Consider the following 54,088-nt stretch of genomic DNA (forward strand, 5'->3'; position numbering starts at 1 on the left):
GGACCAGGCCCAATCGAGGATTTTCGGCGAGGCGAACAGCACTTCGGCATTGATGTCGGGACTGTCCGTCTCGAGGCGTTTGCGGATGAGGCCGGTATCGTGGTCCATGACGCCGATCCGCATCTCGCCGCCGAGGGGGCGTGCATCGGCCGAGTTGCCGGGAAGCGTCGCTGTACCGAGTGTCAATGCGGCGGCCATGCAGCATGCGCACGCCGTTTTCGTGATTCCGGTCGTCGTTTCCATGATTGCCCTGTTTTCTTGATTCGCCCGCTCGTTTGCATGGAATCCTACATGACCCTTTGTGGGACATGCGATGTCAAAGGCGTCGAGGCATGTCTGACTTGCTTGGGGTTTTGTCGTCAAACGTTCAAAGAAAAAGGGCTCCCGCAAGGGGAGCCCTTTTCCGTGTGAATTGTCTGTGTACGGTCAGAAGCGGTAGCCGTAGCGGATGCCGATATCGGTCATGCCGTCATTCTTGTCGCAGAGACCGGCATTCGACATGTGCTCGAACGTGGCCATCAGCGAGTGATTGGCGCTGAGGTCGTAGCCGATCGAGAAGGTTTCGTGGAACTGAACGCGGCAGCCATAATCGCGGCTGGAACTCGTCACCTTGTCGGTCTCGCCATTATGGATGGCGCCGCCGAAGCTCGCGTCGAGAAAGAAATTGCTGCCCAGATCGAAGTTCCAGCCAAGGCCCGCATAGCCAAGGCTCGTGCCGCCATCGGTGTTGATGGTCGCGCCGATCAGCGGGCGGGGCGAATAGGCCCAGTCCAGGAATTCCGGCGAGGCGAACAGCACTTCGGCATTGATGTCCGGGCTGTCGGTTTCGCGGCGGTCGCGGATCAGGCCGGTATCATGGTCCATGATGCCGATGCGGATTTCTTCGCCGAGCGGGCGGGCATCCGCCGTCGTTGCGGGAAGGACGATGGTGCCGAGGGCCAATGCCGCGGCCACGCCACCGGCAATGGACGATTTCAGAGACTTGGTCACAGCTGCGATGATCCTCTTGTCTTGTTGCCTTCCCACCCCGGGAAGATGCCGCAATTTACATGATTTGCCGCAGGTCACCCGATGCAAAACTGCAACATGTGTGGGTCGGCGTGCAGGGATGGGACGGGAAATCCCGGAAATCCTAGCGGCTGGCGAAATAGAGCCCGGTCATCAGGATGATGATGGCCACGAACTGAAGCCCCACGCGCCAGCGCATCAGCGTCTGGGAGCGGCTGGAGGAGCCGCCGCGCAGCATGTTCCAGAGGCCGGCGATCAAGACGATGACGACCACCAGCACGGCAAGCGGGCCGAGATAGCTGAAAAGTTCATTCATGTAAGCGCCCCCTTTCGGGCTTTTTTTGTTTGTTCATACGGCGAAGCGTTCGTCAGTTGGCGCCGTCCAGCAGGCGGCGGGCGATGACCTGCGCCTGAATTTCCGCCGCGCCCTCGAAGATGTTGAGGATGCGCGCATCGCAGAGCACGCGGCTCACGGGATATTCGAGCGCGAAGCCGTTGCCGCCATGGATCTGCAGCGCATTGTCCGCCGCCGCCCAGGCGACGCGCGCCGCCAGCAGCTTCGCCATGCCCGCTTCGAGGTCGCAGCGCCGACCGCCATCCTTTTCGCGCGCGGCGAAATAGGTGATCTGGCGCGCCACCATGATTTCCACCGCCATCATCACGAGCTTGCCGAAGACGCGGGGGAAGGCATAGATCGGCTTGCCGAACTGGATGCGCTCCTGCGCATAGCGAAGACCGAGTTCCAGCGCGCATTGCGCGACGCCGACCGCGCGGGCCGCCGTCTGGATGCGGGCGCTTTCGAAGGTCTGCATCAGCTGCTTGAAGCCCTGGCCTTCCTCGCCGCCCAGCAGGTTTTCCGCCTTCACTTCGAAATCGTCGAAGCCGATCTCGAATTCCTTCATGCCGCGATAGCCGAGGACCTCGATCTCGCCGCCCGACATGCCTTGCGCCGGGAAGGGCTCGTTATCGTCGCCGCGCGGCTTTTCCGCGAGCAGCATCGAAAGGCCCTTATAGCCCGGCGCGTCATTGGTGCGCGTCAGCAGCGTCATCACGTCGGCGCGGGCGGCATGGGTGATCCAGGTCTTGTTGCCGCTGACCTTGTAGGTTTCACCTTCGCGCTTGGCGCGCGTCTTGAGGCTTGCAAGGTCGGAGCCCGTATTGGGTTCGGTGAAGACGGCGGTGGGCAGCTTTTCGCCGCTCGCAATCAGCGGCAGCCATTTGTTCTTCTGCTCGTCCGTACCGCCGCCGAGAATGAGTTCGGCGGCGATTTCGGAGCGGGTGCCCAGCGAGCCGACGCCGATATAACCGCGCGAAAGTTCTTCCGACACGACGCACATGGATTCCTTGCCGAGGCCCAGCCCGCCGAATTCCTCCGGGATGGTCAGGCCGAAAACGCCGAGTTCGGCCATATGCGACACGACTTCCAGCGGAATATAGTCGTCCTTCAAATGCCATTCATGCGCATACGGAACGACTTCGGCATCGGCGAAGCGGCGCATCTGGTCGCGGATCGCGTCATAGGTTTCCTCAAGGCCGGTATCGCCGAAGGTCGCCGCGCCTGCCTGCGTGCCGAGGATTTCGGCAAGCCGCGCGCGCACTTCAGCGGTATTGCCCTGCTGCGTCAGCGTCTGCACGGCGGGGATCATCAGCTCGCGCTGGTCGTCCTGGCTGAGGCCCATATCCTGGGGGCGCAGGATTTCGCCCTGGCTCATCGGGATGCCGCCATAGAGCTGCCAGAGATATTCGCCGAAGGCGATCTGCACGATCAGCGCTTCGGTCTCGCCGAAGCGGCCTTCGCCGGTCATGCGCTCGGCATAATCGGCCAGCTGGCGCAGCGCCTCCACATAGGTTGCCATCCAGGCGAGGCCGTGGGCGGCGAACTGTTCGCGCTCCAGCGCGGCCGCCGACACCTTGCCGTCCGTCACGACCTTTTCCCGCACGCCTGCGCGGGCCTTGGCGAGCAGCTTGTCGGCCGCCGTGACGGCTTCCTTGGCAAGGCCGATCAGATTGTCGAGAACGGCGGGATTGGTCTGGCTCATGGCGATACTCTTCATTTCGGGTCGGCTGGGCCGCAGGTCGGGCCCCATGCGTGAGAGGGAACTAGGCCCTTATATATCGCGCTTGGGGCATGCGGCCAGTGCTGCGCTGCGCCATATTTGCCTCTCCGACCCGCTCCCGGCCCGGCCCCGGCCTGGCCTCACCCCGGTCTTCGGGCCGTTTGCGGGGTTTGTGCATATCGGCGGGTCAGGATAGAAAGAGGCGGCTTCGCGGCTGCGACGAGGGGTCCTGCGGGCCCGGAGAATGCCAGGAGACCGGGGGATATCCGGCTAATGAGAGTACTTCATGCATAGCGGCAAGGTAGTCGGTCTCGTTCTGGGCGCGTTGCTGGTCGCGCTGGCGGTGCTGATGCTGGTGCCGGCGCTCGCCGATCTGGTGGCGCAGCGCGACGACTGGACGGCCTTCCTGCTCGCCGCCGCCATTACCGGCTTTGCGGGCGGCGGGCTGATGCTGGCCTTCAGCACGGAGGACCGCGATCTCGGCTATCGCGCCACCTTCATGATGACCACGCTGGGCTGGCTCGGCGTGTCGGCCTTCGCGGCGCTGCCTTTCGTCTTTTCCCGGATCGGGGTGAGCTATACCGACGCCTTTTTCGAGGCGATTTCGGGCGTCACCACCACGGGCGCGACCGTCTTTTCGGGCCTCGACAAGATGCCGCCCGGCATCCTCCTGTGGCGCGCGCTTCTGCAATGGATCGGCGGCGTCGGCATCATCGTTACCGCCGTGGCCATTCTGCCTTTCCTGCGCGTCGGCGGTATGCAGCTCTTCCGCACCGAAAGTTCCGACCGCTCCGAAAAGGTGCTGCCGCGCCCCGGCCAGATCGCGCTCGCCATCGCCGAGGTCTATCTCCTGCTGACGCTTGTCTGCGCGGTGCTCTACATGTTCGGGGGGATGACGCCCTTCGATGCGATGACGCATGCCATGACGACGCTCTCCACGGGCGGCTATTCCACGCATGATGCGTCCTTCGGCTATTTCGAAAATCCGTGGCTGAGCTGGGTCGCGGTCGTCTTCATGATCGCGGGCTCGCTGCCGCTCGTCGTCTATATCCACATGATCCGGGGCGAGCATGATGCGTTGTGGAAAGACCCGCAGGTGCGCGGCTTTCTTGTCTTCATCGTCATCGCCGTGCTGATCCTCACCCGGTCCATCTGGATGGACGGGCATTACGACCTTCTGGAATCGCTGCGCCACGCGGCCTTCAACGTCGTCTCGATCGTCACGACGACGGGCTATGCGACGACCGACTACACCACGTGGTCGCATTTCGCGGTGATGTTCTTCTTCCTGCTGACATTCGTCGGCGGCTGCACGGGTTCCACGGCCGGCGGCATCAAGATCTTCCGTTTCCAGATTCTCGGCATCCTGTTCCGCACGCAGATGCGCCAGACGCTTTATCCGCATGTGGCGCAGACGCTGCGCTATGGCGAGCGCACGGTGGACCGCGAGATCGTCTTCTCGGTCGGTCTTTTCATCGTGCTTTATTTCGCCACCGTCTTCGGCATCGCGCTGGCGCTGGGCGCGCTGGGGATCGAATTCATGACGGCGATTTCGGCCTCGGCCACGGCGGTCGGCAATGTCGGTCCCGGTCTCGGCGACATCGTCGGCCCGTCCGGCAATTTCGCGACGCTTCCCGACGCCGCAAAATGGCTCCTCAGCGCGGGCATGCTGATGGGACGGCTCGAACTTCTCACCGTCTTCATCATGTTCACCAAGGATTACTGGCAGCAATAGGCTTCCGACAAATCGAGGCTGTCATCCCGGCACTTGTTGCCGGGATCCATTGGCGTTTCGATTTGTGGAGAAGGCGAGTGGGTCCCGGGAATAAATCCCGGGACGACACGTCTATGCAGGGCGGGCTTTACTGCCCCGAAAGCTCCAGCACATCCTCATAGCTGCGCAGGCCCGGGCGCTGGGCGGTCACCAGCACGGCCATGTTGCCGGGCAGGTGCTCGTTCTTCCACATCTTGGTGTGGGCGCGCGGGATGTCTTCCCAGGAAAACACTTCCGACATGCAGGGATCGATGCGGCGCTCGATGACGAGCTGGTTTGCCGCGCTTGCCTGTTTCAGATGTGCGAAATGCGAGCCCTGAATACGCTTCTGGCGCATCCAGACGAAGCGCGCATCGAAGGTGAGGTTGAAGCCCGTCGTGCCGGCGCAGAAGACGACCATGCCGCCGCGTTTCGCCACCATGCAGGAAACCGGGAAGGTCGCTTCGCCGGGATGCTCGAACACGATGTCGGGATCGATCCCCTTGCCGGTGATGTCCCAGATCGCCTTGCCGAATTTCCGCGCCTCTTTCATGAAGTCGTTGAATTCGGGCGAGTTCACCTTGGGCAGCTGGCCCCAGCAATTGAAGTCCTTGCGGTTGATGACGCCTTTCGCGCCCATCGACATGACGAAATCGTGCTTGGACGGATCGGAGATGACGCCGATCGCATGGGCGCCCGCCGTCGCGCAGAGCTGCACGGCAAAGGAGCCGAGGCCGCCCGACGCGCCCCAGACCAGCACGTTCTGGCCCGGCTGCAGCCCGTGCGGGCGATGGCCGAACAGCATGCGGTAGGCGGTGGCGAGTGTCAGCGTGTAGCAGGCGCTCTCTTCCCAGGTCAGGTGCTTGGGGCGCGGCATGAGCTGCTGCGACTGCACGCGCGCGAACTGCGCGAAGGAGCCGTCCGGCGTTTCGTAGCCCCAGATGCGCTGCGAGGGCGAGAACATCGGGTCGCCGCCATTGCATTCCTCGTCGTCGCCATCGTCCTGGTTGCAGTGGATGACGACTTCGTCACCGACCTTCCAGCGCTTCACCTTGGAGCCGACGGCCCAGACGATGCCGGCCGCGTCGGAGCCTGCGATGTGGTAGTCGTTCTTGTGCGCCCCGAAAACGGAGACGGGCTCGCCGAGGGCGGCCCAGACGCCGTTGTAGTTCACGCCCGCCGCCATCACGAGGACGAGCACTTCATTGCTGTCGATTTCCCAGGTGGGGACGACCTCGACCTGCATGGCGCTCTCGGGCGGACCGTGGCGGTCGGCCCGGATCGACCAGGCGTACATGTTCTTGGGAACGTGACCCAGCGGCGGCACTTCGCCGACTTCATACAGGTCTTTTTTCTCCGCGCCATTGTCGGCGCTGGTTTCGACGGCTGCCATACGCGCACCTCTTTCGTATGCCGCGCACCCGATTTGAGGCTGCCACCGAAGGGCGCGCGGACGACTTGGGGTGATGGTCACAGTTTCATGACCGTTTTGCCGGGATCATTGGCGCTCGACACAGCGTATGCAAGGCATTTTTGCGGTGCAGCAATATTCCGGCGTTCCCGCCGCCCCGCAAGGCGCCGTTGCGTCACATTCTGTGCATCCTCCTTGTGCCGCCGCGTGTAGATGTTAGACTTCACAGTGCGTAGTGGAGATACGCATTTAGACGGCACACGCATCATCGCTCAGGGAGGAGCTTGGATGAAGCAGATCAAGGACATGTACACGCTTGCGTTGGACGACAGCCATTGGGACGTCCCGCAGAATTACGATGCGATGTTCAATTGGGAATACGATCCCGAACGCACCGCGATGATGGGCCTTTACCAGAAGGGCAAGGAGATGCAGTGGGATGCGGAAACCCGCATCGACTGGTCGCAGGAACTCGATGAGGACAATCCCGAACAGCTTCCCGACGAGATGCTGCCGATCAACGGGATGGCCGAATTCGAGAAGATGTCGCGCAAGGAGAAGGCCAATGTGCGCAAGCACTTTCAGGCCTGGCAGCTCTCGCAGTTCATGCAGGGCGAGCAGGGCGCGCTCATTTGCACGGCGAAGATCGTCACCCAGGTACCGGACATGGACTCCAAGTTCTATGCCTCGACCCAGGTGATCGACGAGGCCCGCCATGTGGAGGCCTACAAGAAGCTCCTGTCGAAGTTCGAAGTCGTCTATCCGATGACGAAGCCTTTGAAGGACCTCATCGAGCAGACGCTGCGCGACAGCCGCTGGGACATGACCTATCTCGGCATGCAGGTGGTGATCGAGGGGCTGGCGCTCGCCTCCTTCGCGCAGATCCGCGACAATGCGCAGAACCCGCTTTGCGCGGCAGTGAACGCTTACGTGATGCAGGACGAATCCCGTCACGTCGCCTTCGGGCGTCTGGCGCTTCGGGACTATTACCCGCAGCTCACCCAGGCCGAACGCGACGAGCGCGAGGAATTCCTGCTGGAAGCGAGCTATCTCATGCGCGACCGTTTCGACGCGGTGGAGGTCTGGCAGAATCTCGGCCTCGACCCGGTGAAGTGCGGCGAGCATATGTACAACTCCGGCTTCATGGAGATGTTCCGCAACTCGCTCTTCACGCGCATCCTGCCCATCGTGAAGGATGTCGGCCTGTGGGGCGACAAGATCCGCAAGGGCTATGAAGAGATGGGCGTCATCCAGTATGCCGATCAGGACGTGCAGGCGCTGCAGGACGAAGACGAAAGCATCGCCCGCGAGTTCGATGCCCGTTCCGCCCATATCGCCAGCATCGCGGCGCGCGCCCAGGGCATGAACGCCGGGGCGACGGCGGCCGAGTAATCCAGACAGGCTGCCAAGTGAATGACGGGCGGGCCGTGCAGAGATGCGCGGCCCGTCTTGTTTTTGTTCTATACTGTCCGCCTGTTCGGGGTGTCATGCGTGAGGGCGGTTGTGGAAAGCGGGCCGGGGGGCGGCGTCGGAACGGCGCAGCCCATAAAGGGAAATGAAATCGCCGAGGCGGTGGATGCCGTCTATGGCTTCGCCACGATCCCGGACAATTGGGAAGACCTGATCCGCCTGCTCGAACATCTCGACGGCGGCGCGGCGGCGGATGACGCGCCCGAGGAGACGACCGGCGCGCCGGACAATGCGTTCCGCGATGTCGTCGTCTCGCATCTTCTGCGCGCGCAGGAGCTGGCGGACCGGCTGCACCGTTCCGATGAAAGCGCGCCGGACGCCCCTTATGCCTATCTGCTGATCGATCGCGAGCGCCGTATCGCAGGCTGCAATGCCAGCGGCGCGGAGGTGTTCGGCGAGGTCGTGGCGTCGCTCGAAACGGGCAAGCGCCTTTCCTTCGCTTCGGAAGAACACGGTCACAATTTTGCCGATGCGCTGAAACGGGCCGGGGAGAGCGCTGCCGGGCCGTCCATCATGCGCTTCCTCTCCGATGAAGGCGGGGTCGACCTTCTTTGCTATCTCGTGCCGCCGTCATCCGTTCCCGCGGCCATGCTGCGTGCAGGCGGCGAGCCGCTGGATCGCGACGGGCTCCTCTGCGCGCTCGCCGCGCCCGAACGCGGCGGTGCGCAGGGCGGGCCGGATGTCCGTCTGGCGCTGGGCCTCACCCCTGCGGAGGAACGCCTTGCCGCCCGGCTCAAATCCGGCCTGGCGCTGAAAGAGGCGGCGGCGGATCTCAATATTTCCGTCAACACCGCGCGCAACCAGCTCAAGAGCATTTTTGAAAAACTGGGGATCAAGCGGCAGAGCGATCTGGTGCGTCACCTCGTCGAACTCAACATGGTCGCCGCCTTTCTCGATACGCCGTCGGGCGAGACGCCGCGGGATGCGGAGGGCGGCGATGGACGGCGGATTTTCCATCTACCGGCTGACGGGAGCGGTCAGGCCCGCGCGCTTGCCTATCGCGATCTCGGCGCGCGCGACGGCTTTCCCGTCTTCGTCTTTCAGAGCCTCATCGTGTCGGGTCTGATGCGGCCGGAGGAAATCGAGGCGGCGCGGCGCGCGGGCGTGCGCCTCATCAGCGTGGACCGGCCGGGCGCCGGTCTGTCGACGCCCGATCCCGATTTCGACTATGCGAGCTGTGCGCGCGATTGCCGTGCGCTCGCCGACCATCTGGGCCTGCGCCGGGCCGCCATGTTTGCCTGGGCGTCGGGCGCGCCTTTCGCGCTGGCCGCGGGCGCGGAGCTGGGCGAGCGCGTCACGGGCGTGATGCTCGTCGCGCCGCGTCTCGTGTTCCAGCCGGATATGGAGCGCACGCATCCGGCGGCGGAGTTTTTCGGCGGGCTTCGGCGCCACCCCTGGCTCATCGATGCGGTGTTTTCCATCATCCGCTCCAAGCGTTCGCGGCGCTTCCTCGGGCCGATGATCAAGCGCTTCTTCGAAGGGTCGGCGGCGGATGCCGCGGTGATCGAGCGCGATCCCTCGCTGGTGCCGTTTTTCGTCGACGGCGTCATTGAGGGGCTCGATGTGACGCGGGAAGGGCCGGTGCGCGAGGCGCAGATGTTCGCCGAGAAAAAGTCGCTCGATCTGGCCGGGCTCACGGCGCCGGTGACCGTCTGGTTCGGCGAGGACGACCGCATGAACAAGCCCGACGATGTGAGCCGTATGCTGAAGAATATTCCGGTCGCCGATTTCCGGCTCTTTCCCGGCGAAGGCCATCTCATCGCCATCACCCGGTTCGGGGAGATGCTGGAGATGCTGAAAAGGACCGCAAATTGAGGCGGATATGCTTCAACTCTAAAACGGCGATCTTTCCCGGCGTCATTTTGTTGCCATAGGCTGTTGCTCCTCTAACCGCATGGTTATGAAGGAGACGAAAATGACACATGCATGGAAGCGCCCTCTCGTAGCCGGTGTGACGCTCGCCCTGGCGCTCGCGCCCGCCTCCGCCTTTGCCGACCCGCCCGGCAAGATGACCGGCCCCGGCAAGGGCAATGCCGCGCATGGCAATCCGCATGCGGGCAAACCCGGCCCTGCCGGCAAGGGCAAGGCTGGCAATGAGATTCTCGATGCCTCCATCAATGTGCGTTTCAGTACGAGCGAGGCGGACATCATCCGCAATTATTTCGGCGCGCATCCGGTGGAGACGAAACCCCTGCCGCCGGGCATTGCGAGGAACCTGCAGCGCGGCAAGCCGCTGCCGCCCGGCATCGCCAAGCGCTATCTGCCCTCCACACTCAAGGCGCAGCTGCCGGCCCGCGACGGCTATGAGCGGCTTCTCGTCGGCAATGACGTGCTGCTCGTGAAGGCGGCGACGGGGATCATCGTGGATGTGCTGACCGGCATTCGCTGAGAGGAGAAAAGGCGGCGGCCCGGCAGCGACGGGAAAAACGGGTTTTTGCGATAGATCAGGGTCGCCTCTGCGGCAATATATCAGCTTATGCCGATATCCGGCCCCGCTAAGCTTTACCGGCAGGGCGGGGCAGATATCGAGCAGGAGCCGATCGCATGAAATTCGTTACCAGCAAGCCCGCCATGCGGGCCCTTTCCGTCGCGCTGGCGCTCTCCATGACGGGCGCACCGGGCATGGCCTTTGCCCAGCAGGGGCAGGGGCCGCGTTACAACCAGCAACAGCAGCAGCGCTCTCCCCAGCAGCGTCCGCAGCAATACAAGCAGCATCGTCAGGAGCGCCCGCAGTTCCGCTGGCAGGACAGCCGCGAGGTGCGCAACTATTACCGCCATCACAAGATGCACCAGTACAAGCCGCTGCCCCGCGGTGCGCGCTTCCGCGTCGGCCACCGGCGCCCGGCCAATGTCCGGTATTACGATGTGCCGCCGGTGCTGCTGAAGCGTCTGCCGCGTTATCCCGGCTATCGCTATTACATGGCGGGTAACGACATCATCCTGGTTGCCATTGCGACCGGCATCATCGTCGACATACTGGTGAACGTGAACCGCTACTGAGCGGGACCGTCCGCCGCATTCAGGCAAATCCGGGCCCGGTTTTCCGCCCTTTCGGGGCAGGAGGCCGGGCTTTCCCTTTTGCGGTGCGGCAAGGGGTGTGATAATGGCCCTTACCTCGCGGCAGGCAGGGGCGGTACGCCTTTCCGCCGCGTATCCATCCTCGAGTAGAGAGCGGACAGGTCATGGCGGATCAGGACAATAAGGGCGCGGGCGGCAAGACGGTTCAAAGGGATCGGCCATGGATTTTCCGTACCTATGCGGGCCATTCCAATGCCAAGGCCTCCAACGAGCTCTACCGGACCAATCTCTCGCGCGGCCAGACGGGCCTTTCCGTCGCCTTCGATCTGCCGACCCAGACCGGCTATGATTCAGACCATGTGCTGGCCAAGGGCGAGGTCGGCAAGGTCGGCGTCGCCGTCTCCCATATCGGCGACATGCGCGTCCTTTTCGACCAGATCCCCATGGAGGAGATGAACACCTCCATGACCATCAATGCGACGGCGGCCTGGCTGCTGGCGCTTTACATCGCGGTCGCGGACGAGCATGGCGCGGATCGCGCGAAGCTTACCGGCACGGTGCAGAACGACATCATCAAGGAATATCTCTCGCGCGGCACTTACGTGTTCCCGCCCGAGCCCTCCATGCGCCTCATCACCGACATTGTGTCCTTCACCTATTCGGAAATGCCGAAATGGAACCCGACCAATGTCTGCTCCTACCATCTGCAGGAAGCCGGGGCGACGCCGGTGCAGGAGCTGGCCTTTGCGCTGGCGACGGGCTGCGCCGTGCTCGACCATGTGAAGGCGAGCGGGCAGGTGCCGGACGCCGATTTCGCCAAGGTCGTCGGCCGCATCTCCTTCTTCGTCAATGCGGGCGTGCGCTTCGTCACCGAAATCGCCAAGATGCGCGCCTTCGTCGATCTCTGGGACGAGATCTGCCGCGAGCGCTATGGCGTCGAGGACGAAAAGCTCCGCCGCTTCCGTTATGGCGTGCAGGTGAACTCGCTCGGCCTCACCGAGCAGCAGCCGGAAAACAATGTCTACCGAATCCTGATCGAGATGCTGGCCGTGACGCTGTCCAAGAAAGCCCGCGCCCGCGCCGTGCAGCTTCCCGCCTGGAACGAGGCTTTGGGCCTGCCGCGCCCCTGGGACCAGCAATGGTCGCTCCGCGCGCAGCAGATCCTCGCCTATGAGACCGACCTTCTGGAATATGCCGACATCTTCGACGGCTCCGAAGTGATGGAAGCGAAAGTTTCCTCGCTCAAGGAAGAGGCCCGCGCGGAGCTTCAGCGCATCGACGAGATGGGCGGCGCCGTCGCCGCGGTCGAAAACGCCTATATGAAGCAGAAGCTCGTGGAATCGAATGCCGCGCGTCTCGCCGATATCGAGGCGGGCCGCATGAGCGTCATCGGCGTCAACAAATATGAGGAGACGGCCCCGTCGCCGCTCTCCACCGGCTCGGGCGACATTCACGTCATCGAGGAAGGCGTGGAGGCCGCGCAGGTCGCCGCGCTGAAGGCATGGCGCGACAAGCGCGACAATGATGCGGTCGAAAAATCGCTCGCCGCCCTGAAGGACGCTGCGAAGTCCGGCGCCAACATCATGGAGCCTTCCATCGCCTGCGCGAAGGCGGGCGTCACCACGGGCGAGTGGGGCGCGGCGCTGCGTGAGGTCTTCGGCGAGTATCGCGCACCGACCGGCGTCTCGCAGTCCATGCGGGCGGACTCATCGCACCTGGATGAAGTGCGCAAGCAAGTCGATGCGGTCTCCGCCAAGCTTGGCCGCCGTCTCAAATTCCTCGTCGGCAAGCCCGGCCTCGACGGCCATTCCAACGGTGCCGAACAGATCGCCGTGCGCGCGCGCGATTGCGGCATGGAAGTCGTCTATGAAGGCATCCGCCTCACGCCCGCGCAGATCGTCAATGCCGCGCTCGAAGAAGGCGTCCATGTCGTCGGCCTCTCCATCCTGTCGGGCAGCCATGTCTCGCTCGTCACCGAAGTCCTCCGCCTGATGAAGGACGCGGGCATCGGCGACATCCCCGTCGTCGTCGGCGGCATCATCCCGCCCGACGACGAACAGATCCTCATGCGCGAAGGCGCGGCGGCCGTCTACACGCCCAAGGATTTCCAGATCAACGACATCATGACCGAGATCGTCCGCCTCGTGGACTATTCCGACGAAGCGGCTTGAATCTTCACTTCCGGTGTCATCCCGGCGAAAGCCGGGACCCATTGGCGTTATGAGGTAGCATCCTTGTCTTTTTCGTTCTTCGAAAGCCAAGGAAGAGATAGTCGTTGGTCGTCAGGTAACATGGCGCTCATCGCACTAAGTTCCACCGCACTTTGTCGTGATTGAGAAAGCCTGTCGTCTGCTGTGTTTGCAGATGGATGTTGGGGGGGATCTTCTGCGGATACAGGCCGCGCAGATTGAGGTTGGGACGTATCCTCCGAGGATTTTCCCGACAGAACGTCTTTTTGGATTTTTGGTGGAGATGGAATCCATTCGCGCAAATGCTGCGCCACATGCTCATAAAATTCGGGGACGACTTCTTCGAGGCGCTCTATGAACTTCACGTTGCGTCCAAAGTCGCCCGCGAGGTCTTTGATTAGTAAGACTTCAAAAGATCCGACGGCCTTTCCGACATTGTCGTTCTCGACCGAACTTGGATCCTCTTTGACCCTCGTTATAGGTGCTTGTGTAGCTTGGGCTCGGCCGGGCCAGTTGGCGCGAATATGAATATGTTCGTTATCAGTCTTCGGAAGTTGCCGAGTGAGCCAGTTCACGCGAGCGGATGTACTTTTCCTATCTTGTGGCGCAGCGAGCCTCATCGAGCAGGTAATATTTCTTAGTCGAATGTCGGCTACGACATCAATAGGTGAGGCGATATCTGGCACATCAAGTGTGAACTGGAGCTTGTGATCTCGGATCAGAACATCGCAGTCCTCCTTGAGGCGCAGCTCCGGATTTTCCGCTTCCTTTTTCGCTAGCTTCAGGCCAACTCCGCGCCCCAATTGACGGCTTAATTCCAGGCAGACGTCTCTCTGTTCCTGATGCCAGCTTGCGACGCTGTTGACGACTTCTTTGCTGTTTTTTTGAAGCGATGCGCCGCTGTGGACGGATGAGACTAGGTCCTTCCATTCAGGGTTCATTCGATCAAAACGATGGATGCCAGAATTCGGATGGCGGAGGTATCTAACGACTTCACTGAGGATATATCTCTGCTCTGGGTCGTCGAATGAGTCCTTGGGTTGCGAAACAAGCAACGTGGCTTCAGTAAGCAGATGCATCCACGACCAGTGAAAAAGATGAACTCCCTTAGGCGGCTTTTTGGGCAGGTCTGCGGGGTGGTGTGTCGGCAGCGCCGTCAGTTGGTTCGAGATCGTGATGACGGCATCTATGCCGAGTTCTTTCGCAAGATCGAGATAATTGGATAGCTGCTCGCCTTTTAATTCAGCGTTTCCACATTTTGCTTCAACCAATGCACGCCATACGTTTCTGCCGGTGGAAAGTACTATCAGGCCATCCGGTCGATCTTTGGTCGTGCGTGAGCTTTTAAATCCGACTTCTGTGTAGCATTGGATGGCAGCGGTCTTGCCGACCCGAAGGCCGAGACCGCTAAGCACTTGTTTGGCAAATGGAGGCACGGCCATTAGCGAAGCCAGGAAAACGGATGTGCTACGGCCCTCTTTACTGGTTTCAGCAAGGGTTGGAATTAGCCGAGCAGGTTCTCCCGAAATTAGATAGTCAGGTCTTGAACTTCGTGCCATCGCACCCCCCAGAAGCCAATATTCGATTTGTATTTGAGGCTTTCGATTACTTCAGCATTTTGGAAAATCGAAAGCAACTCGCTGTGACGGCGTCCTCCTATCTTTCGCGCGCCGCGTTGACCTGAGGTGCGGGATGGAGGCTTGATATCTGTGGCATAGCGTGGGGAAGACTTTGCAGTCGGCATACGCCGGTTCGGACTGGCTCTCTAGGATTTACCGCCCTCAGTCCGTCGCGCGGGCGGCGATGAAGGGGCGGGTGTCCTTCTTTTCCGAGCCATGCCGTTCATCGGCCAGGATCTCGAACCCCGCCGCGCGGATCGCCTCCGTGAGCGAGGCGGCGGTCATCGACGCCACGCTGGAGGGCGCCTTGCCGAAAAGGCGCATCACCGGGATCGCCAGGCCGATCAGCGGGGTCATGTCGCCGAGGCACGGTGTCTTGGAGATGAAAAGCCCGCCCGGCGTCAGCAGCGACCTGATATCGCCGAGCGCTTGGGGCACGTCGCTTACCAGATGAAGATAGTTGAAGCCGAGTACGGCATCGTAGCGGGTGCCTTCCGCCGCCAGCTCGCGGGCCGTCGCCTGCCGGAAATCCGGCCGACCGGCGGCGCCGTCCTCAGTCGCGGCTGCTTTCTCCCTGCCGATAGCGACCATCTCCGACGAGATGTCGGTGGCGAGATAGCTCTCCGCCGCATCGGCGAGCCGCAGGGCCGCCGTGCCCGTGCCGCAGCCCAGTTCCAGCACGCTTGCGCCGGGCGGCAGCAGCTCGCGCGTGCGCGCCAGCGTCTTGTCGAACCCCGCCATATCCGCGATGGGCGAGCTTGCATATTTCCGGGCCGCCTTGTCCCAGAACCTTGCGTCGATCTCGCTCATGCGTTTCTCCGGATTTGTCCGCGGTCGTCCCTTTCATAGAGGCCGCCCCGCCGCTTTGCATGTCTTTATTCGCGGGCCCCATGACCTGTCGGGCAGGGGCGCCGGGGGGCAAGCCTATCCCCATTCTCGCCATAATAGATTGTTTCACTCCGGTACAGTCGGGTAAGCCTTTTCGGCGGCAAGACTCGCCTCGCGTGTGAGCCTTCATGTAAATTTCATGGGGTTGAGGGCGCGGGGTGGCCGGAAACCGGCAGTTTGATGCTTGAGGGGGCGCCATTGCGCCCGCATGGTTAACAGTTCGTAAAGCCGTTCAGCGGGCATTCATGTCGCGCTTCTGATTATGGCAAGTGAGGTCGCATATCAGCCGGGAGGGCGGTGCGGCGGAAGGCGCAAGCGGGGTAGCAATGAGCGAGAGTTACGATACCGCCCGCGAGGCGGGAAAGGGACAGTCCGCGGCGGCCTATGGCCGTCATGTCGAGCCGCTTCCCGAGATTCACATCTTTTCGCGTCTGTCCGAGCTCGATGCGGCCTATGCCGCCGATCTCGCCAAGCGCCGGGCGCGCCAGGAAACGCTGGAGCGCGAGATCGCCGCGCTGGCGAAACATCTTTCCGCGCCGCTGGAAGGTGAAGAGCAGGAAGGCGCGCGCCGCGGTTTCTTCGCCCGGCTTTTCGGCGCCGGCAAGTCGAAAGCGAACAAGGGGGATGACGCATGAACGCGAACGTCTCTCTCATCGCCGAGGATATGCGCGAGAAGATCGGGCGTAATTTCGTCCGCTCCGAACGCGCCGCGCGCATGGCGCCTTTCTTCTTCATCGGTTTCGCGCTGACGGCGCTGGTCGCGGTCGGTGCGGTGGCGGTCGATTACATGATCGTCTCGGAGTTCTGGACGCGCGCGCTCGCCAATGAGTTCCTCGAACTGCCCGGCGCGCTCGGCCAGTCGGTCGCCTTCAAATCGGCGCAGGTGCTTTTCGCCACCGTCGCCGCGCATATGCTTTACGAGCAGCTCGGTCCCATCGGCAAGGCGGTCTTCGTGCGCATCGTCTTCGTGCTGGCGATCGTCATGCTGCTGGGCGTCGGCTTCATGCTCGCCTTCATGTCCCTGCCCAACGGCATTGCCGCCACGGGCGATGGTGGCGCGGGCTCCTCGCTGTCCGACACGCTGGCGGGCCTCGGTCTTGCCACCAACGGCACGGCGGAAACCGCGCGCACGGCAACCGAGATCGACAAGGTGCGCGAATGGCAGCCGCTGGCCTGGCTCGGCTCGCTCGGCATCGTCTTTCTGGTGGTCACGGGCGTGGCGGCGCTGTGCCTGCATGTCGCCATGGCCTCGGTGCGGCGCATCTTCCTGTCGCGCGACTATCGTCACCGCAAGCAGGACATGACGCGCCTGGCCGCGCTGGAAGAAGAATATGACGCCAACCGCCATGCGCTGTCGGAAATGGAAGGGCCGGAAAACCGCCGCCATCTTCTCTGGACCGGGCTGATGCGCGAGGCGCGCGCCTATGAGCAGGGGCTGGACGAAGCCCGCCGCGAGCTGTCGAAATCCTCCGTCCCGGCGATTTCCGCTCCGGCACCGAAAACATCGCGCGGTCTGCTCGGCCGCAAGAAGGAGGAGGCCCTCCCGTCCGCCGTTCCCGATCGGGGCAGGGAGCGTCAGGCCGCTTTCGCCGAGCGCATCAAGGCTTGCGAGGAATCCCGGTCGCTCGGGCGCCATGAAAAGCTGTTCGATGAATGGTGGGAACGCCGCTCGCGTAATGCGATGAAGGCGGGGCCGTCCGGCGTCGCCCATGTGCGCGAGCCCATCGGCGAAGTGTTGCCGCCGCCGCGCCGTGTGCCCATCGGCCGGACGCAGGATTGAGGGAAAGACCGAAGCCCATGCGCCTCTTCGTATTGATCGTCGCCATTCTGGGCACGCTCGCCGCTGTCTTCGTCAATCGTGCGGCGGAGGCGGCGGAAGCGCCGCGCACCGTGGTGATCGGTCTCGACCTCTCCAAAAGCAATCCGCTGGTGACCGACGATGCCTATGCGGCGCGCGCGGGCGCGAAAGCGGTGGAAGAGATCGAGACGCTCCCGCCGCATTCCCGCGTCATGCTGCGCACCTTCGGCTCCTATGACGTGACGGCGAATGCGCTGAAGGTCGATCAGGTGATTTCGGCCCGCGCCAAGCCGGATGCGGTGGCCGACGGTCTGCGCATTCTCATCGCCAACATCCCGAAGCTCGTGCGCGACGGCAAGCTGGAGGCGCAGGGCTTCACCAATATCCTGCCCTTTCTCGACACCATGTCGCAGGTGGTGGACTGCGCCGCCCAGCCGACGGATTATATTCTGCTGACGGATGGTTTTGAGGATTCCGAATATGCGAAGCTGAAGGCCGGCGGAAAACTGCCGGCGCCCTCCAGCGATCTTTTTCAGGGCTGCGCGTCGCTCACCATTCTCGGCCTCGGCCAGGGCGCAGGCAGCCCCGCCGTCACGCAGCGCGTGCGCCATGAATGGCGCGACTGGGCCAGGGCCGCAGGCTTCCGCCACTTCGCCGGGCTTTATGATTGGTAGCCGCGATTGGTGCGCTGGATGCCCGGATCAAGTCCGGGCATGACATCCTGAAACAAAAACTGTCATTGCCGGGCTTGACCCGGCAATCCAGTCCTTCCCCCAACTTTGACCCTGCGTCTTCCCCGGGCTAGCTTCCGCCGGCCTTATCACCTGCGGGAATGTCCCCCATGCTTTTCGCCCTCAGCCTCGTCCTGCCGATCTTCGGCGTCATTGCGCTCGGCTATGCCGCCTCGCGGTCCGGGCTGATGAGCGACGAGGCGATCGACGGGCTCGACACTTACGTCTTCACCTTCGCCATGCCCTGCCTGCTGTTCCGCAATCTGGCGACGACGCCCTTTCCGGATGTGCTGCCCTGGGGCCTCTGGGCCTCCTATTACGGGGCGATGCTGATCTCATGGGCGGTCGGCAGTGTCATCGCGCTGGGCGCGCTTCGCCGTCCGAGCACGGATGCGGTGATGATCGGCTTCGGCTCGGCGCAGGGCAATACGGTGATGCTTGGTATTCCGATCATCGTGACGGGCTTCGGCGAGAAGGCGGGCTTTCCGGTCTTTCTCATCCTCGCCTTTCACGGGATCATTCTTTTCACCGTCGTCACCTTTCTCCTGGAACTGACGAAACCGCGCGCCGAGCACGAGCAGATTCATTTCCTGTTAATCCTGAAAGAGGCGATGAAGGGCACGGCGAAAAACCCGGTCATCATCGGGCTGGTGCTGGGCGTCGTCTATGGGCAGACGGGGCTTCCCATGCCCAAGGTTGCCAACGACACGCTGCATCTCATCGGGCGCTCGGCCATTCCCTGCGCGCTTTTCGTGCTGGGCGGCATGCTCACGCGCTATGCGATCAAGCGCTCCATCGGCGCGGCGACGCTGACCTCGGTGCTGAAGCTCGTCTTCATGCCGGTGCTGGTGTTTCTCGCCTCGCATTATCTCTTCGATATGCCGCCCATATGGGCGGTCGCGGCGACGGTGCTGGCGGGCATGCCGGCGGGCGTCTATTCCTCGATCATGGCCAAGCGCTACAACGCGGCGCCCGGCGCGGCATCGAGCGCGGTGGTTTTGTCCACCGCGCTCAGCCTGATCACGATTACGCTGATGCTCAGCTACTTCCTGCCGAAAGGGTAGGGGCAGGTCAGGCGCTTGCCGGAATGGCCGCTTCCTTGTCGGGCCGGGCCGGCTCGTCCTTCAGGCGGAACATGGCCGGCCGCACGAAGAGGAAGGCAAGCGGCGTCCGCTTCAGCACCTCATAGCCGATGATCGGCCCCACAAGCGCCACCGCGAAAGTAACGATGGTGATGAGGTCGCCGTTTTCCCAGCCGGCGAATTTCACCAGCCCCACCCGCATCGCGGCCATCGGCGCGAAGAAGGCGAGGAAGATGTAGAGCGAGCGGTGGCCGATGAAGGAGAGCGCGCCCGCGAACCCCGCTTCGGCCAAGACGGTAATCGTCAGGATCGAACCGATCCCGCCCGCATAGCCCATCAGCAGTTCCAGCCCGCGGATCTCGATCAGGCCGGAGAAGACCACGGTCGCCACCGTCGCATAGAGGAGCGCGGCGACGCCGAGGGCCTTCGCCTTGTTATCGCGCGCCCAGGCGGCGAGCTCGAAGATGCGGCTTGCGCCATAGACGCCGGAGACGAACCAGATGAAGCGCCAGGCGAATTCGTCGAGCAGCATCCAGCCGGTTGCGATCTGGGTGAAATAGAGGCCGATGGCGGCGGCGAAGATCCAGGCCGGGTTCGCCTTGCGGAAGACGCGCAGCACCGTAAAGAAGATCGCCAGCTCATAGATGAACCAGAGCACGCCGAAGGGCTGGAGCGGGATCAGCCACATATCGGCCCAGCTGGTGGTCCAGTTGCCGCCGGTCGGCACGGCGATCTTGATGCCGATCTGGATCACCGACCAGAGCAGATAGAAATAGCCGAAATGCAGGAGCTTCCTGTCGAGGAAATCGCGCCACGGGCCGTTGATCGCCTTCCAGGCGAACAGGCCGGCGACGAGGAAGAAGAGCGGCATGCGGAAGGGCTGGGCGAAGGCGGAAATGTCGCTGAAAACGTCCGGCGGCGTGCCGAGCGTGGCGGCCACGCCCCATGTGGTGTGGTCCATCACCACCAGGCTGATGGTCAGGCCCTTCACCGCATCGATCCAGCCGAAACGGGATTTTTCCGTTTTTGGGACGGGATTCGCCGTCCCGGAATCGGCCATTGCGCTCGTCATATCCTGCACCTCGCATCAAATCGGGCCGGAACCGTTCCCCTTCGGGATCGGTTCGGCCTGTTCACAAGGATCGCAGCAGGATGCGGGCCAGCCTGGAGAGACGGGGCGGGCCCTCAGGCCCTTTCGGCAAGCCCGATCATCTCGCGCACCTCTTCGGGCGTGACGCCGCGGGCGCGCAGCTCGCGCAGGCCCATATCCCGGGCGGTCTTGGACAGCCGCCGCCCGTCCTCGTCGCGGACGAGTTCATGATGGTGCCAGCGCGGTTCGGGCAGGCCCAGCAGCACCTGCAGCACGCGGTGGATATGGGTGGCGGGCGAAAGGTCCTGCCCGCGCGTGACCAGCGTCACGCCCTGCAGCGCATCGTCCAGCGTGACGGAGAGGTGGTAGCTCGTCGGCACGTCCTTGCGGCCGATCACGACATCGCCATAGGCCTGCGGGCGGGCGCGGATCAGGCCGTGTTCGCCGCGCGAGCCCACGCCTTCCTCCATGAAGGTCACCGGCCCGCCATTCATCTCCTCGGCCATGGCGCAGGCCTTTTCGGTGTCCATGCGCCAGCAATAGGAGCGGCCCTCCCACATCAGCTCGTTGAGCTGGCGTTTGGGAATGTCCTTGTAGAGGCCGGGATAGACGGGCGCGCCGTCCGGGTCGAGCGGCCATTGGCGCGGCGGGATGCCGCTTTGCGCGATCGCATCCTGGATTTCCTTGCGCGTCGCAAAGCAGGGATAGAGGAGGCCCATGTCGCGCAGTTTTTTCAGCGCCGCCTCATATTCCGCGAAATGTTCCGACTGGCGGCGCACCGGCTCTTCCCAGTCGATGCCGAGCCAGGCGAGGTCGTCGTAGATGCCCTGCTCATATTCCGGGCGGCAGCGGCCGACATCGATATCCTCGATGCGCAGGATGAAGCGCGCATCCATGTCGCGCGCCATATCCCATGTAAACAGCGCCGAATAGGCATGGCCCGGATGCAGCCAGCCATTCGGGCTGGGGGCGAAACGCAGCGTTTCGCTCTTTGTGTCGGGCATCGGGAACTCCGTGGGCAGCTCGGGGCGCGGGCGCGCTTGAAAGGGGCGGGGCTCACATATTGGTATGCCGAACAGGACTACCAAGCGCACATTGGAATATCCACCTTCGGTGGCTTCACAAAGCCGTTGCACAATATATAGTAAACTTAAATCACTGGGGTCCACCGCTTCGCGGCCACCTGGTTGAGCCGCGGCGGGCCCGCCCTTTAAGGAGGACGGTGTGCAGGCGATGTTTGCCACTCCGGAAGCGTGCCCGGCACTTGTGCTGAATGCGGATTATCGTCCGCTCAGCTATTACCCTCTCTCGCTCTGGTCCTGGCAGGACACGATCAAGGCCGTCTGCCTCGACCGCGTCAATATCGTCTCCTCCTACGACACTTTCGTGCGCTCGCCCTCCTTCGAGATGCAGCTGCCGAGCGTCGTTTCGCTCAAATCCTACGTAAAGCCCGCGCGCCATCCCGCCTTCACGCGGTTCAACCTGTTTCTGCGCGACAGCTTCACCTGCCAGTATTGCGGCGACCGGGGCGAGCTGACCTTCGACCATGTCGTGCCGCGCTCGCGCGGCGGGCAGACCACCTGGGACAATGTCATCACCGCCTGTGCGCCCTGCAATCTCAGGAAGGCGAACAAGATGCCGAAGGATGCCGGCATGGAGCCGATGCAGCATCCCTACCGGCCCACGGTCAACGACCTCCACAAAAACGGCCGCTCCTTCCCGCCGAATTACCTGCACGACAGCTGGCAGGACTATCTCTACTGGGACAGCGAACTGGAGCCGTAGGGGCGAGGTTTTTGTTTTCGCCCTACACATTGTCATGCCCGGGCTTGACCCGGGCATCCAGTAGGGTGCCTGCGGCATGTGATGCGCTGGATTGCCGGATCAAGTCCGGCAATGACGGGCAAAGGAAAACGCCTAACCCGCGTCGCGGATCAGCCCCAAAAACGGCTCCGCGAATTCCTTCAGCTTCGCCGCGCCGACGCCATGCACCTCGGCAAAGGCTTCGCGCGTCGTCGGGGCGCGGCGGGCCATGTCGATCAGCGTCTTGTCGGAGAAGACCACGTAAGCGGGCACGCCGCGTTCCTGCGCGATGTCGAGGCGGAGCGATTTCAGCTTCGTGAACAGCCGGTCTTCTTCCGGCGTCAGCTTTTCCGCATCGCTTACGCGCTTACGTTTCGCCGTCTTCTTCTCATGGCTGTCCGCGCGGTAGAGGAACTCTTCCTCCCCCGCGGCGAGGCTTTCCCCCAGCGCGGTGATGATGAGGCTGCCATAGCCGCCTACATCGACCTCCAGATACCCACCCGATACGAGCTGGCGGATCAGCGATTGCCAGTCGGGTTTCTTGAGCTGCGCGCCCTCGCCGAAGGCGGGCAGCTGGTCGTGCTTCACGGCGAGCACCTTTTCGGTTTCCTCGCCCAGCATGATGTCGATGATATGCGCCGCGCCATAGCGCTCGCCCGTATCGCGAATGGCCGAGAGCGCGGACATCGCCATCTCCGTTCCGTCGGTCAAATCCGCCGGGTTCAGGCAGTTGTCGCAGTTCCCGCACGGCTCCGCCGTCTCGCCGAAATAGGAGAGCAGCATGCGGCGGCGGCATTGCGGCGCATCGGCATAAGCGAGCAGCGCGTTCAGCCGCTGGTGTTCGCGGCGCTGGCGCTCGGGCCCTGCGTCCTCGTCGTCGATGAATTTCCGCCGCATGCGAATGTCGCCCGGCCCGAACAGCATATGCGCTTCCGCCGGTTCGCCGTCGCGGCCTGCGCGGCCGATCTCCTGGTAATAGGCTTCGAGGCTGCCCGGCAGATCCACATGCACCACGAAGCGCACATCGGGCTTGTCGATCCCCATGCCGAAGGCGATGGTCGCCACCATGACGAGGTTTTCCTCCGCCATGAAGGCGCGCTGGTTCGCCTCGCGCTCTTCCTTCGTCATGCCGGCGTGATAGGGCAGCGCGTTATAGCCGTTCTGGCGCAACAGCGCGGCGGTCTCTTCCGTCTTCTTGCGCGACAGGCAATAGATAATGCCGTTGCCGATCTCGCTCCCGCGCCGGTCCAGAAAGCCGAGCAGCTGGTCCTTCCAGCTCGTCTTGGTTTCCACGCTCAGTTGAATGTTCGGCCGGTCGAAGCCCAGCACCTGCACATCCACATCGCCGCCGAACAGCTTTTGCGCGATGTCGGCCCGCGTCACCTCATCCGCCGTGGCGGTCAGCGCGGCAACGGGCACGCCGGGGAACACCTCGCGCAACCGGCGCAAATCTTCATATTCGGGGCGGAAGGCCGGGCCCCATTGCGACACGCAATGCGCCTCGTCGATGGCGAAGAGCGACACGTCCAGCTTGCCGATGGCCGCCAGCATCCGCTCCGTCATCAGCCGTTCGGGCGCCATGTAGAGAAGGTTCAGCTCGCCCGAAGCGGCGCGGCGCCAGACGGCGACATTGTCCTCGCGCGACTGGCCGGAATGGATCGCATCCGCCGCGACGCCCGCCAGCTTCAGCGCCGAGACCTGGTCCTGCATCAGCGCGACGAGCGGCGACACCACAATGGTAAGCCCGCCCTTCACCAGCGCCGGCACCTGAAAGCAGAGAGACTTGCCCGCGCCCGTCGGCATCACGGCCAGCAGGTTGCGGCCCGACAGCAGCGTATCCACCGCCTCTTCCTGTCCGGCGCGAAACCCGTCGAAGCCGAAGACCTCGCGCAGCACGGCATATTTCGCGGCGTTCAGATCGCCCCCCGCATCGAGGGCGTCACGCGCGTCGGACCGGGCTGCGAGGGTGGAGGCCATGAGACTGGAATTGAAACTCGACTAGCAGGCGAGGCCCCGACAAAACCCCCGGAGCCGAAAGGCAGGCGCGGCAGGCCCCCGAACGCCCAAAAAGACGAATCAAGCCCCGCCACACCCCCAGACTCTCACGGGGAGGGGTGAGGGGGCAAATGGGGCATGATTCTATTTCAACGGGAGTCGGTTGGAGACGGCGATTGGCGTTCCGCTTGTACCGGGTGCTCGGAAATAGTTTTCAAGCTGGTTCGCACTGACGGTGCGACCTGTCCTTACGTAGATTCGAATGAGGGAGACTAGCTGAGGAAATGCCTGTTCTTTCGTGTCTGAGTAGACAATGCCGTCGGCCTCCATGGGAGAAAGTACTATTGAGTTTTTGGCTAGGGAGTGGGGGGCAATGAGGCCATCATCCAAAGACGCAATAAAATTGACCCCGTGGGTGGGAACTTTAGATTTCCACTGCTCTAAAGCACTCTGCGTCAGGGTTTGTGCTGTTGCGCCAAAGCGTCCGCATAGGACAAAGCCAAAAATCTGGTCAAGTGAGTTCTTGTCTTGGGAATATTCAGTGGCGGGTGTGGGCGCATATTCACCAGCCGCACAGTAGGGCCGATAGCCAACAAGAGTCTGGCCAAGTCCATTGTCTTCAGCGATTGCACGCCGCCGAAGTGCTTTGGCTGACGCAATTTTCTCAAAGGCATCCTTCAAAGTCGCGGAGTTTAAGGTGCTTTTGATCTCTCCTACAGCAATGACACCTTCTACAGGAAAATGTGTTGCTTCAGGCGTGTCGTTATACGTGAAAACCGGACAGATATGTTTTTCGTAGATGACGACGTCTTGTTGTTTGCTCTGTCCGCCGTAGGAATCAACTACAATGCCACTGCCGACGCCTACATTGCCTGGTAGTATCCTTTCAAGTTGCGCCCTCGCAGGATGTTCTCTTGCTGCGCCAACTAGACCTGGTGTCCCTGCGTGTCCGGCGACTTCGAACTCCAGAACCAAACGGCGTGCTAAGTTTTGTAGGTATTCCAGTCCATTGAAAGCCATAAGGTATTCTCTCGTAAAACTCCATCGAGTCTATGTTTGAGTATATCTAATTTCCTTAGAAATTGGGGCCGAAGGTATGGGCGGCGATACTTTTGATACTGACCTGTTGGAGAAATTCTATGCGGAGATTTCCTCTGGTGTTGGTGTAGATATTGAGTTCTTGCAGGAGCGTTTGGGGGCTCTTTTTGCCTTGGACAGAACGGACGCGGATCTGACGAGCTACAGACTTTCAAATAAACCTTGGAAGAAACTATCTGACGAGGTGATGCCGGTCTCACGTTTCCTGCGGTGGCGAGAAATTAAGAAAGGTACGATCCGCTTTCCCCTCGACAATGACCCGCCAGATTGCTGGATGTGGCCCGCTAATGGCGCAGAGGCTGTCGGCATTGAAGTGACGATTGCTCAGGGTCGTGAGCGTTATCACCTTGCCGAAGAATTGGTCGAAAGGAGTATTGGGAGAGGTTTTTTGGGATTGAACGATGATCATCCCGAAGATGCTTTTCGCGAAGCCCGCTCTCGTTCTCGTACGATGTATTCCACCGAGCAAGCCCTGCAGGTGATTAGGCGATCAATAGAGATTTGTCTGAAAAAGAAGAACAAGCCAAAGTTTCAGGGGTTCGATCTGTTGGTTGAGGCGCCCTTAAATTCCCTCCCTCGAAAACGGTGGAGTAGCGTAGAGCCATTGTTGAGATCGCAAGCCAAGAACTTGCCATTTGAGAGGGTGTTTGTCGTGTCAGGGCCAGGTGAGCGACCGTGGGGAATGCAGATCAAGTAGTAATTGCGTCGACAAATTAGGTAGAGGGAAATGCTGAAACCATTCGGGCCCGACATCTGGATTGCGGAGGGGCCGGTGGTTTCGGCTTATCTCGGCTTTCGCTATCCCACCCGCATGGCCTTCCTCGCCCGGGCCTTTTCGTTTTTGAAGGGGTGAAGAGAGGGGCGTCACCCCGGCCTTGAGCCGGGGTCCATACGGCCTCTCAGTATGGATTCCGGGGCAAGCCCGGAATGACGCAGAAAGAAAACTCCTCCGTCTCCGGACGATCACATTTCCTCTTCCGCCACCACCATATGCCGCTCGCCGTCGCCGGTGCGTTCCCAGGTTTCGCCCTCGGTCGAGACGCGCACCGTCACGCGTTGGCGGAAGGCGGAGAAGCTGTCGAAACTCACCACGTCCACCGGCTCGTCGAACTGGATGGTGATCTCATGGGCCGTGCCGCCCGCCATTTCCCGCGCGGCGATGATCTCGCCCCGGAAAGGCTGCTTCAGGTAAGTGCCGGTCACGCGCATGCCCAGCTCGGGTTTGAACTCGGGCCGGTTCGACAGTCTTGCGCTTGCCGTGTTCCAGTCGCGGAACCCCAGCTCGCGCGCCGTCAGCTCCAGCGCCTGTCCATGGGTGATGCGGGTGCCTTGCGCGGCAAGCTCCAGGCGCAAATCTTTCGCGCGCCGTTTCGCCGCCTCTCGGGAGGCGGGCATATCTTTTTGCTGATCGGTCTGCATGGCAGCGATCCTTCCGTCATGTCGGCGGTCTTCAAAAAGCGGGGGCTCACAATTGCCACGCGCGACCGCGGATGATCGGTTGGGCTCGCATGCATCGCACCGGGGATAAAATCGCCGGGGAGGTCTTCACCATCGGACCCCGGTTTCGGGGATAAGTCCGGTGAGCGGCGGGCGCCTCATGCCTTGGGGAGGAAGGAATACGATGAGGCCGGCGTCGGATCAAGCAGGATGACGGTGGGCATGGAACGAACCATGCCCCAACCTCGCCCCTATCTCGCTTTTGGCTCGCTTTTGGCTCGCTCAATCTCGACAGGAAGCTCGGGTTAAACCTTCTCCGCGACGCGGATGGCGAGCTTGCAGCCGGTGCGGATCACGCCGGACAGGAGCGGGTAGCCGACCGCCTGTTCGGCGCCCTCGGCCAGCGCCTCTTCCTTGTGGCGCACTTCTTCCTGGCGGAATTTCTCGATGGTTTCCGCCAGTTGCGCTTCCTCACCGCCGAGGTCCTTCAGCCTTTCGATCTGGCCGCGATAGTGATCGTCGATCACCTCTTCCACCGCCGCCGTGCAGGCATGCGCCGCCTTCTCGCCCATCAGCGCGGTGGCCGCGCCGAGCGCGAAGCCTGCGACATGCCAGAACGGTGTCAGCACCGTCGGGCGGACGCCGCGTTCGGCGATCAACTCGTTGAATTTGCTCAGATGTTCGACTTCCTCGTCGCGCATATGCAGGAGCGATGCGGTGATCTTGCGCTTATGCGGCAGGCGCTCGAAAACGGCGAGCTGGCCGGAATAAATCCGCACCGCGCCATATTCGCCCGCATGGTCGACGCGGACCATTTCCTCCACCGCCGCGCCGCGCGTCACGCCGGGCTGTTCGCTCAGTCGCTGGTGGCCGCTCGGGCTTTTGCGGGGCTGTTTTACGCCGGGGCGCCGGAGCGCCATATCTGCGCGTTTTGCCATCAGGCTTTCTCCTTCCGGTTTTGAAGGTAGTGCGCGACAGGCGCTGCGGAAAGGGCCGAAAGCAGCAATGAAATCAGGAAGTTGAAGCCTGCCAGCGACACGCCGAAAAGCGTCCAGGCCGCCTCGTCGCAGCGCGGCGGGTGTTCGCCGGCCGACAGCCTTGCCTGCAATTCCTCCACCGAACCGGGCAGCGCCACGCCGCCGCCGCAGCTTTCCGGCCCCGGCCAGAAGCCGTATTCCGCGCCCGCGTGATAAAAGGAAAGTCCGCCATTATAGAGAAACGCCGCCAGACAGACGGTCAGCGCGACGAGCACGAATTTTTTGCTCACCCCGCGCGCGCCCGCGATCCCGGCGATGAGCGCCAGCGGGATTGTCAGGTAATAGGGCTGGCGTTCCATCCAGCACAGCGCGCAGGGCACATAGCCGAAGCCGTACTGGAAAATCCAGGCGCCGATCAGCGTCGCCGCGCCGATGGCCGAGACCGCGAAGGCGGCGCGTGTCGGATCGTAGGGAAGGGGCGTGTTCGTCGTCATGGGGTCATTCAAGCACGCTCTTGCGCGCCTTGTCCTGCGTCAGAATAGCCATTTGATCGCCACGAAACCGCCGATCAGCAGCACGAAAAAGGCGATGGAGAGCAGCCCGAAATAGCGCTCGATGAAGTCCTTGATCGGTGGACCGAAGGCCCAGAGCAGGCCGCAGACGATGAAGAAGCGCAGGCCCCGCGCCACAAGGCTTGCCGCCATGAAGACGGGGAAGTTGAGCGCCGTCACGCCGCTCGCAATGGTGATGACCTTGTAGGGAAAGGGCGTCAGCCCCGCGATCAGCACGATCCAGACGCCATATTCATTGTAGCGCGCGGCGAAGCTCTCGAACTGGTCCTGATAGCCGTAGAGCTGGAGGATATGCGCGCCGATGGAATCATAGAGGAAATAGCCGATCGCATAGCCGAAGGCGCCGCCCAGCACCGAGGCGACCGTCGCCCAGAGCGCATAGACCCAGGCCTTGTCGCGCTTGGCCAGCACCATGGGGATAAGCGCCACATCGGGCGGGATCGGGAAGACGGAGCTTTCGGCGAAGGCTACCGTGGCAAGTCCCCAGCGCGCATGGCGATGCGCGGCCAGATTCAGCGTCCAGTCGTAAATGCCGCGGAACATCGGAAAGCGCACCCCTTGCCAGAAACCGGAAAACTCAATTAGCAGGCGGGGAGGGGGGTGTCTATCCGACCGGGTCACACAAGCCCGGAGGGTCGCGCCTGCCTCGCTTCCGTCGCATTTATCGCCGAGCCTTGTTCCGTCGGGCGATCCGCCGCCGCACGCGCGGCCTTCGGGAAGGGAGACAGCCATGCGCCTTCTTCATTCGGTTACCTCGTCGCTTGGGGTCGCCGCCGTCATTTGTGCGGGGTTTGCCTTCGCGAGCGGGGCCGCATCGGCGAGCTACAAGAATCCGCCGGACCCTTACGGGCCGCCTGCCACAGCCAAGTGGATCCGGGCCCATCGGGGCCAGCCGCTTGATCTTTCAGGCTACAGGCAGACCTTTGACGACGAGTTCGACAGCGTGGCGTCGATCTCCGACGATGGGGGAAAGGGGCCGTGGTTCGCGCCGATCCATTCGACGGCCGGGGCGGCGAAGTTCCGTCCGCCCAGTTTCAAGCCGAGCCCCTTTTCCGTGTCGGACGGCGTTCTCACCCTTCGTGCGGAGAAGGTGAACGGCGGATGGCAGACCGGTCATATGCAGACGTCGGATTCCAAAGGTCGTGGCTTCTCGCAGAAATATGGCTATTTCGAAATCCGCATGAAACTGCCGCCGCCGGGGTCGAAGGGTGCCTGGCCGGCTTTCTGGCTTTACTCGACGACACGCTTCACCGATCCGAGCCGGACACGGGCGGAAATCGACATCCTCGAGAATTATCCGGGCCATAATCCGGGTGCCTACCGCTCGGGCGTGCATCTGCGCCCCGGCAAGCCCTATCGCAAGGGCGAAGTCTCCAAACACTGGAAGCAAACCGCCCTGAATCATGAAATCGAGGGTTTGACCGATGGCAAGTGGCACACCTATGGCGCCCTGGTGACGCCCGAATGGATCATCGTCTATTTCGACCGGAAGGAAGAGTTCCGCTTTCCGACCCTGAAGGAATTCAAGACCCCGCTCTACATGCTGGTGAGCAATCAGATGCTCAAGAGCGAGCAGCCCGAAGCCGTCAGTCCGATCGATCTGAAGGTCGATTATGTGAGGGTCTGGGCGAAGAAGTAGCGGCGTTTTGCGCGAAACCGTTTGCCGCCGCGCCGCTGGTGATTATGATGCGGCCCTTCCGGCCGGCAGGATTGCCATGCCGTCGAAGCCCCTGTGGCGGAACTGGTAGACGCGACAGACTCAAAATCTGTTTCTGGCAACAGAGTGCCCGTTCGAGTCGGGCCAGGGGCACCATTTTCCTGCGCAGTCAGCGTTGAAGCATTTTCTGCATCAGCACCAAATCCAGCCGGCGGCCGAATTTCTGGCCGACTTCCGGCATGCGCCCGGTCTCGGTGAAGCCGCGGGCGGCGTGCAGCACGATGGAAGCTGCATTTCCGGCTTCGATCCCGGCCACCATGACGTGGAGTCCTTGTGACCGGGCGCGCTCGATCAGCGCGTCGAGCAGGGCGCCGCCGACCCCGCGGCCTTGCAGGTCCGGGGTGACGTAAACGGAATTTTCGACCGTGTCCCGGTACCCTTCATGCGGGCGAAAGGGGCCATAGGTGCCGTAGCCGGCAAATTGGCCGTCCGTCTCTGCGACCAGTACCGGAAAACCGGCGGCAAGGCGTTCGCCCATCCAGCGGCGGCGTTCTTGCGGATCTGAAAGCGTTTCGTTCCAGATGGCGGTGGTTTCGCGAACGGCGTGATTATAGAGCACCGATATGGCGGGCAGGTCGCCGGTTACGGCGTCGCGGATCGATGCCGGGGCGCTCTTCGTCATCGCCTATTTTCCCTCATCGTCTCCGGCGGGGGCGTCGGTACGCTCCACATGCTGGCGCAGTAATTTTCCGAACCAGTTGCGGAAGCGTTTGACGCCGGCCTCGTCGAGGCCCGCCGCTTCGGCGAGATAGCGCCCGATAATGGCGTCGCCGAAGGCCGCGCTGGTGGTCAGCATGGCGAGGAAGAAGGTGTCTTCGCGGTCCGGCGCGAGCGTGCCTTTCTGCTTGGCGTTTTCCTCGCGATGGGCGTGAAGCCGGTCCGCGATTTCCGTCATCAGCACCTGCGGGCCCTTGCTGGTGTCGTTCACGCGGCCCGTCAGCAGCAGCCAGGCGAGGAGCCGCGCCGTGCCCCGGTCGGACAGCGCCTCGAACACGCTTTCGATCGGATCCTGGGCTGCGTCCCCGGAATTGCCCAGCGCGGTCAGGAGCTTTTCGCGAAGCTGGGTATTGGTGCGCGCGATGAGCGCCTTCACCAGCCCTTCACGGCTTTCGAAATGGTGCAGGATGGCAGGGTGCGAAATCCCGACATCACGGGCGATGTCCTGCAGGCGGATCCCCTCGGGGCCTTGCGTCGCCAGCCTTTTCTCCGCCGCGTCCAGAATGAGGCGGCGTGCTTCCTCCGCCGTCCGCCGGACGCGTTTTTGCGCGGGCTTGGCGGAAACCGGCGATGTGGCCGCTGTGTGTGAGCTGGCGGTACGGGACAAGAGGCCTCCTCGAACTTCATGTGTTGACAACAATGTCAGTATAACCTATCTGAGCTTGAGGCGCAGCATAGGGCGTTGGCCGGACTTTGCGTAGTGACGCAACGTGTTTATTTGTCTGGCTGGCTGCCAAGTCTTGATGTCCCTGATGGACGGCCCCTTGGGGCCCCAGACCCGGAGCATAGAAGCCATGACCCTCGCACATCCCGCCGGTGAAAACAGCGATTCCGCGGTTAAAGCGGCTGAGAAGCCCCGGCGCAAGCGTATCCAGCCGCTGAAAGCGCTCGCGGCCATCCGCGCGCTCAAGGAAAACAAGGAAGATACGGGTCAGGTCTTCAAGGTGATCGAAGCCCTGTCGGGCGGCGCGGAGGAGCGCCTGTTCCATCGTTTCGAGGCCTCTCATGGCGGCAAGCGCGTATTGGCGGAGAAGCTCGACCTTCTTGCTCTGCTTTGCGACCGGGAAAAGCTCGCCGCCATGCCGGAAGGCAGCCTTGGCGCGGCCTATTACCGGTTCATGACGTCGGAAAATCTCACGGCGGACGGGTTGGTGGAAGCCAGCAACGAAATGAAGCTGCGCGACAATATCCCCGAAGCGGGCAGGCTCTTCCGCGACCGGATCCGCGATCAGCATGATCTCTGGCATGTTCTCACCGGATATGGCCGCGACGGGTTGGGCGAGCTGTCGCTGCTCGCCTTCTCCTATGCCCAGACGCGCAATCGCGGCGTCGGCGCCATCGTGCTGCTTCTCTCCCGGGTGGCGGACAAGGCCTATCCCGGCTGCGGCATCTGGCGGTCGATCCGTGAGGGCTATCGCCGGGGCAAGCAGGCGCATTGGCTGCCGGCGGAAATTTGGGAGGAGCTCTTGCCGCTGCCGCTGGAACAGGTGCGTGCGAAACTCGCCGTCACCGTGCCCGCGCCCGAATATCGCCGCGCCATGGCTGCCGCCGAGGCGCTCGATGCCGCGCGCGTCGAGCTTGGCGAGCCGACCGGCGACGTGAAACTGGCGGCGTGATCGGGCTGTCGCGAGGCGGTTGTTCCAGGAGCGTGGTCTAGCTGCTGCCTTTGCGAACAAAGACGAAATTCGCGAATTCATAAATGTTCGAAAGCGGGTCTACGGGGTCTCGCTTCGCCCAGCCGTTCGGCAGAAGTTGATAGGCTTCATATTCCGGAAGCAGCTCAGACAAATTGTTGAGCGATATGTTCCTGAATAGGTGATGCCAGTTGAACTCGACCTGAATGAACCTTGGGGTGTAGCGATCGATCGATCCAAGCGCACCTTTCAGGACCTCGCCTTCGAAGCCTTCTGTATCGATCTTTATGAAGTCGAGCGCGTCGACCGGCTTGAGGTCGAGATACGCATCGAGCGATACGACTTCGACGAGCAATTCTTTCGTGTTTTCGACATAAGGCACATTGTTCGAAGCTTCGCTGAAAGAAGCGTGGTCCGGTTTTTCCGGATTGTAGTGGATAAGGAGATCCGCGCAGTTTTCGCCCACGCCCTTGTTCTCGGCAATGGAGCGTTTTCCGAATTCCCTTGTCGTCGCTTGCAGCTCCCGGAAAGCTTGCGGCAGCGGCTCAAAACTGATGACCGTTGCCTGCGTGGATGTGAGCAACTCTTTGGTGAAGCTGCCGACATTAGCCCCTATGTCGATGCAAACCCTGGGATTTGAAGGTGCCAGGACATTTCGGATGAAGAAGCGTTCGCCGCTTTCCGTGTCGTTCCGGTAATTATTGTAGCCTCTCGCCCGAAGTGCGGCGGAAAGGATCTTCTTGTTGAATTGTCGCAAGGCCGGCTTGCTGAATAGGCTTGCGTAAAAGGACTCGAACCGTTTCCCCATTTTCCGTTCTTTCCGGACAGGCGTCGTTGGCGACTGGTTTTTCGAAGATCATTCCCAGACAATCGGAGGAAGAGCCGTCCGGCTTGGCCCGGATTCAGAGAATCCGCTACGGATACAGGTTACTCAAACAGCATAGGCAGGCCGAATTTCCTCAGCATACGGTCGATTTCGCGTGGAATAGCCGGTTTGCGCCGGTAAAAACGGCGAAGCTGTTCGTCGATATCCGGGTCGGAAACGGCCTCCGCCATAAAGCGCGGCTCGGCCACAGCCTTGTCCAGGTCCTGCCTGTACTCTTCGGTCGGGCCGCAATGCTCGCCGGATCCGTCGAGGCCGATATTCTCGACATAGGAGTGAATGGGCGTGATGCAGAGCCTTTGCTTGAGGCAATGATCGTAGGACCAGGGGATGTCCCAGGAATTGAGTTTCCCGGCGAGCTGCTTGTCGATGAAACGGCGCAGATCGCGGCCGGCTATTTCGAGGGCCCGGTCGCTGATCTTGTCCCTCTTCTTCCAGGCGTTCGCCATGTCCCAGTCGACATCGAGCCAGCGGTTGCGCCATGTGCCCCAGCCCCAGACACTGGCCCGGGCGCAAGCAAAGACGTCATAGGCATAGTCTTCAGGCACATCTAAACGGTGCGGCGGGAAACCGTGCGCGGCCACGCTCTGCACGCGGGGATCGTTTTCGAAATGGTCGAGAGCGCGGTTCATATAGTGCAGGAAAGACGGGGCGGTGCGGATATCGTCCTCGACGATGATGGCGCGCCCGCATTTCTCCAGTACCTCTGTCACGCCGGTGATGATCGAGCGTGACAGGCCGAAGTTTTCCGCGCGTTCCGTCAGATGGATATTGCGGAAGCCATCAATGCTGCGCAGGTAGCTTCGGGTTTCTTCAATTTCAGCCCGATCCGCCTCCGTACGTGCGCCGTCGGCGAATATCCACAAATCCGTGTCTTTCGCTTCCGGATTGCGCTGCAATGCCTCAACGGTGATTTTCGTATGAGGAAGACGCTTATAGGCGAAGAGTATGACGGGAGCCGGATCGCGCTGCATGTCGGGGTATCTACTCTCTAATGACGTCTAGGCCGAGCGCCTGTTCTGTACCAGTTTCTCCCGCATGGCATTGTCCTTCAGCATGTCCTCGAAATAGGCGATTGTTTTGACGAGGCCCTCTGCGAGCGGGGTAACCGGTTCCCAGTCGAGGGCCCTCTTCGCTTCCGAGATGTCCGGCCGCCTTTGCAAGGGGTCGTCCTGCGGCAAGGGCTTCCTCACGAGACTGGATTTTGTCCCCGTGATGTCTATGACCTGTTCGGCCAGTTCCAGGATGGAGAACTCCCCTGGATTGCCGATATTGACGGGTCCGGGGTAATCGTCGGCGACATTCATGAGCCGCATCAGCCCTTCCACCAGGTCGTCCACATAGCAGAAGGACCGCGTCTGGCTGCCGTCGCCGAAAATTGTAATCGGTTCGCCCAGCAGGGCCTGCACGATGAAATTCGACACGACCCGCCCGTCATTCGGGTGCATGCGGGGGCCATAGGTGTTGAAGATGCGTGCGACGCGAATACGCAGATCATGCTGGCGGTAATAGTCGAAGAAGAGCGTTTCGGCGCAGCGCTTGCCTTCATCGTAGCAGGAACGCGGGCCGATCGGGTTCACATTGCCCCAATAGCTTTCGGTCTGCGGGTGTTCGAACGGGCTGCCATAGACCTCGCTGGTCGATGCCTGGAGGATGCGGGCCTTCACGCGCTTGGCAAGACCCAGCACGTTGATGGCGCCATGGACGCAGGTCTTGGTCGTTTGCACCGGGTCGCGCTGATAATGGATGGGCGAGGCCGGGCAGGCGAGATTGTAGATCTCGTCCACTTCCAGATAGAGGGGGAAGGTGATGTCATGCCGCATGAGTTCGAAGTTGGGCTCATCCAGCAGGCCTTCGATGTTATTCTTGTTCCCCGTGTAGAAATTATCCGCGCAGATGACGTCGTGGCCCTCGCTCACGAGGCGTTCGCAAAGGAACGAGCCGATAAAACCGGCGCCGCCGGTGACGAGAATTCTGTTGGTAAGATGCATGTACTGGCCCCCTGGATCGGCAGGATACTATCCGATGCCGCCGGTCTGAAACAGGGGCTCCTTGGCGCCGGTGGAAGATGATACAAAAGCCGGCAGCGATAGAGGGGATAGTGGCATGATCAAGGTATACGGGCTGAAGAATTGCGACACTTGCCGCAAAGCGCTGAAATGGCTGGAAATGCGCGGGGTGGAGCATGCGTTCCATGATTTGCGCGCCGATGGCATCGCCAGGGCCGATATCGAGAAATTCGCCGCGTCGGTCGGCTGGGAAAAGCTGCTCAACAAGGCCAGCACGACCTGGCGGGCGCTGGACGATGCGGAGAAGGAAGGCGTGAACGAGAAAAAGGCCATTGCGCTCATGGCAGCCCATCCCGCGCTAATCAAGCGTCCGGTTTTCGACCTCGGTGGAAGCTATATCGTCGGTTTTCGCGACGAACAGAAGGCCGCTCTCGAAAAATCGGCCAAATAGGCATGGCCGTCATGTCGCTGAAAGGTGGCAGGAAAGGCCCTCCCTCTATCGCCCAGCCGCTGGAGACGCCGCGCCTTGTCCTGCGCGATTTCGCCATGAGCGATTTCGATGCGGTCCATGCGTGGTCCGCGCGCGAAGACGTGACCCGCTATCTCGTATGGGGACCCAACAGCAAGGCGCAGACGCGCGCGGCCTTGCGCGACTTCAAGGCCGATCAGCGCCGTCGGCCTCGCCGCTGCTGGGAACTGGCGGTCACGCTCAGGGAAAGCGCGGCGCTTATCGGTGGCGCAGGGCTCAGGCTTCATGAATGGGAGGAGCGGACGGGCGAGCTTGGCTATGTCCTGCATCCAGACTATTGGGGGCAGGGCTATGCAGGCGAAGCGGCCTGGGCGATGCTGAGCGAGGGGTTCGGGACGCTCGGCCTCCACCGCATCATCGCCACATGCGACCAGCGCAATACCGCGTCCGCCCGGCTGCTGGAGCGGCTCGGCATGCGCCGCGAAGGCGCCTTCCGCGCCTCGCGCTATATTCAGGGCGAATGGCGCGACGAATATCTCTATGCGCTGCTGGCTTCGGAGTTCTCGGGGTAGGCTTCCGCTTTGGCCGGGGCTTTGCCTCTAGCCTCGCAAATCGCTCACCGGCTTCGACAGGATATCCGCATCCGGCTCGCGCACATTCTCGCCGCGCCGGATCAGGAATTCGATCCAGGTGCCCCGGTCGCGCATTTCCAGCAGGTCATGGCCCGCCTCGGCGCAGAAATGCGGCATGTCGATCCGCGCCACGGGATCGCTCGCAAAGACGCGCAACAGCCGTCCGGGATCGAGCCGCAGCAGGCGCTTTCTCGCGCGCAGCACGGGGAGCGGGCATTGCTGCCCCATCACGTCGAGTATGATTTCGCCCTGATCGTCCATAGCGGTGTCCCGGTTGGTCGGCAACCGGACATAGCATGACTGGCTTTTCGGCGGAAATGAGCGAAATCGGCACCGCTCATGTTGCGCCGCAGCATGAATATCGGTAAGAAGGCGCCTCACCCCGGACCCGGAATTTTGCCGGGTGGCTCTTCCGGCCGCCGATCCGCCGGATAACCCCATTGAAATGACAGGCGCGTGCAGCGGACCGCTTATCCGATCCGTCCCGCTATGCCTCAATCGGGAGACCCATGTTCAGTTCAGTTGCGTATCGTCATGAGTGGTTCGGCAATATCCGGGCGGACCTGCTGGCCGGGCTCGTCGTGGCCCTGGCGCTTATTCCGGAAGCCATCGCCTTTTCCATCATCGCGGGCGTCGACCCCAAGGTCGGTCTCTACGCGTCGTTTTCCATTGCCTGCATCCTCGCCTTCACGGGTGGGCGGCCCGGCATGATTTCGGCGGCCACCGCCGCCACCGCCGTTCTCATGGGGACGCTGGTCAAGGAGCACGGGCTGCAATATCTCCTCGCGGCCACGGTGCTGGCAGGCGTGCTGCAGGTGGCGGCCGGCTATCTGAAGCTCGGCAATTTCATGCGTTTCGTTTCGCGCTCGGTGATGACGGGCTTCGTCAACGCGCTCGCCATTCTCATCTTCATGGCGCAATTGCCGGAACTGATGGGCGTGCCGCAGCTCACCTATGTCATGGTCGCGGCGGGTCTCGGCATCATCTATCTCTTCCCGCGCCTGACGAAGGCGGTGCCGTCGCCGCTCATCTGCATCATCGTGCTGACGGCGGTGACGCTCTATTTCGGCTTCGATCTCAGGACGGTCGGCGATATGGGCGAACTGCCGGACTCTTTGCCGGTCTTCCTGCTGCCGCAGATCCCGCTAACCCTCGACACGCTGCTCATCATCCTGCCCTATTCGGCAGGCGTGGCGGCGGTGGGGCTGCTGGAATCGCTGATGACGGCCTCCATCATCGACGACCTCACCGATACGCCGAGCGACAAGAACCGCGAATGTATCGGTCAGGGCATCGCCAATTTCTGCACCGGCTTCATCGGCGGCATGGCGGGCTGCGCGATGATCGGCCAGTCCATGATCAATGTGAAATCGGGCGGCCGCGGGCGGCTTTCCACTTTTAGCGCGGGCGTTTTCCTGCTGATCCTGATTGTGGGCCTGGGCGACTACGTCAGGCAGATCCCCATGGCGGCGCTCGTCGCCATCATGATCATGGTCTCGATCGGCACGTTCAGCTGGTCGTCGATCCGCAATCTGCGCGACCATCCGAGGTCGTCGTCGGTGGTGATGCTCGCGACCGTCGTGACCGTGGTCGGCACGCATAACCTTGCCATCGGCGTGCTGGTGGGTGTGCTCCTGTCCGGGCTTTTCTTTGCCTGGAAGATCGCGCAGATCTTCCGTGTCACCTCCACTCTTTCAGCGGATGGGCGCGAGCGGGTCTACACGGTCGAGGGGCAGATCTTCTTTGCCTCTTCCGACGCGTTCACCGGCTCCTTCGATTTCAAGGAGGTGCTGGAGCGCGTCGTGATCGATGTCAGCCATGCGCATATCTGGGATATTTCCAGCGTCGCGGCGCTCGACATGATCGTGCTCAAATTCCGCCGCGAAGGGGCCGAGGTCGAAATCATCGGTCTCAACGAGGCCAGCGAGACGATTGTCGACAAGCTCGCCGTTCACGACCAGCCGGGCGCGCTGGAAAGGCTGATGGGTCACTGACATAGTCGGCTTGTCGCGGGCCCGTTTGCCGGGGCCGCGACCCAATGAAACAGGGCATCCGCCGCTTGTCCGGGTATGCTCCACAAGATCGGATCTGGGGGTAAGCGTTTTGACAAAGTTCGTCGCTCTGGTTGACGGCTCCATCTATTCGCAAAGCGTGTGCGACCACGCCGCATGGGCGGCGACGCGGGCGGGCGCTTCGGTCGAGCTTCTGCATGTCCTCGGCCGGCGCGAGCCGTTCGGGACGCCCTCCGATCTCAGCGGGGCCGTGGGTCTGGGCGCGCGGACCTCGCTGCTGGAAGAACTCGCCGAACTCGATGTGGCGCGGTCCAAGCTCGCACAGAAGCAGGGCCGGGCCATTCTGGACGATGCGACCGCCATTCTTGAAAAGGACGGCGTGACAGGTGTCACCACGCAGTTGCGTATCGGCGATCTGGTGGAAGAGGTTGCCGAGAGCGAGGCCGATGCCGACATGGTGATGGTCGGCAAGCGCGGCGAGGCGGCGGATTTCGCCAAGCCGCATCTCGGCTCCAATCTCGAACGGATCGTGCGCTCCAGCGTGAAGCCCGTCTTCGTGGCCTCGCGCGCCTTCAAGCCCATCGAGCGGTTCCTGATCGCCTATGATGGCGGCGCCAGCGCCATGAAGGCGGTGGATTATGTTGCGCGCAGCCCGATTTTCGCCGGGCTGGAATGCCACCTACTCACCGTCGGGGCGGAAAACTCCGACGCCGCGAAACGGCTGGACGATGCCCGCGCGGTGCTGCGCGGGGCGGGCTATGAGGTTCGCGCGAAACTGGTTCAGGGCCAGGCGGAAGCCGTCATCGCGCGCGAGGTGGAGGAGGCCGGTATCGGGCTCGTCGTCATGGGCGCCTATGGCCATTCGCGTATCCGCACGCTGATCATCGGCTCCACCACCAGCGAGATGCTGCGCGCCTGCAAGGTGCCGGTCCTGCTGTTCCGCTAGGCGGGAGGGTCTTGGCGGTTGGCTTTCAGCCAGGCGATCTGACGCATGCTGCGCCTGACGACGGTGGCGATGCCGCCGAGCACGACCGCCCAGAGGACGATCGCAAGAACTTCATTATAGCCGTTCCACAAGGGCTCGAAGAGCGAGAGGAGGGCTGCCGCCGTTACCGTCGCCATGCGCTGGGGTTTTGCCATGGGGCCGGAGAAGTCCGGCGGCGCGCCTGCATTGGCGCCCAACTCGCGGACATAGGCCGTCAATATGGCAAGCGCGGCGGCGATCCATCCGAGCGCCGGCAGGCCGAGCCCGTAGCCGAGGCCTGCGAGGATGAGGGCGTCCGAGACGCGGTCGGGAAACTCGTTCCAGAAGGGGCCGTCCGGCGCGCTCTTGCCGCCCTCCACGGCAACCATCCCGTCGAAGAGATTGCAGAGCAGCCTGAGCTGGCAGAAGAGAGCGGCGAAAACGAGCGCGACGATGCGCCATGTGCCTGGCTCTGCCTGTCCGGCGATCCAGAAGCTTCCGCCCGCGACCAGCGCCGCGGCCATGCTTGCCTGAGAGATCTGATTGGGTGTGACGGAGGTTGCGGCCAGCCGTGCTGCAATGCTACGCGCCCATCCCGTATCGCGGCTGTTCAGCGGACGGCGATTTTCCGGCTCGGCCATGATCTCGATTCCTCCCTTGGTGTTTCAGGGCTCGCGCGGTCAGGCAGGCGCGGCGGAGCGGGTGCGCAGGAAATTATAGACGACCGCGTAGCTCGTCGCGACGGTGAGCGGGATGGCGATGGTCGCAAGAATTTCCGGCGTTCCGGCGATCGCATGAATGGCAATGAGGACGCTTGCCGAAATGGAGCAGGCGATGGCAGGTGGCGCCCAGATGGCTGTGAAGCCCGCAAAGCGTATGCGCAAACGGTCGAGGCCGGTTTTCAGGAAATAAGTGATGGTGCCGGACAGAGAGCCCTGCACCACGCCGGCAAGGAAGGCCGCGCCGGGACCATGCGCCCAGTTGGCATAGACCGCCCAGCCACCCATGGCGAGAAAGGCGAAGGCGACATGGGTTGCCGCATGGGCGGCAAAGCGCTTGAAGGCGTCCATCATGTGAGCGACCAGCCATAACGTGTGAGATGGAAGAAGATGGGGGCTGCGAAGATGACGGAGTCGAGCCGGTCGATGAAGCCGCCATGTCCCTCGATCAGGTGGCCCCAGTCCTTCACTCCGCGGTCCCGCTTGATGGCGGACATGACGAGGCCGCCGAAGAAGCCCATCAAGGCGATGACGAACGACATGCCCGCCGCCTCGAGAAAGGTGAAGGGCGTGATCCACCAGAGACAGGCGCCGAGCAGCGTCGCGCTCAGCACGCCGCCGACAAAGCCTTCCACGGTTTTCGAGGGCGACAGTTTCGGCGCGATCTTGGTTCGCCCGAGGAGCTTGCCCCAGACATATTGCAGGACGTCGCTCGACTGCACCACGAAGACGAGGAACGCAATGAGGAGGACGTTTCGTCCCGCTTGCGATCCCGGCAGAGCGATCGCGCCGTCGGAATAGTCGGCGAATGTCAGGCTCAGAAGGGCGGGGACATGCGAGATGCAGAAAACGGAAATCATCAGTCCCCATTGCGTTTCAGCGATGCGGGTGAGGAAGTTCTCCGTGTTTCCGCGAAGAGCGGAGACGATCGGCAGAAGCAGGAACGCATAGACCGGGATCATGATCGAATAGAGCCCGTACCAATGGCTCCACACCAGCCAGTATTGGGCGGGCAGGATGACGAAGAAGGAAAAGGCGAGCGCCCAATGGTCACCGCGTCTGGTGTTCGTCAGCGTCATGAATTCACGCATCGCCGCGAAGGAGCACAGGCCGAAAAGCAGGATCACGCCGGTTCGCCCGCCCAGAAAGGCAATGCCCATCAGGACCACCATGACCCACCATGCCTTGATCCGGGCATTGAGGTTCTCGATGGCGTCGTTGCCGCCATCGGGCGACAGCTTCCGTTTCAGGACGTATCCCACCGCCGAGGCGATGACGAGGATCACGCCGACGCCGCCCAGCAGGGCGACGAGGTTCCAGAAATAATCGGTCATGCCACCTGCCCTTCGATCTGTTCTTCTCCCTGTTCCTCTCCGGCGAGATTGCGCATGGCGCTTTCGGCCTTTGCCAGAAATTCTTCCTTGCTCTCACCCTCGGCGAGCCGGATCGGCGCACCGAAATTGACGGTGCAAATGAGCGGGATGGGGACGAGTTCTCCCTTGGGCATGACGCGGTTCAGGTTCTCGATCCATGTCGGCACCAGTTCGACATCGGGTCGTGCCTGGGCGAGGTGATAGAGGCCCGCCTTGAAGGGCAGCAGCAACTCATCGGTCGTGTTGCGCGTGCCCTCGGGAAAGATGATGAGGGAAGAGCCGCCGTCCAGCGCCTCGGTCATGACGGTTATCGGGTCTTCTTCCCGCGAGGAGCGGTCGCGGTTGATCAGCACAGCGTTGAAGACGTCGCGGCCGATAAAGGCCCGGAGACGGGATTTGAGCCAGTAGTCGGACCCGGCCACCGGCCGCGTCGCACGCCGCATGCGGTCCGGCAGGACCGTCCAGATCAGGATGAAATCGCCATGGCTGGCATGGTTGGCGAAGTAGATACGCTGGCGCTCCGAGGGCTCGGCGCCCTGCCAGATGCCGCGAACGGCCGTGATAAGTCGCGCAAAGACGATGATCGCAGTGGCGACGAGTTCTGCCAGAAACCGCATTTCCCTTATTCTCCCCTTGCGAAAAGCATAACAGAAAAAAGCTAGTGAAAGTCCAGGGAGCATCCACCTGCCGCTATGTTTGTCGCGGTGTCCCGAATTTCGCCCCTGATGGAATAAAGGAAGCGAAAAAGAAAATTCATCTCTTGAAATGCGTTTTTTTACTACCAGCGGCAAGGCCGGCCGCCCGACCGGGTGCCTTCTCTGCGTGAAACCATTTCCCCAGCGTTTCCCGGGCTTCCTTGACGTCCTTGTCAGCAGGCAGGCATAACATTCGTCAAACGCCAAGAAAGTGGTTCATCGGAGGGGGATGGCCGCAAATAGGGAACAGGGAATGGGTCTTTTCAATCGTATTCGCAATGAGATCATTTTCGTGCGCGCGGCGCTCCGGACGCTGAAGCGCATGGGCGATCTGGGCAAGGACAAGTCCACCACCTTCGCCGACATCGTGGAAAAGCTGGCAGAAGAAAAGCCGGACAATATCGCCATCTATTGCGGCGATCGGACTTTCACCTATCGCGACTACAATGGCGCGGCCAACCGCTATGCCCGCTGGGTGAAGGCGCAGGGGCTGGGGCAGGGCGATGTCGTGGCGCTGATGATGGAAAACCGGGCCGAATATCTCATGGCCTGGCTCGGCATCATCAAGGCCGGTGCGACGGCGGCACTCATCAACACCAATCTCACCTCCAATGCGCTCGCCCATTGCCTGAAGATTTCCGGTGCGAACCATCTCATTCTCGGCAATGAGCTTGCCGAAGGCTATTTCACCTGCACCGATTGCATGGAAACGCCGATGACCGTCTGGGCGACGGGCGGCAAGGTGCAGGGCAGCGAAGACCTCGACGCCGCGCTCGACAATTTCAGCGACGGCCCGCTGCCGGACGATTTCCGCGCGGGGCTGACGACCGAGGAAAACGCGCTCTTCATCTATACCTCGGGCACGACGGGGCTTCCCAAGGCCGCGCGTATTCCCCATCAGCGCCTCAATGGCATGATGGCCGCCTTCTCGGCGGGCGCAAATGCGACCGAAAAGGACCGCATGTATGTCGTGCTGCCGCTCTATCATTCGGCGGGCGGCGTCTGCGCGGTCGGCACCACGCTCACCGTGGGCGGTTCGGTGATCCTGAAGCGCAAATTCTCCGCGCATCATTTCTGGGACGATTGCGTTCAGTACAAGGCGACGCTCTTCCAGTATATCGGCGAGCTCTGCCGCTACCTTCTCAACACCGAGCCCAACAAGAACGAGCGCAAGCACAAGCTGCGTCTTGCCGTGGGTAACGGTCTGCGCCCGGAAATCTGGGAGGAGTTCCAGACCCGCTTCCGCATTCCCCGCGTTCTGGAATTCTACGGCGCGACGGAAGGCAATGTGGCGCTGATGAATTTCGACGGCACGGTGGGCGCGATCGGCCGCGTGCCGGGCTGGGCGAAGAGCAAGTTCAATGTCGAGATCGTGAAGTTCGACATCGAGAACGAAAAGCCCGTGCGCGGGGCGGACGGTTTCTGTGTCCGCGCCGAGCCGATGGAAGCGGGCGAGGCGCTCGGCCAGATCATCGACGATCCGGAGCGTCCCACGGGCCGTTTCGACGGCTATGCCAAGAAGGAAGAGACCGAGAAGAAGATCCTGCGCGACGTGTTCGAAAAGGGCGATGCCTGGTTCCGCACCGGCGACCTCTTGAAGCAGGACAAGCTCGGCTATTTCTTTTTCGTGGACCGGATCGGCGACACCTTCCGCTGGAAGGGCGAGAATGTCGCGACGTCGGAAGTCGCGGAAGCCATGTCGGTTTATCCCGGCATTCAGGAAGCCAATGTCTATGGCGTCGCCGTGCCCGGTGCGGACGGCAAGGCAGGCATGGCCTCGATTGTGTCGTCGGATGGCATCGACCTCGACAAGTTCCACGCGCATCTGGAAAAGCAGTTGCCGGATTATGCCCAGCCGCTCTTCATCCGCCTGCAGCAGGAAATGGAAGTCACCGGCACCTTCAAGCACCGCAAGGTGGATCTGGTGAAGCAGGGCTTTGACCCGGACGCCATCCCCGAGCCGGTCTATTTCAACGATCCCAAGGCGAACAAGTTCGTCCTGCTCGACAAGCCGCTCTATGACCGCATCTGCGCGGGCGAAGTGCGGGTTTAAACCTTTAAACCGTCATGGCCCGGCTTGTCCGGGCCATCCATGTCTTTTCTTTGGTGCGGTGAAGACGTGGATGCCCCGCATGAAGCGGGGCATGACGAAGTAGGGAAAACAAAAAAGGGCGCCTCCGAGGAGCCGCCCTTTCATTTGTCCGGAGCCGGAATTACTCGGCGGCGTCGGTTTTCTTCATGCCCATGGCTTCGAGAATTTCCGGCGAGATGTCTTCCGTGCCGTGCTGTTCGATGTGCTTGGCGACGCGGCTGCCGACGGCCATCATCGCTTCGCCGATGAAGCCTTCGCGGTTCTTGCGGGCCCAGTCGAGCGACAAGCCGCGATTGACGTTCGTCTCCTGGAAGTGCGGCATCACATAGCGCGCGATGAGTTCGTAGGAGCGCTTGGTTTCGGCGAAATCGGCCCAGTTATGCGCCATCTGCAGGAAGGTGCCGAAGCCGCCGGACTGTTCCTGAAGGCGCTGGATCTGCGCGATGCAATCGTCCGGTGTGCCGATCACGGCCATGCCGCTTTCGATCAGCGCATCCACGGGATCGGAGCCGTCGGTGGGCGCGAGCGGCAGGGCGGCCACTTCGCGGAAATAGAAGAGCCATTTCTCAAGCCCGAAGCGCACATTCTCGCGCGCCTTCTCCCGCGTCTCGGCGACATGCACCGGGCCGACCAGTCGCCAGTCGTCGCGGCTCACCTGGTTGCCGTTCTCCTTGGCGATCTTTTCGGCGATGCCCCAGTTGGAGGCGAGCGCGTTGAAGCCGCCCTGCGAGGTCGCGCCGATGGAGAGAAGGCCCACGCCGTGGCGGCCCGCCGCCGTCGCGCCGGTGGGCGACACGGTGCTGGCAATGGCGATATCGACATTGGGACGCGACCAGGGCGTCATCTGGAGGCGCGCATCGCGAAGCTCGAACCAGTCGGTCTTCATGTTGACCGTTTCGCCGCGCAGGAGCGGCACGATCGCTTCCAGCGCCTCGTCCATCATGTCGCGCTGCTTGGCGACTTCGATGCCCATCATGAAGGCGTCGGAGGGCAGCGAGCCCGGCCCTGCGCCGAACATCACGCGGCCGCGCGTGATGTGGTCGAGCTGGTTGATGCGGTCGGCCAGCATCAGCGGGTGGTGATAGGGCAGCGAGGACACGCCCGTGCCGAGCTTGATGGTGCGGGTGCGTTCCGCCGCGGTGGCGATGAAGAGTTCGGGGCTGGCGATCAGCTCGTAACCGGCGGAATGATGTTCGCCGATCCAGGCTTCGTCATAGCCCAGATTGTCCATGTGCTGCACGAGTTCCAGATCGCGTTCGAGTGCGAGCGTCGGGTTTTCGTCCAGCGGGTGAAACGGCGCGATGAAGGCGCCGAATTTCATCTTACGTCCGACCATTTTTTCCTCCCTGTTCGGATATTGGTCTGTTTTCGATAGCGGTGTTCGTCGTTTCTTGTTTGGTTTGCCTTGGTGTTCAGGCGGCCTTGAGGCCGTTCATGGCGATATCGAGAAAGGCTTTGCCGCTGCTCTCGGTTTCGACCTCGGGATTTTCAAGCCAGAAGGCGATGAGCGCGCTCCATGTCGCGACGATGGAGAGCGCGGCCAGCTCAGGCAAGAAGCCTTTCCGGAACTCGCCCTTCTCCTGTCCCTGCCGCACGATATTGGCGACGAGGGCGATCAGGCTTTCATTGGCTTGGCGGGCCATCCGGTAGCTGGCGGGCTGCTCCAGGAATTCGGTCAGGAGCCGGCGCATCACCTGTGCGTTGGAGTGATAGGCCTCGCCGAAGACATCGGCCATGAAGCGGAGCTGCTCCTCCGCCGTGCTGTCGTTATTTTCGCTCAGCTTGTCGGCCAGCGCGTTGGTGATCTCCTCATTGAAGGCGAGAAGCAGCGCGGCCTTGTTCTTGAAATGCAGGAAGAAGGTCGCCTTGGCGATGCCGGCGCCCGCGCAGATATCCTCGATGGTCACGCCGTCATAGCCGCGCTTTGCGAAGGACTCCATCGCGATGCGATATATCTCGCGGCGCGTGCGCTCCTTCTTGCCCGGTCGGGGGGCTGTCGCCGCTTCGGCCATTGCTTGTCATTCCTCCAAACCGGCAGCGGTCATCGCCCCGCCTTGCCGGAACAAAACTAGACTACAGTCCAATTTGCTGCAAGCTTGTGGCCGTCGCTGCGTCACGTAGCGTATAAACGGTATCGAGGCATCCGGCCCCGCAAGAAGGCCGGAGCAAACAAGACGCGAAAATTCAGGGTCGCGAAAATCAGGAGGAACGTATGGGACGGGTTCAAGGCAAGGTCGCGCTGGTCACGGGCGCGGCGGCGGGTATCGGTCGCGCCGCGGCGGTCGCGCTGGCGGCGGAAGGCGCCAAGGTCGTCGTCACGGATGTGGACGAGAAGGGCGGTGCGGAAACCGTCGACATCATCGGCAAGGCCGGTGGCGAGGCGAGCTTTCTGCCGCAGGACGTGGCCGATGAGGCGCGCTGGCAGGAAATCGTCGCCGCGGTGAAGGAAAAGCACGGCGCGCTGCACATCCTGGTCAACAATGCGGGCATCGGCGTCGGCGCGCGCATTTTCGACATGCCGGTGGAAGACTGGCGCCGCCAGATGGCCATCAATGTCGATGGCGTTTTCTTCGGCGTGAAGCATGGCATTCCGCTGATGGCGGAATCGGGCGGCGGCTCCGTCGTGAACATTTCCTCCGTTGCCGGTCTTCAGGGCGCGCCGGGTCTTGCCGGCTATTGCGCGACCAAGGGCGCGGTGCGTCTCTTCACCAAGGCCGTGGCGCTCGAATGCGCGCAGGAGAAGATGAATGTGCGTGTGAACTCCGTTCACCCCGGCATCATCGACACCGACATCTGGAACAAGATCCCGCAGGGCGGCGGCGTCAGTGCGATGCAGTCCGATCTCATTCCCGAAGGCGCCAACACGATCGACGCGGGCGCGCTCGGCGAACTCGCCGCCCCGCTCGGCTTTGCAGGCATTCCCGCCGACATCGCCAACGGCATCGTCTTCCTCGCCTCCGACGAGAGCCGTTACATGACGGGGTCGGAACTCGTCATCGACGGCGGCATGACGGCGCGGTAACGGGTCAATTGGAAGGCGTCATGGCCCGGCTTGTCCGGGCCATCCACGTCTTTCTTCTTTATCGCCAAGACGTGGATGCCCCGCATGAAGCGGGGCATGACGTTTTCGGGTGTGGCTCTTACGCCGGCATCACGAAAAAGCCCGCGCGAGGGAAATGCACCACGACATCGCCCACCGGCATGTCCTCGCGATGGATGGCGATGTGCTGCGCGGAGGATGAGACGACGACGCCCACCACCGGGTCGCGGCCGTAATCGTCCGGCGTCACGCTGACGAGGTCACCCGGCTTCCAGCCATTGGGCTCGTTCGGGTCGGCTGCTTCCTTTTCCACGCTTGTCGACGCCTTGGCGATGGCCAGCGCATCGTCGCGCGAAATCTCCTGCCTGTTGCCATGGCCGATGGCCTTCACGCGCTCCTCCCAAGCGGCGAGCTTCGGCATGTGCTCCACCATCGCCGCGCCCTGCGGATGGATCCAGCGCATGAAGGCGAGATTGTAGAAGCCGCTCGCATCGGCGAGGCCGGGCTTGTCGCCCATCAGGAAGTTGCGTCCGTCGGCAAGCTGCTCCTCGATCCAGCCGAGCTGGGCGCGGAGTTGTTCCGTCATCAGCGGCACGGCGGCTTTCATCGCATCGGTGTCGAAGGGACGGCCCGTCAGCGCCTCGCGGTCCTTCTTGAAATCCTCGTCCACCGCGTCGCCCGCGCCGCCGAAGATCACCGCCACCGCGGTCTGGAAGAGGATGCGGTCGGTCCACATGGAAAGCCCCCAGCCGAGCCCCTTGTCCTCGCCGGGAAAGAGCGTCGGCGCGGGATAACGCTTTTCCAGCTCGCGCAGGATGATCTGCGTGTCGCAATAGATGTCCGCGCCGATCTGCATCACCGGGATCTTGCGATAGCCGCCGGTGAGCGAGGTCAGTTCCGGCTTCGGCATGATGACGGGCTCGTCGCAGGCGAACCAGTCGAGCCCCTTGATGCCGAGCGCCACGCGCACCTTTTCGGAAAAGGGCGACACGTCATATTGATGCAGGATGATGGAATTCGCGTCGGCTTGCGCCATGGCCGTCTCCTATTCGGTTCCGTTTCGTCAACCGATACCGGCCCCTCGGCGAAGCGTCTATGGCCGTTGCGATCACGAATTTGTGCGGGGGCGTTTCCTAGAGGCGGCCCCTGCGTTTTGCGATTTCCGCCATCTGGCCGAAAAGCTGCGCGGCGTCGAGTTCCTCGTGCACGCCGTTGAACTCGTTATAGAGCGTGGCGACATTCACCGCGATGCGTTCGCCGTCGCCCCAGCTGTCGTAATCGCTCATGTCGATGTCGAGCGCGGCCTCGAAGGCGTCCATCCCGGCGTCATAGCGCTTGCGCGCCTCGTCGCGCACATAGACGAGATAATCCTGCACCGCCTTCACGCCCTTCTTGTCGGTGATGGGGCCGTGGCCCGGCACCACCGTTTCCACATCCATCGCCATGATGCGGTCGCAGGCCTCGATCCAGTTCCCCACCGGGCCTTCCCACATGATGGGATGGCCTTCGATGAAAAGAATGTCGCCCGTATAAACCGTGCGGTCGGCGGGCACATGCACCAGCGCGTCGCCCGGCGTATGCGCGGGGCCGACATGCATGATGCGCACTTCCTTGTCGCCGACCTTGCGCGTCAGCTCCTTTTCGAAGGTCGTGGTCGGCAGGGTCTGCGTCACGCTTTTGAAGTCGAAGGGGCCGAAGCACTGCGTGATGAATTTGCCGAGATCGCCCATTTGCGGGGCCATCTCCAGAAAGCCCACCAGCATTTGCGGCGGTTCGCGCGTCATGGCTTCGGCGGCGAGCTTGTGCGCGATGATTTCGGCATTGGCGCAGCATTCATTGCCGTTGCAATGGTCGCCATTGTGATGCGTGTTGACGACGATGCCGATGGTCTCGGCCGCCTTGGGCTCGGCCTTCTTCATGGCGTCGAGCATTTCCTTCGTCAGCGGCACGTCGAACAGCGTGTCGACCAGCAGCGACTCGCCGCTATCGGTGATGAGTCCCGCATTGGACCAGCCCCAGCCGCCATCCGGCTGCAACCAGGCATAGGCGCCGTTCCCGATATCGTGAAGCCCCTTGGTGTATTGATATTTCGCCAGCCCCAGTCCCATCGCGTCCTCCCGTTGGCTTTATGTTTTTAGCTGATCCCCGTCAGCCCGCTATCGACGGCGAGCGTCTGGCCTGTCACATAGACGCTTTCATCCGACATGAAGAAGAGCGCCGCATAGGCGATTTCCCAGCCCGTCGCCTGCCGCCCGAAGGGCACCGGCGTGCGCCCGCGCGAGGGGCGGCCTTGTGTGGCGAGCCGTCCCAGCGGCGTATCCACCAGCCCCGGCGCGACGATGTTGGACCGGATGCCGCGTCTTGCGCCTTCGAGCCCCACATGGCGCATCAGCCCGCCAAGGGCCGCTTTCGAGGCGTCATAGGCGGGGAGCCGGCTGCCCGCGACGAGGCCTGCAATCGAGGAGATGAAGACGATGGAGGAGCCTTCCTCCATTTTCGGCATTGCCGCCTGGCAGCAGAGCATGGGCCCGCGCAAATTCACGTCGAGCGCCTTCGTCCAGTCCTCCGCCGAAATGCCGTCGAGGCCCAGCCCGCCCACGCCGATCCCGACATTGAGCACCATGCCGTCGAGCCCGCCCATGGCGGAAACGGCTTCGTCGATCATGCGCTTGATGTCGTCGGGTTTGGAAATATCGGCGGTGATGGCCGTGGCCTTGCCGCTTTCGGCTTCGATCCGGCGCACCGTTTCGGCGGCGGCGTCCGCATTCATATCGGCGACGGCGACCGCTGCGCCTTCCCGCGCAAAGAGCAGCGACATGGCGCGCCCGTTTCCGACCGGGTCGGTCGCCGCATCAAGTACGCGTTGCCCGCCGCCCACCACGAGAATGCGCCGCCCGTTCAGCCGCCCGCGCCCCGGCGCCTCGCCTTGCGACTCCGCGCTCAGCGGCCGGACGTAGCCTTGTTTTTCCGGGGCCTGTTTTTCTTCCGCCATGTTTCCTCCCTCACTTTTCTTTTATTTGTTGTCATTGCCGGACTTGATCCGGCAATCCAGCGCAACCTGCGCCGCAGGCGCAGACTGGATGCCCGGGTCAAGCCCGGGCATGACAGACAAGAGACTTCCCCCTCACCGCCCCATCGTGGTGTCGATCTCCTCCAGACCCGAGCCCTCGATGTCCTTTTCCTCCAGCTCGATCTCCATCGTCTCCAGATAGCGGCAGACCAGCATGTAGATGCCCACGATGAGAATGAGTTCCTGCATCCCCGCATCGCCGACATGTTTATGCGCGGCATCGAAAAGCGCCCCGTCCGCTTTCACCTTTGCCACCTGGTCGTCGATGAAAGTGAGCGCCGCGTTTTCCGCCTCGCTGAAATGCGGCGAGGGGAGCGGGCCGCCCGCCGCGGCGATACGCTCCGCCGTCATGCCGATGGTGCGCGACACGCGCTCATGCTGGTGAAGCTCATAGGCGCTTGCCTGCAAATGCCCGACGCGCAATATAGCGAGTTCGCGCAGTTCCGCGTCGAGCGCCCCGTGGTTCAGATAGGCGTTGATGAGCGCCATGAAGGGCGGGAAGCTCGCGCCCGCGCCGGAGAGCATCCGGAAGATGTTCAGCGGCGGGAGCGTTTCGATGAGCGCCCGGTTTTCCTCCGGCAGCGCGGCGGGGTCGGGATAGGGCAGTTTCGCCATGCGCTCAGGCCTTCTTGCCGACGCTCGTTTCCACGGGCTTGTCCTCGATATCGACGTCGAAGGTTTCGAGGAAGTTCGACACCATCGTGTAATAGCCGATGGTGATGGTCAGTTCCTGCATCTGCTTGGGCCCCAGCTTTTCCAGCAGCGGGTCGAAAGTCGCGTCGGAGGCGCGGGTGTTTTTCACCACATCGTCGGTGAAGCGCATCACCATGCGCTGCATGTCGTCGAAGGCGGCGGCGTCAGGCCCCTCATGGATCGCCTTGATGAGGTCGTCGCTCATGCCGATCCGGCGCGAGATCGCCTCATGCTGATAGACCTCATAGGTCGAGCCCCGGAGCACGCCGGTGCGCACAATGGCGATTTCACGCAAGACCGGGTCCAGCTCGGAGAACATCAGGATCTGGTTGCCGAGCTTGATGAAGCCGTCCAGCATCTCGCCGGAATGGCCGAGCATGCGGAAAATATTGAGCGGCGGCAGCTTCTTGTAGACTTCCTTCGCGCGGCCTTCGGCCTGGTCCGGATCGAAATAGGGTATGCGGGCCATCTTCTTCTCCCTGTGAATTTCTCTTGTTGCGCGTGGGGTCTTTCGCCCCTTCCGCAGCGTATCGTTGCGTCGGTTTCGTGTCCGGCCCTTATAGCATTTCCGCGCGCCGGTTGCGCTTGCTCCCTGCGATAGCGCGGTTACACTCGCGGCAAAGAATATTCACAAAATCACATCGCCGCGCTGGCAAATGCCTCCGGAGAAGGGGCGCGGGCGGCGAGCCAGGGGAGGAACACCATGTTCGATGCGAACGAGGTTCGCTGCGTTGCGGATATCACGCGCTACCGGGCGAAGACCGAAGGCGACAAGACGGCCCAGGTCTTCGGCGAGCGCCGCACCACCTATGCCGAGCTCGACGCCTATGCCAATCGCGTGGCGCAGGGGCTGATCGCGGAAGGCTGCAAGCCCGACAGCCGCATCGGCTATATCGGCAAGAGTTCCGATCTCTATTTCGAGGTGCTCTACGGCGCCTTCAAGGCGAATGCCGTGATGGTCGGCGTCAACTGGCGTCTCGCCGCGCCGGAAATCGCCTATGTGCTGAATGATTCCCGCACGGAAATTCTTTTCGTCGGCGCGGAATATTACGACGTGGTCGAGAAGGTGCTTTCGGAATGCCCGAATATCCGGAAAGTGGTGGCGCTGGACGGCGGGCGGTCGGACTGGATTTCCTTCGACGAGTGGCGCGACAGCTTCCCGAACGAAGACCCGATGCTGCCCTCCGAGATCGATGACGATGTCATCCAGCTCTATACCTCCGGCACGACGGGCCACCCCAAGGGCGTGCAGCTCACCAACCGCAACTATCTCGCCGTTTTCGACCAGGGCATGAAGTCCGGCTGGGCGGATTGGAAAGAGAGCGATGTGGTGCTCGTCTGTATGCCGCTCTTCCATGTGGCGGGCGTCAATATCGGCATTCTGGGCCATCTGCATGGCTGCAAGAATGTCGTGCTGAAGGATGTGGATCCGGCGTTGATCCTGCGCCTGATCGAGAAGGAGGGCATCACCGTCCTCTTCATCGTGCCCGCCGTGATCCTCTTCCTTCTTCAGCAGCCCAATATCGCGGAGGTGGACGTCTCCACCGTGCGCCAGCTTCTCTATGGTGCCTCGCCGATTGCGGAAGATGTGCTGCGCAAGGCCCAGGACCGCTTCAAGGCGGAGTTCGTGCAGCTTTACGGCCTCACCGAAACGACGGGCGGCGCGACGCATCTGCCGCCGGACGCGCATGATCCGGCCAAGGGCAAGCTCCGCTCCTGCGGCATTCCCAATCCCGGCACGGAAATCCGTATCGTCGACGAGAACGGCAAGGATGTGGAAGCCGGCGGCGTCGGCGAAGTGCTCATCAAGGGCGGTTCGGTGATGAAGGGCTACTGGAACCGTCCGGAAGCGACGGTGGAATCCGTCGTCGACGGCTGGTTCCATTCCGGCGATGCGGGCTTCTTTGACGAGGACGGCTATCTCTACATCCATGACCGCGTGAAGGACATGATCGTCTCGGGTGGCGAGAACATCTATCCCGCGGAAGTAGAGAACGCGCTCTTCGGTCATCCCGCCATTGCGGATGCCGCTGTGGTCGGCGTGCCGCATGAGAAATGGGGCGAGGCGGTGCAGGCCATCGTCGTGCTGAAGCCCGGCGAGAACGCCAGTGCGGAAGACATCATCGCCTTCGCCAAGACGCGCATCGCCTCCTACAAGGTCCCCAAGGACGTTGCTTTCATCGAGGCGCTGCCGCGCAACCCGTCCGGCAAGATCCTGCGCCGCGAGCTGCGCAAGCCTTACTGGGAAGGCCGCGAACGGATGATCAACTGATCGGCGAAATAAATTTGACCTGTCATCCCGGCCTTGTGCCGGGATCCAGGGGCCGCAAGCACTGACTGTGCCGCTCTGGACCCCGGGACGAAGCCCGGGGTGACAGCTATTGGAATTCGCTATCCGAATTCAAACTCTGCCAATGGGAGGAAACCATGAGCCTTGCGGAGGAGACGCGCGACGTCCCGTTCAAGCCGCTGAAGCAGAAGCCGCCGAAGATCGTCGTCGAGCGGATGGATGACGGCACGACATATGTCCGGTCGCAGCACGAACTGCCGGAGATGAAGCGCTCCGTGCCGCACATCCTCGCGGAAAAGGCGGCGGCCCATCCCGAGCGTAATTTCATCGGCGAGCGCGGGGCGGACGGCGCGTGGCGTTACATCACCTATGGCGAGGCCCATCGCGCGGCGCGCGCCGTCGCGGCGGCGCTTCTTCAGCGCGGGCTTAACCAGTCCACGCCCATCATGATCCTGTCGGGCAATTCCATCGCCCATGCCGTCATGGCGCTGGGCGCGATGAAGGCGGGCGTGCCGGTCGCCCCGGTCAGCGTGCCTTATTCGCTGATGAGCACGGATTATTCCAAGCTCAAGCATGTGACCGCCACCGCGAAGCCCAGGCTCGTCTTTGCCGAGCAGGGCGAGATGTTCGCCAAGGCGATCAATGCGCTGGATCTCGGCGACGACGTCACCATCGTGACCGGTTCCGGCGAAGTGCCGGGCCGCGAAACGCTCTCCTATCACGACATCATCACCACGCCGGCGGGCGTGGAAGTCGATGAAGCGCTCGACAGGGTCGATCACGACACGGTCGCGAAATATCTCTTCACCTCCGGTTCCACCGGCATGCCCAAGGGCGTGGTGCAGACGCATCGCATGATGATGGCGCAGCTTGCCGCACAGGAAGCGCTCCGCACCGAGGAGCCCGATCCGGAAGACGTGCCGCAAAGCCTTGAATGGATGCCCTGGAATCACATCTCCGCGGGCAACATCTCCTTCAACGGCAATCTGGCCAATGGCGGCACGATCCATCTCGATTCGGGCAAGCCCGTGCCGGGCCTGTTCGACCAGACCATCGCCAATCTGCGCGAGGTGAGCCCGCGCG

General features: G+C 62.3%; 55 protein-coding genes, 1 tRNA gene and 1 other annotated feature (2 of these 57 running past the window's edge). Of the genes, 24 read left to right on the top strand and 32 right to left on the bottom strand.

Annotation, left to right across the window (positions count from 1 at the left end):
• From ACSSVQ_RS12415 to ACSSVQ_RS12430, 4 genes are all read right to left on the bottom strand, one after another.
• Nucleotides 1-186: the beginning of an acyloxyacyl hydrolase gene (locus ACSSVQ_RS12415; RefSeq protein ID WP_454183477.1), read on the bottom strand. 330 nt of this gene lie to the left of the window's left edge; 186 of the gene's 516 nt are visible here — the first part of the coding sequence; the start codon lies at nucleotides 184-186; its stop codon lies beyond the left edge, outside the window.
• A 240-nt stretch (nucleotides 187-426) separates the two neighbouring features.
• A complete protein-coding gene (locus ACSSVQ_RS12420; protein WP_293327118.1) occupies nucleotides 427-990 on the bottom strand; it encodes an acyloxyacyl hydrolase in 564 nt (187 codons plus the stop codon).
• 142 nt (nucleotides 991-1,132) lie between these two features.
• Entirely contained in the window at nucleotides 1,133-1,324 is a 192-nt protein-coding gene (locus ACSSVQ_RS12425) for a twin transmembrane helix small protein (protein ID WP_454183479.1), read from the bottom strand.
• A gap of 52 nt (nucleotides 1,325-1,376) precedes the next feature.
• Nucleotides 1,377-3,047: an acyl-CoA dehydrogenase family protein gene (locus tag ACSSVQ_RS12430; protein ID WP_454183481.1), complete on the bottom strand. Its 1,671-nt coding sequence runs from the start codon at nucleotides 3,045-3,047 to the stop codon at nucleotides 1,377-1,379.
• Between the two features lie 304 nt (nucleotides 3,048-3,351).
• Between ACSSVQ_RS12430 and ACSSVQ_RS12435 the strand changes: the two genes are divergently transcribed.
• Entirely contained in the window at nucleotides 3,352-4,800 is a 1,449-nt protein-coding gene (locus ACSSVQ_RS12435; protein WP_454183482.1) for a TrkH family potassium uptake protein, read from the top strand.
• A 127-nt stretch (nucleotides 4,801-4,927) separates the two neighbouring features.
• Here ACSSVQ_RS12435 and ccrA read toward each other — a convergent pair whose 3' ends face one another.
• Complete coding sequence (gene ccrA, locus ACSSVQ_RS12440) at nucleotides 4,928-6,211, bottom strand: crotonyl-CoA carboxylase/reductase (protein ID WP_454183484.1); 1,284 nt, start codon at nucleotides 6,209-6,211, stop codon at nucleotides 4,928-4,930.
• A 306-nt stretch (nucleotides 6,212-6,517) separates the two neighbouring features.
• Here ccrA and ACSSVQ_RS12445 point away from each other — a divergent pair, with 306 nt between their 5' ends.
• From ACSSVQ_RS12445 to ACSSVQ_RS12465, 5 genes are all read left to right on the top strand, one after another.
• Nucleotides 6,518-7,621 carry a ferritin-like domain-containing protein gene (locus ACSSVQ_RS12445; RefSeq protein WP_454183486.1) on the top strand — a complete coding sequence of 368 codons (1,104 nt, stop codon included), beginning with the start codon at nucleotides 6,518-6,520 and terminating at the stop codon, nucleotides 7,619-7,621.
• A 111-nt stretch (nucleotides 7,622-7,732) separates the two neighbouring features.
• Nucleotides 7,733-9,514 (top strand): alpha/beta fold hydrolase, encoded by a 1,782-nt coding sequence (locus ACSSVQ_RS12450; protein ID WP_454183488.1) that lies wholly within the window; start codon nucleotides 7,733-7,735, stop codon nucleotides 9,512-9,514.
• Between the two features lie 100 nt (nucleotides 9,515-9,614).
• Nucleotides 9,615-10,088, top strand: a complete 474-nt coding sequence (locus ACSSVQ_RS12455; RefSeq protein ID WP_454183490.1) for an anti-virulence regulator CigR family protein — start codon at nucleotides 9,615-9,617, stop codon at nucleotides 10,086-10,088.
• 155 nt (nucleotides 10,089-10,243) lie between these two features.
• Complete coding sequence (locus ACSSVQ_RS12460; RefSeq protein ID WP_454183492.1) at nucleotides 10,244-10,699, top strand: RcnB family protein; 456 nt, start codon at nucleotides 10,244-10,246, stop codon at nucleotides 10,697-10,699.
• A 182-nt stretch (nucleotides 10,700-10,881) separates the two neighbouring features.
• Nucleotides 10,882-12,888: a methylmalonyl-CoA mutase family protein gene (locus ACSSVQ_RS12465; protein WP_454183494.1), complete on the top strand. Its 2,007-nt coding sequence runs from the start codon at nucleotides 10,882-10,884 to the stop codon at nucleotides 12,886-12,888.
• Nucleotides 12,889-12,935: 47 nt separating this feature from the next.
• Here the strand turns inward: ACSSVQ_RS12465 and ACSSVQ_RS12470 are convergent, their stop codons facing one another.
• Nucleotides 12,936-14,465 carry a hypothetical protein gene (locus tag ACSSVQ_RS12470; RefSeq protein ID WP_454183495.1) on the bottom strand — a complete coding sequence of 510 codons (1,530 nt, stop codon included), beginning with the start codon at nucleotides 14,463-14,465 and terminating at the stop codon, nucleotides 12,936-12,938.
• A 222-nt stretch (nucleotides 14,466-14,687) separates the two neighbouring features.
• Nucleotides 14,688-15,335, bottom strand: a complete 648-nt coding sequence (locus tag ACSSVQ_RS12475) for a class I SAM-dependent methyltransferase (protein WP_454183497.1) — start codon at nucleotides 15,333-15,335, stop codon at nucleotides 14,688-14,690.
• Between the two features lie 404 nt (nucleotides 15,336-15,739).
• On the opposite strand from ACSSVQ_RS12475, the gene ACSSVQ_RS12480 reads away from it, so the two are divergent.
• From ACSSVQ_RS12480 to ACSSVQ_RS12495, 4 genes are all read left to right on the top strand, one after another.
• Nucleotides 15,740-16,048, top strand: a complete 309-nt coding sequence (locus tag ACSSVQ_RS12480; protein ID WP_454183499.1) for a hypothetical protein — start codon at nucleotides 15,740-15,742, stop codon at nucleotides 16,046-16,048.
• Nucleotides 16,045-17,193, top strand: a complete 1,149-nt coding sequence (locus tag ACSSVQ_RS12485) for a hypothetical protein (RefSeq protein ID WP_454183501.1) — start codon at nucleotides 16,045-16,047, stop codon at nucleotides 17,191-17,193. The genes ACSSVQ_RS12480 and ACSSVQ_RS12485 overlap by 4 nt, the downstream gene beginning before the upstream one ends.
• Before the next feature lie 17 nt (nucleotides 17,194-17,210).
• Nucleotides 17,211-17,885, top strand: coding sequence for a hypothetical protein (locus ACSSVQ_RS12490; protein ID WP_454183503.1), 675 nt, complete (start codon nucleotides 17,211-17,213; stop codon nucleotides 17,883-17,885).
• 167 nt (nucleotides 17,886-18,052) lie between these two features.
• Nucleotides 18,053-19,006, top strand: a complete 954-nt coding sequence (locus ACSSVQ_RS12495) for an AEC family transporter (RefSeq protein ID WP_454183505.1) — start codon at nucleotides 18,053-18,055, stop codon at nucleotides 19,004-19,006.
• A 7-nt stretch (nucleotides 19,007-19,013) separates the two neighbouring features.
• Here the strand turns inward: ACSSVQ_RS12495 and ACSSVQ_RS12500 are convergent, their stop codons facing one another.
• Entirely contained in the window at nucleotides 19,014-20,096 is a 1,083-nt protein-coding gene (locus ACSSVQ_RS12500; RefSeq protein ID WP_454183506.1) for an acyltransferase family protein, read from the bottom strand.
• 113 nt (nucleotides 20,097-20,209) lie between these two features.
• The gene (gluQRS, locus tag ACSSVQ_RS12505) at nucleotides 20,210-21,118 is read right to left on the bottom strand and encodes a tRNA glutamyl-Q(34) synthetase GluQRS (protein WP_454183508.1); all 909 of its coding nucleotides are present in this window, start codon (nucleotides 21,116-21,118) and stop codon (nucleotides 20,210-20,212) included.
• Between the two features lie 229 nt (nucleotides 21,119-21,347).
• Between gluQRS and ACSSVQ_RS12510 the strand changes: the two genes are divergently transcribed.
• Nucleotides 21,348-21,899 carry an HNH endonuclease gene (locus tag ACSSVQ_RS12510; protein WP_293324292.1) on the top strand — a complete coding sequence of 184 codons (552 nt, stop codon included), beginning with the start codon at nucleotides 21,348-21,350 and terminating at the stop codon, nucleotides 21,897-21,899.
• A gap of 132 nt (nucleotides 21,900-22,031) precedes the next feature.
• On the opposite strand, the gene recQ is transcribed toward ACSSVQ_RS12510, so the two are convergent.
• A complete protein-coding gene (gene recQ / locus ACSSVQ_RS12515; protein WP_454183510.1) occupies nucleotides 22,032-23,894 on the bottom strand; it encodes a DNA helicase RecQ in 1,863 nt (620 codons plus the stop codon).
• A gap of 162 nt (nucleotides 23,895-24,056) precedes the next feature.
• Nucleotides 24,057-24,932: a DUF6602 domain-containing protein gene (locus ACSSVQ_RS12520; RefSeq protein ID WP_454183512.1), complete on the bottom strand. Its 876-nt coding sequence runs from the start codon at nucleotides 24,930-24,932 to the stop codon at nucleotides 24,057-24,059.
• A 76-nt stretch (nucleotides 24,933-25,008) separates the two neighbouring features.
• On the opposite strand from ACSSVQ_RS12520, the gene ACSSVQ_RS12525 reads away from it, so the two are divergent.
• Together ACSSVQ_RS12525 and ACSSVQ_RS12530 are read left to right on the top strand one after the other, a co-directional pair.
• Complete coding sequence (locus ACSSVQ_RS12525) at nucleotides 25,009-25,707, top strand: hypothetical protein (protein WP_454183514.1); 699 nt, start codon at nucleotides 25,009-25,011, stop codon at nucleotides 25,705-25,707.
• Between the two features lie 30 nt (nucleotides 25,708-25,737).
• Nucleotides 25,738-25,863 (top strand): hypothetical protein, encoded by a 126-nt coding sequence (locus ACSSVQ_RS12530; RefSeq protein ID WP_454183516.1) that lies wholly within the window; start codon nucleotides 25,738-25,740, stop codon nucleotides 25,861-25,863.
• Nucleotides 25,864-25,973: 110 nt separating this feature from the next.
• On the opposite strand, the gene ACSSVQ_RS12535 is transcribed toward ACSSVQ_RS12530, so the two are convergent.
• From ACSSVQ_RS12535 to ACSSVQ_RS12550, 4 genes are all read right to left on the bottom strand, one after another.
• On the bottom strand, nucleotides 25,974-26,429 hold the full coding sequence (locus tag ACSSVQ_RS12535) for a glyoxalase superfamily protein (protein ID WP_454183518.1): 456 nt from the start codon (nucleotides 26,427-26,429) through the stop codon (nucleotides 25,974-25,976).
• 323 nt (nucleotides 26,430-26,752) lie between these two features.
• Nucleotides 26,753-27,385 (bottom strand): demethoxyubiquinone hydroxylase family protein, encoded by a 633-nt coding sequence (locus ACSSVQ_RS12540; RefSeq protein ID WP_454183520.1) that lies wholly within the window; start codon nucleotides 27,383-27,385, stop codon nucleotides 26,753-26,755.
• Nucleotides 27,385-27,918 (bottom strand): disulfide bond formation protein B, encoded by a 534-nt coding sequence (locus ACSSVQ_RS12545; protein ID WP_454183522.1) that lies wholly within the window; start codon nucleotides 27,916-27,918, stop codon nucleotides 27,385-27,387. Before ACSSVQ_RS12545 ends, ACSSVQ_RS12540 begins: the two co-directional genes overlap by 1 nt.
• Nucleotides 27,919-27,957: 39 nt before the next feature.
• Entirely contained in the window at nucleotides 27,958-28,539 is a 582-nt protein-coding gene (locus tag ACSSVQ_RS12550; protein WP_293324098.1) for a YqaA family protein, read from the bottom strand.
• Nucleotides 28,540-28,726: 187 nt separating this feature from the next.
• On the opposite strand from ACSSVQ_RS12550, the gene ACSSVQ_RS12555 reads away from it, so the two are divergent.
• Nucleotides 28,727-29,635: a glycoside hydrolase family 16 protein gene (locus ACSSVQ_RS12555; protein WP_454183524.1), complete on the top strand. Its 909-nt coding sequence runs from the start codon at nucleotides 28,727-28,729 to the stop codon at nucleotides 29,633-29,635.
• An 87-nt stretch (nucleotides 29,636-29,722) separates the two neighbouring features.
• Nucleotides 29,723-29,809: transfer RNA gene (locus tag ACSSVQ_RS12560), tRNA-Leu, on the top strand.
• A 13-nt stretch (nucleotides 29,810-29,822) separates the two neighbouring features.
• On the opposite strand, the gene ACSSVQ_RS12565 is transcribed toward ACSSVQ_RS12560, so the two are convergent.
• A complete protein-coding gene (locus ACSSVQ_RS12565; RefSeq protein ID WP_454183526.1) occupies nucleotides 29,823-30,335 on the bottom strand; it encodes an N-acetyltransferase family protein in 513 nt (170 codons plus the stop codon).
• 3 nt (nucleotides 30,336-30,338) lie between these two features.
• Complete coding sequence (locus ACSSVQ_RS12570) at nucleotides 30,339-31,037, bottom strand: TetR/AcrR family transcriptional regulator (RefSeq protein ID WP_454183528.1); 699 nt, start codon at nucleotides 31,035-31,037, stop codon at nucleotides 30,339-30,341.
• Between the two features lie 187 nt (nucleotides 31,038-31,224).
• On the opposite strand from ACSSVQ_RS12570, the gene ACSSVQ_RS12575 reads away from it, so the two are divergent.
• Nucleotides 31,225-32,046: a Coq4 family protein gene (locus tag ACSSVQ_RS12575; RefSeq protein WP_454183530.1), complete on the top strand. Its 822-nt coding sequence runs from the start codon at nucleotides 31,225-31,227 to the stop codon at nucleotides 32,044-32,046.
• Between the two features lie 37 nt (nucleotides 32,047-32,083).
• Here ACSSVQ_RS12575 and ACSSVQ_RS12580 read toward each other — a convergent pair whose 3' ends face one another.
• The 3 genes from ACSSVQ_RS12580 to ACSSVQ_RS12590 all read right to left on the bottom strand — a co-directional run bounded on the left by ACSSVQ_RS12580 (nucleotide 32,084) and on the right by ACSSVQ_RS12590 (nucleotide 34,938).
• Nucleotides 32,084-32,872 (bottom strand): FkbM family methyltransferase, encoded by a 789-nt coding sequence (locus ACSSVQ_RS12580; RefSeq protein ID WP_454183531.1) that lies wholly within the window; start codon nucleotides 32,870-32,872, stop codon nucleotides 32,084-32,086.
• 119 nt (nucleotides 32,873-32,991) lie between these two features.
• Nucleotides 32,992-33,921 (bottom strand): hypothetical protein, encoded by a 930-nt coding sequence (locus tag ACSSVQ_RS12585; protein WP_454183533.1) that lies wholly within the window; start codon nucleotides 33,919-33,921, stop codon nucleotides 32,992-32,994.
• A 27-nt stretch (nucleotides 33,922-33,948) separates the two neighbouring features.
• Nucleotides 33,949-34,938: a UDP-glucuronic acid decarboxylase family protein gene (locus ACSSVQ_RS12590; RefSeq protein ID WP_454183535.1), complete on the bottom strand. Its 990-nt coding sequence runs from the start codon at nucleotides 34,936-34,938 to the stop codon at nucleotides 33,949-33,951.
• A 115-nt stretch (nucleotides 34,939-35,053) separates the two neighbouring features.
• Between ACSSVQ_RS12590 and ACSSVQ_RS12595 the strand changes: the two genes are divergently transcribed.
• Together ACSSVQ_RS12595 and ACSSVQ_RS12600 are read left to right on the top strand one after the other, a co-directional pair.
• The gene (locus ACSSVQ_RS12595) at nucleotides 35,054-35,407 is read left to right on the top strand and encodes an arsenate reductase (RefSeq protein ID WP_293324080.1); all 354 of its coding nucleotides are present in this window, start codon (nucleotides 35,054-35,056) and stop codon (nucleotides 35,405-35,407) included.
• Between the two features lie 11 nt (nucleotides 35,408-35,418).
• Nucleotides 35,419-35,997 (top strand): GNAT family N-acetyltransferase, encoded by a 579-nt coding sequence (locus tag ACSSVQ_RS12600; protein ID WP_454183537.1) that lies wholly within the window; start codon nucleotides 35,419-35,421, stop codon nucleotides 35,995-35,997.
• A gap of 27 nt (nucleotides 35,998-36,024) precedes the next feature.
• On the opposite strand, the gene ACSSVQ_RS12605 is transcribed toward ACSSVQ_RS12600, so the two are convergent.
• Nucleotides 36,025-36,318 carry a sulfurtransferase TusA family protein gene (locus ACSSVQ_RS12605; protein WP_454183538.1) on the bottom strand — a complete coding sequence of 98 codons (294 nt, stop codon included), beginning with the start codon at nucleotides 36,316-36,318 and terminating at the stop codon, nucleotides 36,025-36,027.
• 120 nt (nucleotides 36,319-36,438) lie between these two features.
• Nucleotides 36,439-36,494: a sequence feature (sul1 is cis-regulatory element that is thought to sense ions involved in sulfur or methionine metabolism; They are found in Alphaproteobacteria), on the top strand.
• Nucleotides 36,495-36,566: 72 nt separating this feature from the next.
• Between ACSSVQ_RS12605 and ACSSVQ_RS12610 the strand changes: the two genes are divergently transcribed.
• Both ACSSVQ_RS12610 and ACSSVQ_RS12615 read left to right on the top strand, forming a co-directional pair.
• A complete protein-coding gene (locus ACSSVQ_RS12610; protein ID WP_454183540.1) occupies nucleotides 36,567-38,051 on the top strand; it encodes a SulP family inorganic anion transporter in 1,485 nt (494 codons plus the stop codon).
• A 109-nt stretch (nucleotides 38,052-38,160) separates the two neighbouring features.
• The gene (locus ACSSVQ_RS12615) at nucleotides 38,161-39,015 is read left to right on the top strand and encodes a universal stress protein (RefSeq protein ID WP_293324068.1); all 855 of its coding nucleotides are present in this window, start codon (nucleotides 38,161-38,163) and stop codon (nucleotides 39,013-39,015) included.
• Here ACSSVQ_RS12615 and ACSSVQ_RS12620 read toward each other — a convergent pair.
• From ACSSVQ_RS12620 to ACSSVQ_RS12635, 4 genes are read right to left on the bottom strand one after another with little or no spacing between them, the layout of a single operon-like run.
• Nucleotides 39,012-39,674, bottom strand: a complete 663-nt coding sequence (locus ACSSVQ_RS12620; RefSeq protein WP_454183543.1) for a CDP-alcohol phosphatidyltransferase family protein — start codon at nucleotides 39,672-39,674, stop codon at nucleotides 39,012-39,014. The two genes, ACSSVQ_RS12615 and ACSSVQ_RS12620, sit on opposite strands and share 4 nt — an antisense overlap.
• A 39-nt stretch (nucleotides 39,675-39,713) precedes the next feature.
• Nucleotides 39,714-40,106 (bottom strand): hypothetical protein, encoded by a 393-nt coding sequence (locus tag ACSSVQ_RS12625; protein WP_454183545.1) that lies wholly within the window; start codon nucleotides 40,104-40,106, stop codon nucleotides 39,714-39,716.
• Nucleotides 40,103-41,086, bottom strand: coding sequence for a phosphatidate cytidylyltransferase (locus ACSSVQ_RS12630; RefSeq protein WP_454183547.1), 984 nt, complete (start codon nucleotides 41,084-41,086; stop codon nucleotides 40,103-40,105). Before ACSSVQ_RS12630 ends, ACSSVQ_RS12625 begins: the two co-directional genes overlap by 4 nt.
• Complete coding sequence (locus tag ACSSVQ_RS12635) at nucleotides 41,083-41,742, bottom strand: lysophospholipid acyltransferase family protein (protein ID WP_454183548.1); 660 nt, start codon at nucleotides 41,740-41,742, stop codon at nucleotides 41,083-41,085. Before ACSSVQ_RS12635 ends, ACSSVQ_RS12630 begins: the two co-directional genes overlap by 4 nt.
• A gap of 331 nt (nucleotides 41,743-42,073) precedes the next feature.
• Between ACSSVQ_RS12635 and ACSSVQ_RS12640 the strand changes: the two genes are divergently transcribed.
• On the top strand, nucleotides 42,074-43,873 hold the full coding sequence (locus ACSSVQ_RS12640) for a long-chain-acyl-CoA synthetase (protein ID WP_454183550.1): 1,800 nt from the start codon (nucleotides 42,074-42,076) through the stop codon (nucleotides 43,871-43,873).
• 160 nt (nucleotides 43,874-44,033) lie between these two features.
• Here the strand turns inward: ACSSVQ_RS12640 and ACSSVQ_RS12645 are convergent, their stop codons facing one another.
• Entirely contained in the window at nucleotides 44,034-45,248 is a 1,215-nt protein-coding gene (locus tag ACSSVQ_RS12645; protein ID WP_454183552.1) for an LLM class flavin-dependent oxidoreductase, read from the bottom strand.
• A gap of 76 nt (nucleotides 45,249-45,324) precedes the next feature.
• A complete protein-coding gene (locus ACSSVQ_RS12650) occupies nucleotides 45,325-45,924 on the bottom strand; it encodes a TetR/AcrR family transcriptional regulator (protein WP_454183554.1) in 600 nt (199 codons plus the stop codon).
• 200 nt (nucleotides 45,925-46,124) lie between these two features.
• Here ACSSVQ_RS12650 and ACSSVQ_RS12655 point away from each other — a divergent pair, with 200 nt between their 5' ends.
• Nucleotides 46,125-46,934, top strand: a complete 810-nt coding sequence (locus ACSSVQ_RS12655) for a glucose 1-dehydrogenase (protein ID WP_293324055.1) — start codon at nucleotides 46,125-46,127, stop codon at nucleotides 46,932-46,934.
• Nucleotides 46,935-47,052: 118 nt separating this feature from the next.
• On the opposite strand, the gene ACSSVQ_RS12660 is transcribed toward ACSSVQ_RS12655, so the two are convergent.
• From ACSSVQ_RS12660 to ACSSVQ_RS12680, 5 genes are all read right to left on the bottom strand, one after another.
• Entirely contained in the window at nucleotides 47,053-47,988 is a 936-nt protein-coding gene (locus tag ACSSVQ_RS12660) for a glutathione S-transferase family protein (protein ID WP_454183557.1), read from the bottom strand.
• Nucleotides 47,989-48,085: 97 nt separating this feature from the next.
• A complete protein-coding gene (locus ACSSVQ_RS12665) occupies nucleotides 48,086-49,060 on the bottom strand; it encodes an MBL fold metallo-hydrolase (RefSeq protein WP_454183559.1) in 975 nt (324 codons plus the stop codon).
• Between the two features lie 26 nt (nucleotides 49,061-49,086).
• Nucleotides 49,087-49,944 (bottom strand): SDR family NAD(P)-dependent oxidoreductase, encoded by an 858-nt coding sequence (locus tag ACSSVQ_RS12670; protein ID WP_454183561.1) that lies wholly within the window; start codon nucleotides 49,942-49,944, stop codon nucleotides 49,087-49,089.
• Between the two features lie 132 nt (nucleotides 49,945-50,076).
• On the bottom strand, nucleotides 50,077-50,637 hold the full coding sequence (locus ACSSVQ_RS12675) for a carboxymuconolactone decarboxylase family protein (RefSeq protein WP_454183563.1): 561 nt from the start codon (nucleotides 50,635-50,637) through the stop codon (nucleotides 50,077-50,079).
• A gap of 4 nt (nucleotides 50,638-50,641) precedes the next feature.
• On the bottom strand, nucleotides 50,642-51,184 hold the full coding sequence (locus ACSSVQ_RS12680) for a carboxymuconolactone decarboxylase family protein (RefSeq protein WP_293328457.1): 543 nt from the start codon (nucleotides 51,182-51,184) through the stop codon (nucleotides 50,642-50,644).
• A gap of 234 nt (nucleotides 51,185-51,418) precedes the next feature.
• Between ACSSVQ_RS12680 and ACSSVQ_RS12685 the strand changes: the two genes are divergently transcribed.
• Together ACSSVQ_RS12685 and ACSSVQ_RS12690 are read left to right on the top strand one after the other, a co-directional pair.
• Complete coding sequence (locus ACSSVQ_RS12685; protein WP_454183565.1) at nucleotides 51,419-52,987, top strand: fatty acid--CoA ligase; 1,569 nt, start codon at nucleotides 51,419-51,421, stop codon at nucleotides 52,985-52,987.
• 155 nt (nucleotides 52,988-53,142) lie between these two features.
• Nucleotides 53,143-54,088, top strand: the 5' portion of a protein-coding gene (locus ACSSVQ_RS12690; protein ID WP_454183567.1) for an AMP-binding protein. 926 nt of this gene lie beyond the right edge of the window; 946 of the gene's 1,872 nt are visible here — the first part of the coding sequence; it begins with the start codon at nucleotides 53,143-53,145; its stop codon lies beyond the right edge, outside the window.

The sequence above is a fragment of the Parvibaculum sp. MBR-TMA-1.3b-4.2 genome, from assembly GCF_053628815.1.

Bases quoted from the DNA above. Each gene is read 5' to 3' on its own strand.
- ACSSVQ_RS12425 (WP_454183479.1), bottom strand. From the start codon at position 1,324: ATGAATGAACTTTTCAGCTATCTCGGCCCGCTTGCCGTGCTGGTGGTC.
- ACSSVQ_RS12430 (WP_454183481.1), bottom strand. From the start codon at position 3,047: ATGAGCCAGACCAATCCCGCCGTTCTCGACAATCTGATCGGCCTTGCC.
- ACSSVQ_RS12435 (WP_454183482.1), top strand. From the start codon at position 3,352: ATGCATAGCGGCAAGGTAGTCGGTCTCGTTCTGGGCGCGTTGCTGGTC.
- ccrA (WP_454183484.1), bottom strand. From the start codon at position 6,211: ATGGCAGCCGTCGAAACCAGCGCCGACAATGGCGCGGAGAAAAAAGAC.
- ACSSVQ_RS12445 (WP_454183486.1), top strand. From the start codon at position 6,518: ATGAAGCAGATCAAGGACATGTACACGCTTGCGTTGGACGACAGCCAT.
- ACSSVQ_RS12455 (WP_454183490.1), top strand. From the start codon at position 9,615: ATGACACATGCATGGAAGCGCCCTCTCGTAGCCGGTGTGACGCTCGCC.
- ACSSVQ_RS12460 (WP_454183492.1), top strand. From the start codon at position 10,244: ATGAAATTCGTTACCAGCAAGCCCGCCATGCGGGCCCTTTCCGTCGCG.
- ACSSVQ_RS12465 (WP_454183494.1), top strand. From the start codon at position 10,882: ATGGCGGATCAGGACAATAAGGGCGCGGGCGGCAAGACGGTTCAAAGG.
- ACSSVQ_RS12470 (WP_454183495.1), bottom strand. From the start codon at position 14,465: ATGGCACGAAGTTCAAGACCTGACTATCTAATTTCGGGAGAACCTGCT.
- ACSSVQ_RS12475 (WP_454183497.1), bottom strand. From the start codon at position 15,335: ATGAGCGAGATCGACGCAAGGTTCTGGGACAAGGCGGCCCGGAAATAT.
- ACSSVQ_RS12480 (WP_454183499.1), top strand. From the start codon at position 15,740: ATGAGCGAGAGTTACGATACCGCCCGCGAGGCGGGAAAGGGACAGTCC.
- ACSSVQ_RS12485 (WP_454183501.1), top strand. From the start codon at position 16,045: ATGAACGCGAACGTCTCTCTCATCGCCGAGGATATGCGCGAGAAGATC.
- ACSSVQ_RS12490 (WP_454183503.1), top strand. From the start codon at position 17,211: ATGCGCCTCTTCGTATTGATCGTCGCCATTCTGGGCACGCTCGCCGCT.
- ACSSVQ_RS12495 (WP_454183505.1), top strand. From the start codon at position 18,053: ATGCTTTTCGCCCTCAGCCTCGTCCTGCCGATCTTCGGCGTCATTGCG.
- ACSSVQ_RS12500 (WP_454183506.1), bottom strand. From the start codon at position 20,096: ATGACGAGCGCAATGGCCGATTCCGGGACGGCGAATCCCGTCCCAAAA.
- gluQRS (WP_454183508.1), bottom strand. From the start codon at position 21,118: ATGCCCGACACAAAGAGCGAAACGCTGCGTTTCGCCCCCAGCCCGAAT.
- ACSSVQ_RS12510 (WP_293324292.1), top strand. From the start codon at position 21,348: ATGTTTGCCACTCCGGAAGCGTGCCCGGCACTTGTGCTGAATGCGGAT.
- recQ (WP_454183510.1), bottom strand. From the start codon at position 23,894: ATGGCCTCCACCCTCGCAGCCCGGTCCGACGCGCGTGACGCCCTCGAT.
- ACSSVQ_RS12520 (WP_454183512.1), bottom strand. From the start codon at position 24,932: ATGGCTTTCAATGGACTGGAATACCTACAAAACTTAGCACGCCGTTTG.
- ACSSVQ_RS12525 (WP_454183514.1), top strand. From the start codon at position 25,009: ATGGGCGGCGATACTTTTGATACTGACCTGTTGGAGAAATTCTATGCG.
- ACSSVQ_RS12530 (WP_454183516.1), top strand. From the start codon at position 25,738: ATGCTGAAACCATTCGGGCCCGACATCTGGATTGCGGAGGGGCCGGTG.
- ACSSVQ_RS12535 (WP_454183518.1), bottom strand. From the start codon at position 26,429: ATGCAGACCGATCAGCAAAAAGATATGCCCGCCTCCCGAGAGGCGGCG.
- ACSSVQ_RS12540 (WP_454183520.1), bottom strand. From the start codon at position 27,385: ATGGCAAAACGCGCAGATATGGCGCTCCGGCGCCCCGGCGTAAAACAG.
- ACSSVQ_RS12545 (WP_454183522.1), bottom strand. From the start codon at position 27,918: ATGACGACGAACACGCCCCTTCCCTACGATCCGACACGCGCCGCCTTC.
- ACSSVQ_RS12550 (WP_293324098.1), bottom strand. From the start codon at position 28,539: ATGTTCCGCGGCATTTACGACTGGACGCTGAATCTGGCCGCGCATCGC.
- ACSSVQ_RS12555 (WP_454183524.1), top strand. From the start codon at position 28,727: ATGCGCCTTCTTCATTCGGTTACCTCGTCGCTTGGGGTCGCCGCCGTC.
- ACSSVQ_RS12565 (WP_454183526.1), bottom strand. From the start codon at position 30,335: ATGACGAAGAGCGCCCCGGCATCGATCCGCGACGCCGTAACCGGCGAC.
- ACSSVQ_RS12575 (WP_454183530.1), top strand. From the start codon at position 31,225: ATGACCCTCGCACATCCCGCCGGTGAAAACAGCGATTCCGCGGTTAAA.
- ACSSVQ_RS12580 (WP_454183531.1), bottom strand. From the start codon at position 32,872: ATGGGGAAACGGTTCGAGTCCTTTTACGCAAGCCTATTCAGCAAGCCG.
- ACSSVQ_RS12585 (WP_454183533.1), bottom strand. From the start codon at position 33,921: ATGCAGCGCGATCCGGCTCCCGTCATACTCTTCGCCTATAAGCGTCTT.
- ACSSVQ_RS12590 (WP_454183535.1), bottom strand. From the start codon at position 34,938: ATGCATCTTACCAACAGAATTCTCGTCACCGGCGGCGCCGGTTTTATC.
- ACSSVQ_RS12595 (WP_293324080.1), top strand. From the start codon at position 35,054: ATGATCAAGGTATACGGGCTGAAGAATTGCGACACTTGCCGCAAAGCG.
- ACSSVQ_RS12600 (WP_454183537.1), top strand. From the start codon at position 35,419: ATGTCGCTGAAAGGTGGCAGGAAAGGCCCTCCCTCTATCGCCCAGCCG.
- ACSSVQ_RS12605 (WP_454183538.1), bottom strand. From the start codon at position 36,318: ATGGACGATCAGGGCGAAATCATACTCGACGTGATGGGGCAGCAATGC.
- ACSSVQ_RS12610 (WP_454183540.1), top strand. From the start codon at position 36,567: ATGTTCAGTTCAGTTGCGTATCGTCATGAGTGGTTCGGCAATATCCGG.
- ACSSVQ_RS12620 (WP_454183543.1), bottom strand. From the start codon at position 39,674: ATGGCCGAGCCGGAAAATCGCCGTCCGCTGAACAGCCGCGATACGGGA.
- ACSSVQ_RS12625 (WP_454183545.1), bottom strand. From the start codon at position 40,106: ATGATGGACGCCTTCAAGCGCTTTGCCGCCCATGCGGCAACCCATGTC.
- ACSSVQ_RS12630 (WP_454183547.1), bottom strand. From the start codon at position 41,086: ATGACCGATTATTTCTGGAACCTCGTCGCCCTGCTGGGCGGCGTCGGC.
- ACSSVQ_RS12635 (WP_454183548.1), bottom strand. From the start codon at position 41,742: ATGCGGTTTCTGGCAGAACTCGTCGCCACTGCGATCATCGTCTTTGCG.
- ACSSVQ_RS12640 (WP_454183550.1), top strand. From the start codon at position 42,074: ATGGGTCTTTTCAATCGTATTCGCAATGAGATCATTTTCGTGCGCGCG.
- ACSSVQ_RS12645 (WP_454183552.1), bottom strand. From the start codon at position 45,248: ATGGTCGGACGTAAGATGAAATTCGGCGCCTTCATCGCGCCGTTTCAC.
- ACSSVQ_RS12650 (WP_454183554.1), bottom strand. From the start codon at position 45,924: ATGGCCGAAGCGGCGACAGCCCCCCGACCGGGCAAGAAGGAGCGCACG.
- ACSSVQ_RS12655 (WP_293324055.1), top strand. From the start codon at position 46,125: ATGGGACGGGTTCAAGGCAAGGTCGCGCTGGTCACGGGCGCGGCGGCG.
- ACSSVQ_RS12660 (WP_454183557.1), bottom strand. From the start codon at position 47,988: ATGGCGCAAGCCGACGCGAATTCCATCATCCTGCATCAATATGACGTG.
- ACSSVQ_RS12665 (WP_454183559.1), bottom strand. From the start codon at position 49,060: ATGGGACTGGGGCTGGCGAAATATCAATACACCAAGGGGCTTCACGAT.
- ACSSVQ_RS12670 (WP_454183561.1), bottom strand. From the start codon at position 49,944: ATGGCGGAAGAAAAACAGGCCCCGGAAAAACAAGGCTACGTCCGGCCG.
- ACSSVQ_RS12675 (WP_454183563.1), bottom strand. From the start codon at position 50,637: ATGGCGAAACTGCCCTATCCCGACCCCGCCGCGCTGCCGGAGGAAAAC.
- ACSSVQ_RS12680 (WP_293328457.1), bottom strand. From the start codon at position 51,184: ATGGCCCGCATACCCTATTTCGATCCGGACCAGGCCGAAGGCCGCGCG.
- ACSSVQ_RS12685 (WP_454183565.1), top strand. From the start codon at position 51,419: ATGTTCGATGCGAACGAGGTTCGCTGCGTTGCGGATATCACGCGCTAC.